The organism is Luteolibacter rhizosphaerae (assembly GCF_025950095.1).
GTDB classification, from domain to species: Bacteria; Verrucomicrobiota; Verrucomicrobiia; order Verrucomicrobiales; family Akkermansiaceae; genus Haloferula; species Haloferula rhizosphaerae.
The window spans coordinates 172,005-227,180 of the sequence record NZ_JAPDDR010000004.1; the positions used below are offsets into that span (position 1 = coordinate 172,005).

64 protein-coding genes, 1 tRNA gene and 1 pseudogene (1 of these 66 cut by a window edge) are annotated in these 55,176 nt (G+C 61.0%); 51 read left to right on the top strand and 15 right to left on the bottom strand.

Going from position 1 to position 55,176, the window contains the following annotated elements; genetic code table 11:
• The first annotated feature begins 184 nt into the window (after positions 1–184).
• A tRNA-Leu gene (locus OJ996_RS08920) sits at positions 185–270 on the top strand.
• 22 nt (positions 271–292) lie between these two features.
• Here OJ996_RS08920 and OJ996_RS08925 read toward each other — a convergent pair.
• Positions 293–1,456, bottom strand: a complete 1,164-nt coding sequence (locus OJ996_RS08925; protein WP_264513200.1) for a tyrosine-type recombinase/integrase — start codon at positions 1,454–1,456, stop codon at positions 293–295.
• A gap of 155 nt (positions 1,457–1,611) precedes the next feature.
• Entirely contained in the window at positions 1,612–2,493 is an 882-nt protein-coding gene (locus OJ996_RS08930; RefSeq protein ID WP_264513201.1) for a S24/S26 family peptidase, read from the bottom strand.
• A 199-nt stretch (positions 2,494–2,692) separates the two neighbouring features.
• On the opposite strand from OJ996_RS08930, the gene OJ996_RS08935 reads away from it, so the two are divergent.
• From OJ996_RS08935 to OJ996_RS09020, 19 genes and pseudogenes are all read left to right on the top strand, one after another.
• Entirely contained in the window at positions 2,693–2,875 is a 183-nt protein-coding gene (locus tag OJ996_RS08935) for a hypothetical protein (protein ID WP_264513202.1), read from the top strand.
• A 5-nt stretch (positions 2,876–2,880) separates the two neighbouring features.
• Positions 2,881–3,147, top strand: a complete 267-nt coding sequence (locus OJ996_RS08940) for a hypothetical protein (protein WP_264513203.1) — start codon at positions 2,881–2,883, stop codon at positions 3,145–3,147.
• A gap of 77 nt (positions 3,148–3,224) precedes the next feature.
• Entirely contained in the window at positions 3,225–3,977 is a 753-nt protein-coding gene (locus OJ996_RS08945; protein ID WP_264513204.1) for a hypothetical protein, read from the top strand.
• Positions 3,974–4,480: a hypothetical protein gene (locus OJ996_RS08950; protein ID WP_264513205.1), complete on the top strand. Its 507-nt coding sequence runs from the start codon at positions 3,974–3,976 to the stop codon at positions 4,478–4,480. Before OJ996_RS08945 ends, OJ996_RS08950 begins: the two co-directional genes overlap by 4 nt.
• A gap of 71 nt (positions 4,481–4,551) precedes the next feature.
• Positions 4,552–4,797 (top strand): hypothetical protein, encoded by a 246-nt coding sequence (locus tag OJ996_RS08955; protein WP_264513206.1) that lies wholly within the window; start codon positions 4,552–4,554, stop codon positions 4,795–4,797.
• Positions 4,794–5,294 carry a hypothetical protein gene (locus OJ996_RS08960; protein WP_264513207.1) on the top strand — a complete coding sequence of 167 codons (501 nt, stop codon included), beginning with the start codon at positions 4,794–4,796 and terminating at the stop codon, positions 5,292–5,294. The genes OJ996_RS08955 and OJ996_RS08960 overlap by 4 nt, the downstream gene beginning before the upstream one ends.
• The gene (locus OJ996_RS08965) at positions 5,291–6,040 is read left to right on the top strand and encodes a hypothetical protein (protein WP_264513208.1); all 750 of its coding nucleotides are present in this window, start codon (positions 5,291–5,293) and stop codon (positions 6,038–6,040) included. The genes OJ996_RS08960 and OJ996_RS08965 overlap by 4 nt, the downstream gene beginning before the upstream one ends.
• A gap of 3 nt (positions 6,041–6,043) precedes the next feature.
• On the top strand, positions 6,044–6,463 hold the full coding sequence (locus tag OJ996_RS08970) for a hypothetical protein (RefSeq protein ID WP_264513209.1): 420 nt from the start codon (positions 6,044–6,046) through the stop codon (positions 6,461–6,463).
• Positions 6,460–7,242 (top strand): YdaU family protein, encoded by a 783-nt coding sequence (locus OJ996_RS08975; protein WP_264513210.1) that lies wholly within the window; start codon positions 6,460–6,462, stop codon positions 7,240–7,242. The genes OJ996_RS08970 and OJ996_RS08975 overlap by 4 nt, the downstream gene beginning before the upstream one ends.
• Entirely contained in the window at positions 7,223–8,560 is a 1,338-nt protein-coding gene (locus OJ996_RS08980; protein WP_264513211.1) for a replicative DNA helicase, read from the top strand. The genes OJ996_RS08975 and OJ996_RS08980 overlap by 20 nt, the downstream gene beginning before the upstream one ends.
• A gap of 29 nt (positions 8,561–8,589) precedes the next feature.
• On the top strand, positions 8,590–8,835 hold the full coding sequence (locus OJ996_RS08985; RefSeq protein WP_264513212.1) for a hypothetical protein: 246 nt from the start codon (positions 8,590–8,592) through the stop codon (positions 8,833–8,835).
• Positions 8,836–8,846: 11 nt separating this feature from the next.
• Positions 8,847–9,044, top strand: a pseudogene (locus OJ996_RS26550) (helix-turn-helix transcriptional regulator); the annotation flags it as partial.
• A 42-nt stretch (positions 9,045–9,086) separates the two neighbouring features.
• Positions 9,087–9,302, top strand: coding sequence for a hypothetical protein (locus tag OJ996_RS08990; RefSeq protein ID WP_264513213.1), 216 nt, complete (start codon positions 9,087–9,089; stop codon positions 9,300–9,302).
• Positions 9,303–9,514: 212 nt separating this feature from the next.
• Positions 9,515–10,123 carry a terminase small subunit gene (locus tag OJ996_RS08995; RefSeq protein WP_264513214.1) on the top strand — a complete coding sequence of 203 codons (609 nt, stop codon included), beginning with the start codon at positions 9,515–9,517 and terminating at the stop codon, positions 10,121–10,123.
• A complete protein-coding gene (locus OJ996_RS09000; protein ID WP_264513215.1) occupies positions 10,123–11,532 on the top strand; it encodes a DEAD/DEAH box helicase family protein in 1,410 nt (469 codons plus the stop codon). The genes OJ996_RS08995 and OJ996_RS09000 overlap by 1 nt, the downstream gene beginning before the upstream one ends.
• A gap of 54 nt (positions 11,533–11,586) precedes the next feature.
• Positions 11,587–11,799: a hypothetical protein gene (locus OJ996_RS09005; RefSeq protein ID WP_264513216.1), complete on the top strand. Its 213-nt coding sequence runs from the start codon at positions 11,587–11,589 to the stop codon at positions 11,797–11,799.
• 94 nt (positions 11,800–11,893) lie between these two features.
• Complete coding sequence (locus OJ996_RS09010) at positions 11,894–12,397, top strand: D-Ala-D-Ala carboxypeptidase family metallohydrolase (protein WP_264513217.1); 504 nt, start codon at positions 11,894–11,896, stop codon at positions 12,395–12,397.
• A 61-nt stretch (positions 12,398–12,458) separates the two neighbouring features.
• Positions 12,459–12,761, top strand: a complete 303-nt coding sequence (locus tag OJ996_RS09015; protein ID WP_264513218.1) for a hypothetical protein — start codon at positions 12,459–12,461, stop codon at positions 12,759–12,761.
• Between the two features lie 178 nt (positions 12,762–12,939).
• Positions 12,940–13,212 carry a hypothetical protein gene (locus tag OJ996_RS09020; protein WP_264513219.1) on the top strand — a complete coding sequence of 91 codons (273 nt, stop codon included), beginning with the start codon at positions 12,940–12,942 and terminating at the stop codon, positions 13,210–13,212.
• A gap of 62 nt (positions 13,213–13,274) precedes the next feature.
• Here the strand turns inward: OJ996_RS09020 and OJ996_RS09025 are convergent, their stop codons facing one another.
• The 5 genes from OJ996_RS09025 to OJ996_RS09045 all read right to left on the bottom strand — a co-directional run bounded on the left by OJ996_RS09025 (position 13,275) and on the right by OJ996_RS09045 (position 16,009).
• Positions 13,275–13,679: a protein-export chaperone SecB gene (locus tag OJ996_RS09025; protein ID WP_264513220.1), complete on the bottom strand. Its 405-nt coding sequence runs from the start codon at positions 13,677–13,679 to the stop codon at positions 13,275–13,277.
• 6 nt (positions 13,680–13,685) lie between these two features.
• Complete coding sequence (locus OJ996_RS09030; protein ID WP_264513221.1) at positions 13,686–14,015, bottom strand: hypothetical protein; 330 nt, start codon at positions 14,013–14,015, stop codon at positions 13,686–13,688.
• 10 nt (positions 14,016–14,025) lie between these two features.
• Positions 14,026–14,613, bottom strand: a complete 588-nt coding sequence (locus OJ996_RS09035) for a hypothetical protein (RefSeq protein WP_264513222.1) — start codon at positions 14,611–14,613, stop codon at positions 14,026–14,028.
• Between the two features lie 209 nt (positions 14,614–14,822).
• A complete protein-coding gene (locus OJ996_RS26350) occupies positions 14,823–15,611 on the bottom strand; it encodes a CPBP family intramembrane glutamic endopeptidase (RefSeq protein WP_319800685.1) in 789 nt (262 codons plus the stop codon).
• Positions 15,527–16,009, bottom strand: a complete 483-nt coding sequence (locus tag OJ996_RS09045; RefSeq protein WP_264513223.1) for a hypothetical protein — start codon at positions 16,007–16,009, stop codon at positions 15,527–15,529. Before OJ996_RS09045 ends, OJ996_RS26350 begins: the two co-directional genes overlap by 85 nt.
• 98 nt (positions 16,010–16,107) lie before the next feature.
• Between OJ996_RS09045 and OJ996_RS09050 the strand changes: the two genes are divergently transcribed.
• The 19 genes from OJ996_RS09050 (at position 16,108) to OJ996_RS09140 (ending at position 33,479) form a co-directional block, all read left to right on the top strand.
• Entirely contained in the window at positions 16,108–16,452 is a 345-nt protein-coding gene (locus tag OJ996_RS09050; protein ID WP_264513224.1) for a hypothetical protein, read from the top strand.
• 58 nt (positions 16,453–16,510) lie between these two features.
• Positions 16,511–16,765: a hypothetical protein gene (locus tag OJ996_RS09055; protein ID WP_264513225.1), complete on the top strand. Its 255-nt coding sequence runs from the start codon at positions 16,511–16,513 to the stop codon at positions 16,763–16,765.
• A gap of 4 nt (positions 16,766–16,769) precedes the next feature.
• A complete protein-coding gene (locus OJ996_RS09060; RefSeq protein ID WP_264513226.1) occupies positions 16,770–18,188 on the top strand; it encodes a hypothetical protein in 1,419 nt (472 codons plus the stop codon).
• A gap of 53 nt (positions 18,189–18,241) precedes the next feature.
• Positions 18,242–19,891: a phage portal protein family protein gene (locus OJ996_RS09065; protein ID WP_264513227.1), complete on the top strand. Its 1,650-nt coding sequence runs from the start codon at positions 18,242–18,244 to the stop codon at positions 19,889–19,891.
• On the top strand, positions 19,891–21,255 hold the full coding sequence (locus OJ996_RS09070) for a putative phage head morphogenesis protein (protein ID WP_264513228.1): 1,365 nt from the start codon (positions 19,891–19,893) through the stop codon (positions 21,253–21,255). Before OJ996_RS09065 ends, OJ996_RS09070 begins: the two co-directional genes overlap by 1 nt.
• On the top strand, positions 21,252–21,905 hold the full coding sequence (locus tag OJ996_RS09075) for a hypothetical protein (RefSeq protein ID WP_264513229.1): 654 nt from the start codon (positions 21,252–21,254) through the stop codon (positions 21,903–21,905). The genes OJ996_RS09070 and OJ996_RS09075 overlap by 4 nt, the downstream gene beginning before the upstream one ends.
• 42 nt (positions 21,906–21,947) lie before the next feature.
• On the top strand, positions 21,948–23,000 hold the full coding sequence (locus OJ996_RS09080; RefSeq protein ID WP_264513230.1) for a phage protease: 1,053 nt from the start codon (positions 21,948–21,950) through the stop codon (positions 22,998–23,000).
• Positions 23,001–23,035: 35 nt separating this feature from the next.
• Complete coding sequence (locus OJ996_RS09085) at positions 23,036–23,416, top strand: hypothetical protein (protein WP_264513231.1); 381 nt, start codon at positions 23,036–23,038, stop codon at positions 23,414–23,416.
• Positions 23,417–23,450: 34 nt separating this feature from the next.
• The gene (locus tag OJ996_RS09090; RefSeq protein ID WP_264513232.1) at positions 23,451–24,374 is read left to right on the top strand and encodes a hypothetical protein; all 924 of its coding nucleotides are present in this window, start codon (positions 23,451–23,453) and stop codon (positions 24,372–24,374) included.
• Between the two features lie 29 nt (positions 24,375–24,403).
• Positions 24,404–24,595 (top strand): hypothetical protein, encoded by a 192-nt coding sequence (locus OJ996_RS09095; RefSeq protein WP_264513233.1) that lies wholly within the window; start codon positions 24,404–24,406, stop codon positions 24,593–24,595.
• Positions 24,596–24,667: 72 nt separating this feature from the next.
• Positions 24,668–25,087 carry a hypothetical protein gene (locus OJ996_RS09100; RefSeq protein WP_264513234.1) on the top strand — a complete coding sequence of 140 codons (420 nt, stop codon included), beginning with the start codon at positions 24,668–24,670 and terminating at the stop codon, positions 25,085–25,087.
• Positions 25,087–25,554 (top strand): hypothetical protein, encoded by a 468-nt coding sequence (locus tag OJ996_RS09105; protein WP_264513235.1) that lies wholly within the window; start codon positions 25,087–25,089, stop codon positions 25,552–25,554. The genes OJ996_RS09100 and OJ996_RS09105 overlap by 1 nt, the downstream gene beginning before the upstream one ends.
• Complete coding sequence (locus tag OJ996_RS09110) at positions 25,551–25,754, top strand: hypothetical protein (RefSeq protein ID WP_264513236.1); 204 nt, start codon at positions 25,551–25,553, stop codon at positions 25,752–25,754. Before OJ996_RS09105 ends, OJ996_RS09110 begins: the two co-directional genes overlap by 4 nt.
• A 23-nt stretch (positions 25,755–25,777) precedes the next feature.
• Positions 25,778–26,305 carry a hypothetical protein gene (locus tag OJ996_RS09115; RefSeq protein WP_264513237.1) on the top strand — a complete coding sequence of 176 codons (528 nt, stop codon included), beginning with the start codon at positions 25,778–25,780 and terminating at the stop codon, positions 26,303–26,305.
• 3 nt (positions 26,306–26,308) lie between these two features.
• Complete coding sequence (locus OJ996_RS09120; RefSeq protein ID WP_264513238.1) at positions 26,309–27,100, top strand: hypothetical protein; 792 nt, start codon at positions 26,309–26,311, stop codon at positions 27,098–27,100.
• Positions 27,101–27,103: 3 nt separating this feature from the next.
• On the top strand, positions 27,104–28,921 hold the full coding sequence (locus tag OJ996_RS09125) for a hypothetical protein (protein ID WP_264513239.1): 1,818 nt from the start codon (positions 27,104–27,106) through the stop codon (positions 28,919–28,921).
• Positions 28,922–28,924: 3 nt separating this feature from the next.
• Positions 28,925–30,478, top strand: a complete 1,554-nt coding sequence (locus OJ996_RS09130; protein WP_264513240.1) for a hypothetical protein — start codon at positions 28,925–28,927, stop codon at positions 30,476–30,478.
• Between the two features lie 2 nt (positions 30,479–30,480).
• The gene (locus OJ996_RS09135; RefSeq protein ID WP_264513241.1) at positions 30,481–32,232 is read left to right on the top strand and encodes a hypothetical protein; all 1,752 of its coding nucleotides are present in this window, start codon (positions 30,481–30,483) and stop codon (positions 32,230–32,232) included.
• Positions 32,229–33,479 carry a hypothetical protein gene (locus OJ996_RS09140; protein WP_264513242.1) on the top strand — a complete coding sequence of 417 codons (1,251 nt, stop codon included), beginning with the start codon at positions 32,229–32,231 and terminating at the stop codon, positions 33,477–33,479. Before OJ996_RS09135 ends, OJ996_RS09140 begins: the two co-directional genes overlap by 4 nt.
• Positions 33,480–33,487: 8 nt before the next feature.
• On the opposite strand, the gene OJ996_RS09145 is transcribed toward OJ996_RS09140, so the two are convergent.
• Positions 33,488–34,390 carry a hypothetical protein gene (locus OJ996_RS09145; RefSeq protein ID WP_264513243.1) on the bottom strand — a complete coding sequence of 301 codons (903 nt, stop codon included), beginning with the start codon at positions 34,388–34,390 and terminating at the stop codon, positions 33,488–33,490.
• 394 nt (positions 34,391–34,784) lie between these two features.
• Between OJ996_RS09145 and OJ996_RS09150 the strand changes: the two genes are divergently transcribed.
• Positions 34,785–35,018 (top strand): hypothetical protein, encoded by a 234-nt coding sequence (locus OJ996_RS09150; protein ID WP_264513244.1) that lies wholly within the window; start codon positions 34,785–34,787, stop codon positions 35,016–35,018.
• A gap of 623 nt (positions 35,019–35,641) precedes the next feature.
• Here OJ996_RS09150 and OJ996_RS09155 read toward each other — a convergent pair.
• The 3 genes from OJ996_RS09155 to OJ996_RS09165 all read right to left on the bottom strand — a co-directional run bounded on the left by OJ996_RS09155 (position 35,642) and on the right by OJ996_RS09165 (position 37,459).
• Positions 35,642–35,926 carry a hypothetical protein gene (locus OJ996_RS09155; protein WP_264513245.1) on the bottom strand — a complete coding sequence of 95 codons (285 nt, stop codon included), beginning with the start codon at positions 35,924–35,926 and terminating at the stop codon, positions 35,642–35,644.
• Between the two features lie 570 nt (positions 35,927–36,496).
• Complete coding sequence (locus tag OJ996_RS09160; RefSeq protein ID WP_264513246.1) at positions 36,497–36,790, bottom strand: WYL domain-containing protein; 294 nt, start codon at positions 36,788–36,790, stop codon at positions 36,497–36,499.
• A gap of 459 nt (positions 36,791–37,249) precedes the next feature.
• Positions 37,250–37,459, bottom strand: coding sequence for a hypothetical protein (locus OJ996_RS09165; protein ID WP_264513247.1), 210 nt, complete (start codon positions 37,457–37,459; stop codon positions 37,250–37,252).
• 406 nt (positions 37,460–37,865) lie between these two features.
• On the opposite strand from OJ996_RS09165, the gene OJ996_RS09170 reads away from it, so the two are divergent.
• From OJ996_RS09170 to OJ996_RS09185, 4 genes are read left to right on the top strand one after another with little or no spacing between them, the layout of a single operon-like run.
• Positions 37,866–38,297, top strand: a complete 432-nt coding sequence (locus tag OJ996_RS09170) for a hypothetical protein (protein ID WP_264513248.1) — start codon at positions 37,866–37,868, stop codon at positions 38,295–38,297.
• Positions 38,298–38,306: 9 nt separating this feature from the next.
• Entirely contained in the window at positions 38,307–39,233 is a 927-nt protein-coding gene (locus OJ996_RS09175) for a sce7726 family protein (RefSeq protein WP_264513249.1), read from the top strand.
• Positions 39,175–40,107, top strand: coding sequence for a sce7725 family protein (locus tag OJ996_RS09180; protein ID WP_264513250.1), 933 nt, complete (start codon positions 39,175–39,177; stop codon positions 40,105–40,107). Before OJ996_RS09175 ends, OJ996_RS09180 begins: the two co-directional genes overlap by 59 nt.
• Positions 40,104–40,370: a hypothetical protein gene (locus OJ996_RS09185; protein ID WP_264513251.1), complete on the top strand. Its 267-nt coding sequence runs from the start codon at positions 40,104–40,106 to the stop codon at positions 40,368–40,370. Before OJ996_RS09180 ends, OJ996_RS09185 begins: the two co-directional genes overlap by 4 nt.
• A 104-nt stretch (positions 40,371–40,474) precedes the next feature.
• Here OJ996_RS09185 and OJ996_RS09190 read toward each other — a convergent pair whose 3' ends face one another.
• A complete protein-coding gene (locus OJ996_RS09190) occupies positions 40,475–40,738 on the bottom strand; it encodes a hypothetical protein (protein ID WP_264513252.1) in 264 nt (87 codons plus the stop codon).
• A 523-nt stretch (positions 40,739–41,261) separates the two neighbouring features.
• On the opposite strand from OJ996_RS09190, the gene OJ996_RS09195 reads away from it, so the two are divergent.
• The 7 genes from OJ996_RS09195 (at position 41,262) to OJ996_RS09225 (ending at position 51,899) form a co-directional block, all read left to right on the top strand.
• Positions 41,262–41,474, top strand: a complete 213-nt coding sequence (locus OJ996_RS09195; protein ID WP_264513253.1) for a hypothetical protein — start codon at positions 41,262–41,264, stop codon at positions 41,472–41,474.
• 390 nt (positions 41,475–41,864) lie between these two features.
• On the top strand, positions 41,865–42,965 hold the full coding sequence (locus OJ996_RS09200) for a hypothetical protein (protein ID WP_264513254.1): 1,101 nt from the start codon (positions 41,865–41,867) through the stop codon (positions 42,963–42,965).
• A 274-nt stretch (positions 42,966–43,239) separates the two neighbouring features.
• Positions 43,240–43,629: an HU family DNA-binding protein gene (locus tag OJ996_RS09205; protein ID WP_345783776.1), complete on the top strand. Its 390-nt coding sequence runs from the start codon at positions 43,240–43,242 to the stop codon at positions 43,627–43,629.
• Positions 43,630–43,953: 324 nt separating this feature from the next.
• Entirely contained in the window at positions 43,954–46,845 is a 2,892-nt protein-coding gene (locus OJ996_RS09210; protein ID WP_264513256.1) for an ATP-binding protein, read from the top strand.
• A complete protein-coding gene (locus tag OJ996_RS09215) occupies positions 46,842–47,480 on the top strand; it encodes a response regulator transcription factor (RefSeq protein WP_264513257.1) in 639 nt (212 codons plus the stop codon). The genes OJ996_RS09210 and OJ996_RS09215 overlap by 4 nt, the downstream gene beginning before the upstream one ends.
• Before the next feature lie 95 nt (positions 47,481–47,575).
• Complete coding sequence (locus OJ996_RS09220; protein WP_264513258.1) at positions 47,576–49,336, top strand: hypothetical protein; 1,761 nt, start codon at positions 47,576–47,578, stop codon at positions 49,334–49,336.
• 79 nt (positions 49,337–49,415) lie between these two features.
• Positions 49,416–51,899, top strand: coding sequence for a hypothetical protein (locus OJ996_RS09225; protein ID WP_264513259.1), 2,484 nt, complete (start codon positions 49,416–49,418; stop codon positions 51,897–51,899).
• 189 nt (positions 51,900–52,088) lie between these two features.
• On the opposite strand, the gene OJ996_RS09230 is transcribed toward OJ996_RS09225, so the two are convergent.
• The 3 genes from OJ996_RS09230 to serA all read right to left on the bottom strand — a co-directional run.
• Positions 52,089–52,868, bottom strand: coding sequence for a hypothetical protein (locus OJ996_RS09230; protein ID WP_264513260.1), 780 nt, complete (start codon positions 52,866–52,868; stop codon positions 52,089–52,091).
• 272 nt (positions 52,869–53,140) lie between these two features.
• Positions 53,141–53,572 carry an exosortase system-associated protein, TIGR04073 family gene (locus OJ996_RS09235; protein WP_264513261.1) on the bottom strand — a complete coding sequence of 144 codons (432 nt, stop codon included), beginning with the start codon at positions 53,570–53,572 and terminating at the stop codon, positions 53,141–53,143.
• 160 nt (positions 53,573–53,732) lie between these two features.
• Positions 53,733–55,176, bottom strand: the 3' portion of a protein-coding gene (serA, locus tag OJ996_RS09240) for a phosphoglycerate dehydrogenase (RefSeq protein ID WP_264513262.1). It continues 161 nt past the right edge of the window; 1,444 of the gene's 1,605 nt are visible here — the last part of the coding sequence; the start codon falls outside the window, past its right edge; the stop codon is at positions 53,733–53,735.

Here is a 55,176-nt window from a genome sequence, read left to right on the forward strand (position 1 = left end):
TCCTCCAAGTGGCTGAATATTACGAAACGCCAACGAAATGGGCGGGGTTGATGACACGTTCTCCGGCTTGCGTTTGGCACCTGTGAGGTTTCGTCACCCGCCGGATTCCACTAGACCCCGGTCTTCTTGCGAACATACTCGCGCCGCCTTCCGGGCTCCTTGGAGATCCGCTGGAGGAGGGATTGCCACCGTGGCGGAATCGGTAGACGCCGCGGACTTAAAATCCGTTGCAGGGCAACCTGCGTGCCGGTTCGAGTCCGGCCGGTGGCACTTTTTAACCATTGAAAACCAATCACTTGCGATTGTGTTCCCCAATTGTTCCGGGCAGAACATTGAAATATTCCTCCGCCTCCTCCTCCGTCCGCACCTCTAGGTAGTGGTCCTTGATGATCTTCTCGGAGTTACCCATCTCGATCGCCACCTTCCCGATCTCTTGGGTCTGCGCCACCCGGTGGGAGCCGTAGGAGTGGCGGAGGCAGTTCATCGGCCAGCCCTCCTCCCGTTTGAAGTGCTCGTCGAGCAGACGGCCAAGGCGGCCTGTCTCATCCTCATATGCTGGTTCTCGCAGGATCGGCCCTTCCTTCGGCGGTTTACACTCTTTTAGCCATGCCGCGAGGGTGGGGGAGATCGGGACCAGCCGCCGCCGTCCGGTCTTGGAGATCGAGGCTGGAAGATCGATGTGCCCGCGGTCTAGCTTCACCATGGACCAGTCGAGTGCCGGCTTGTTCCATGCTCGCATTTCGCCGCTGCGGAGCCCGGAGAAGGCACCCAACGCAAGCCATGGCAGGAATTCCTGGCGGACGTTCTTGAAAAGGAAGACGAGCTCCTCCTTCGAGAGCACCCGGACGTAGTCCTTCTTCGTCACCTCCGGCATCGGCAACTTCTCCGGCTCGGTGTATTCCCCCGAGACGACAATCAACTCCTGTCGCCGCGCCCACGTCCATAGCTGCACGCAAGCCGCCCGATAGTCCTTGCGGCGCTTCGCTCCGACGTCGAGCTCGTCGAGCCACTCGGCAAGCGCAGTGGCGCGCACGCGGGCGAGGGGAGTCTCGTCTCCCATCTCTTCGGCCATTACGAAGAGATCGCTCCTCATGCTCTTGAGGTGCTTTGTCAGGCCCTTCGAGCTTTCCTTCTCCTTGAAGGCGATGAACTGCTCCGCGGCCTTCCGCACCCCGAGCTTGGGCATGCGGCGCTCTGCTCCCCACCGCTCGACGTCCGCCCAGGTGGGGGAGAGGTCGAGGATCGCGCGCACCATCCGGATCTTCTCCGGCGGCAACTCGGTGAGGTCCACCATGCCGTTGTGGATGGTACGGGCCACGGCGCTGGCCGCTTGAATCGCCTCGGCGCGGTCGGCGCGGGTGAGATCACGGGTCCGGCCCTCGGAATCGATGTACGTCGCCCGCCAGTAAACCTTCTTCGCGGTGGGGTGCTGCCACGGGCGGACACGGATCTTCACGGACCCGGCCTTCACCACCTTTGATCCACGCGGTTTGCCCTTCATACTTCCCATTGCTGAGGTATGGTCGTTCCAATGGGTTTATTAATCGAGGTATCGAAAGCGGACCTGCGCCGTCACACTGGATAACCGTTTCTTAATAGCTTCGAAGCAACCTAATAAATGTCCTTCCAGTTACCTTTATCGAGCTTCTCCTGCTTTTCCTTAAGAGCCCGCTTGATAAAGCTCCGTTCCAGTACTTCGTCGGGCGCATTCTCGCGTTTGCCTTGGCTGTAAAATTGCACGAAGAAAGCCTCGATCTGCACGTCTTTGACGTCGGGAGCTGGCGGTTGTTCAAGGTCGAATGAGACAAGCCATTCGTTGTCCTCCTTCCGGTTGTAGCCAAAAATCTGGAGTTCGCCTTCTTGGTCCCGCACCACAGCAAGCGCCTGGATCCGGTCCTTCTCGATCATCTCTTTCTCAATCGCTCTTACAATGATGATATCGCCGTCCGAAACGATCGGGAACATGCGGTAACCAAAGACCCGGAGGGCGTAATATTCCGGCGGAAAATTGTGGTTGGTCGGCAATAGGCGGCGACCGACTTTGCCGACAGGTTCTCCTGCCGACACTCCGCCAGCGAGGGTAATCGTTTGATTCGTTAGGAACTCCCCCGGCCAATGTTCGACCTCACTGACCGCCAGCTCACCGGCTTCCCGTTGCAGCCTAACTGTCTCGTTTAGGAAGCGGTTGATTTTCTTGTCGTTCTTCTCCTCCATCATCCTGAGGAAATTATTAAAGAGCGCCGTCTGGTTGGTCTTCATGTAGCGCTCGACCGCTTCAGCGGTTGAGGGGTTTGCTAGATCGGGCTCGGTTGGACTGATCTCTACAGGGAAGACCACTTTCCCATGAGCCTCGAAGTGGCGAAGGACGGCATCGAGGGCCTGCCTTGTGATCTCAGCGCGCCCGATCGGAGTCGTCTTCTCGAAGCGCTCCAAGCGCTGGGTCATGGCGTCGTCCAGCCGAACGGTGAGATTCGTATTTTTTTTATCCTTCATTGTTAATCACTTGGGAATAAAAGCACGCGACTGCACGTCACGCGCACACGAATTAGGTTGCGGCGTGGCGCGGCGGCAACTAAATCTCCCGTGTGCTTTGACGGCGATGATGTGCTTTGCTTCGGTGTGCTTCGATTTGCTTTGTGCCCCTTGAGACATGCCCCACCGCTACCCGTTCAAAAATTCCTGAATAAAAATCATGAAGACCAAAACCACTCGCCTACCTGATCCGCTGGCGGGTCAGCTCGAAACCATCGCAACGGCCAATTTGACCAGCGAAGCCAAGGTTATCGAGCTGGCCGTCGAGCGCCTCGTGGCAGAGGTCCGCGAAACCGGACGCCTGCCGCTCCCTCCTGTAAACTTCGAACCCGCCGCTATCTGATCGCCGTGAACATCACCATCAATGACGCCCAAGGCGGCATCGAGGAGATCAAGGCGGCAGTGGTCCGCGAGCTGATCACGGCTCACAAGGCGGACTTTGACCTCATCACCCCGGCGCAGGCTGGCGGGATTCTGGATCTCACGCAGAAGGGCCTCGACGCCCTCAAGCTTCCAAAAGTGGACCTGCTCGGGAACGGGCGTTCCATACGATACCGACTCGGTGACATCACCGAGAAACTCAACGAGCGGACCGTCAAAGCCGCCAAGAAGTAAATCTCGGGGAGCCGGAGATTCGACCTTCCGGCCCCCCATTTTGAGAAATCGCCCCACTTGGGGCAACCGCAATACAAATGAGCAATACCACCCAAACGGCACCCGGCAAGGGAGAAGTCACCGGCGAGACGCTGGTAGATCTGGAATTCGCGCTTCCCACATGGCTGTGGGAGCTTGTGAAGCAAGTCTCGCGAGAGGAGTTGATCACGACCGATGAGGTCGTCCGCGAAGCTCTGACCGAGCGATTCTCCACCCGTCAGAAGATGGCGGAGTTCGAGAAGTCCGGGATCCCGGAAGCGACTATCCTCTCGCACATCATCAAGGCCGGCAGCGCCGCGGTCTTCGATCACTTCAAATCGAAGGAGGAGATCACCATCCCCCTGAAGCTGGCGGTGGTGCCCACCGGCACGCTCCCGGTGTTCTTGAACGAGCGGACCGTCCGCTACCTCCGCGAGTGCGCCAAGATTTGCAACGTCGATGCGGACGAATGGGTCGAGGGTTGGATCGGAGAGGCACAAGTGAACGACGGCCTGTGCGGTCGTAACGACGTGGACTTCGGAGGCATCGGCTTCGACATGGTGGAGAACCACCACGATGTGGACGAAGAAACCCGGTCGTCACAGGAGAAGGACGAGCTTTACGAGAAGCTCCGCGGTGTCGCCTTCCGCTACCAGCAGGAACTCAAGGCGGAGGCGTTAGAGGATGCAGTCGAGGGGACAGCCGGCCGTGTCGCCTCCCTCGTTCAAGCTGGAGACCGGCCCGGTGCCGCTCGTGCTCTCGCTAACGGCATTCAGGAAGCCGCCGCTTCCGTAGAGGGAGGTGCTGAGTGATCGCGGTCTTTGAATCCGCCCGCGGCAATCACCGCCCGCCCCGCATCAAGCAGCGTCCGCTTATCCCGTGCGCGATCTCTGACTCGTCGGAGACACGGATTGTGGAGGTGGAGATGGTGGACGTCGTCCTCGACATCCCTACCTACGCCTTCCGGCTGCTGAATACCTCCAACTCTTTCGACCTCCATCTCGGTTCGACGAATGTGGTGAGCGAGGCGGATGTGACGCGCCGCGCTGCTTTGTGGAATCGCCCCCATTCGTTCAGCGGAGGAGGGCGTGTTCCCGCCTCGAAATCGCTCTCTAGGCAAATGCTCGGACTCGGATTGGACATCACTGTCCGCGTCCGGTTCGAGAAAAAGCACTGGCCGTATGTGAGGATGCTCACCGACCGATTGGGCATCACCGTGGCTGAGTGGATCCTCGGAGGTGTCGGGTATGCCGTGTGGCTCCTTGAGCGCACCGTTCAATTCGAGGGAATGGTAGAAGGGGGGGCCTCGAAGTGAAGACTCCCCCAAAAGAGCCTCGTTTCCATACGGGCGGGATCTCGGATGGCACATCAGAGCACCTCGTCCGGATGTGGGTAATTCCTGACCATTATCAGCGCGATGCCCGCCGGTGGAAGATCGCCGAACGTAACGGCAAGCTCGTGCGCACCCGGAGCGAGTTCGCGATCAAGATCCGTAATCTCCGTGCCAAGGGCATGAAGATCGATCGCCAATACAGCCTGCTCGCGAACATGGTACTCTTCTGTCTTCAGCTGGAGATCGGCGAGTTCCGGAAATCCAAGCGCCGCAAGGATAGAAAGGCGGTGCCGGCGTGAAGGGTCTGCATTCGCTTGAAGCCTTCGAGCGCGGTCTCCGCGCCGACAGCAAGCAGGTCTTCGGCGGCGTCGGCGGGAAGAAGTCGCCCGCTCGTCGCCGGTCCGAAGACACGGAGGTCGAGATTGGCCGCGATCGCATCTGGAACGTGGTCAAGCTGCCGGACGAACTGGCCGCCCAGGTGGAAGCCATCGCGGACGCGATCGACGTCAACCGCACCGGCCTTGCCCGGATGATCATTGCCGCTGGCACCGAAGCAGTGCTCCGGCAGTTGGAGACGGGGGAGGGTTTGACTCTCCCTCTCCGGCTCGAAGTCCAGACCGAGAAGCCCGGCTTCTATCACCAGCACCTCCGCACGGTCACGCCGCTGCGCTTCGAAGCGCTCCGTGCCCGCTACCCGTGGCCTCTCCAGAAGTGGAAGGGCCTTCACAAGGGCGATGCAACCGGCACGCCCATGCCCCCGCCTGAATCCAAATCATCAACCTCCATCCAAGCATGATCATTCTTTTCATCCCCGGCTTCGCCGCATCTATCCAACCTCGCCCGCGCGCCACACCTCTCCCGGACCCGGCTCCCGAAAAGGTCACGTCCGGGTCCGCCGTGCTGCCCCACATTGCGCCCTACACCGTCAACCAGACGAACCTCATCTACTTCGCCTCCGTTTCGCTCGCCGCGGCGATGGAGGATGCCAGAGGTATCGAACAGAACGAGCATCCCCTTTGGCTGATCGAAGCGATCAACGGACGCGCCCTGCACTTCGGCAGGTCGCACGGGCATCCTTGCGAACTTGTGATCGAGGCGCTTCGGGTCATCGAGGCCTCGGTGCGGGAAAATCCGCTCCGGAGTAAGGACAAGATCTCCGCTTCCTGGCGGCTGGCCGATGCCGAGTTTGTGGAGCGTGCGCTGCCGATCGTGTTCCTGCTCGCCGACACGGCAATTGAACGCAGCCAGCAGCCGCAGCCCGGAGCTGTCGGAGAAGGCAGCATGGATGTCGGCCAGGAGATCGAGTTCCCGGAAGGCCAACTGGCGCTCCTGCGGGACGGGTGGCTTCACCTCAAGAGCGGACCCTCGACCTATGACATCGAGCTCACCCGCATCCCGAATGCGGAGGCGCTGTTAGGCTGGATCGACCACCTCGGTGGCAAGACCTGGGTGACGAGCCAGCACCTCCATCAACTTGTCCGCAGCGTGGCCGGATCCCGCGGCTGGCGGCTTCACCCCATCCCCTCCGGCACCACCACCTGAGCCTTGCCGATCGACCTCCATGCCCGGCCTGAAGTTGAGGCCGCGATGCTCCGGGGACCGAACCCGGAGTATCTGGCCTTCGCTCTGGAAATGGGCCTGGGCGCCCCGGCCGATCTGTCCACCCCCGTCATGCAGCGGATCGCCGCAGTGTGGCGGGGGCCTTGGGCGGGCGCCACCGCCTTCGAGGACCGGTTCTTCGCCACCATGCGCGCCGCGGAAGCCGAATGTCCCGGACTGTGGCTGGAGATCATCGGCGCTCCGGCCCAGCAGATGAACTACGAGAAGATCCTCTACGAGCGCCACTTCGCGGGCGAGCTGGCTGCTATCGAGCAATGCTCAAGCGCCGGCGTCCGTGCCGCCCGCCGGAAACAATACGCCGCCGCACTTCACGACTACCACCGCATCCCGGAAGACCTTCGATGAGCACACCCAGCACTAAGACGCCCCCGGCGTTCCAACTCTACGCACGCGATTTCCTCGCGAGCACTATCTTCTTCACTGCGGCACAGGTGGGCGGATACTTCCGTCTTCTCTGCCACCAGTGGGAGACCGGCGGACTGCCTGATGACGATGAGATGTTGGCGGCAGCCAGCGGAATTTCTGGCTCCGATTTGGCTGTCGTGAAACTGAAGTTTCACCGCGGAGAGGACAGACTCCTTCGTAACCGGAGATTGGAGGAAGTTCGCTCTACTTCCTTGCGATTTCGCGAAAAGCAATCCGCCAATGCACGCAAAGGCGTTGAAAAACGACAATCGAAGACAGAGGATCCAGCCAGATCGGGTGCCAGACAACCAGCCAAGTCCACACCTAAGGCCGAGCCAAAGAGCAGCTCTCCATCTCCATCTCCTAATAGTATATCCCCTATAGTCCCCTTTGGGGACGCGCCGGAGGAAGAGCGGTCCATTCTGGAAGCCATCTGGAAGGGTCACCCGCAGGAGGGTCGCTCGCGCTCGTCACGCGATCAGGTCACGAAGGAATGGCTCAAGCTTGCCCCGGCGGACAGGCCGCCGTTGGAGACGGTGGCAGCTGCTCTCGACGCATGGGCACTCGGGCGCGATTGGATCGAGGGATACGCGAAGGGCGCTCACCTGTGGGTGAAGCTCAAGCGGTGGGAGAAGGAGGTCTTGCCCAAACAGGCCAGCGCCGGACGGGAGAGCGCGGGAATCGGACAGAAGCTTGCCCATGAAATCGCCCGTATCTGAGCCTCCCCACTCGAAGCTGGCGGAGAAGGCTGTCCTATCGCTCATGATGCGGGACGAGGAGACGCGCAGGCGCGCGCTGCTCGAAGGCATCGGCGAGGATCACTTCTATTGCCTGCAATCGGTCTACCTCGCGGTCACGACTCTCAGCCGGAGCGGAGCCACTATCGATGCCATCAGCCTGACAGAAGAGCTTCGGTCGTCCGGTGATCTCGAAGGCGTGGGCGGCGAATCCGCGGTCGTCGAGATGTGGGAGATGAACGAGAACCCGCGCGGCTGGAAGCAGTGGGTGCGCGCTCTCGCGAATGCCAGGATCGAACGGATCAAGGAAGATGGCCTTCGTTGGGCTGCCGATGCCAAGACGCCGGAAGCAGCCCTCGAAGCGCTGCGGACGACGCAGGAGGAAATGAGACAAGCTCTCGCGGGCCCGAATCGCTCGAAGACGGCGCAAGAGGTCGCAATCCTCGTCGATCAGGAACTCCACAGGCTCTACAACGCCGGCGCCATACCCGGCATTCCCACCGGAATGGGAGATCTCGACCAGCTCACCGGCGGCATGAAGTATGCCCAGCTTTGGGTGATCGCTGCCGAAACCTCCCGCGGGAAATCGGTGCTCATGTATCAGCTCGGGTGCTCGGCCATCGCGAACCAGAAGCGGGTGGCGATCTTCTCCGCGGAAATGACCGTTGAGGAGGTGGGCATCCGCCTCATATCGCACCGCGGCAAGATCATGATGGACCATCTCAGCAGCCCCAAGTCCGCCGGGAAAGGACACATGAACCGCATGCAGACGCAGCTCAAGCTATTGGCTGAGGAGCCATTCAGCTTGGACGACACGCCGCGAATGTCCCTGTCCTACCTGTACGCCGAATGCCAGCGGCTGGCCGAGATTCACGGCGGTCTCGATCTCGTGATCGTCGACTACCTGCAAATCCTCGATGTCGAGGTGAAGCGGACGGAGAACCGGCAGGATGCGGTGTCGAAGCTATCGAGCGGGCTCAAGCAGCTTGCGAAGCTCCTCCGCTGTCCGGTCGTCACCGGCTCCCAACTCAACGACAACGGACAACTCCGCGAGTCCCGAGCGATCGGTCAGGATGCCGATGTGCTCCTTGCCATCGGGGCCGATGGCATCCGGATCCAGAAGAACCGGAACGGCAAGCGGGACGAAACCCTGCACTACCGTCTCGTCGGGGAAATCCAGACGTTCGCGCCCTTCGATCCGAAAGAGCGGACAGCAGAGCAGGAGGCCGCCGATGAAGCGGCAGAGAGGGAGAAAGCCAAGAAGCGGAGCAGCGGTCGCGACCGCCAGCACCGGAACTGATCGCCCGAAGGAATCCCAAGGAAATGACCGTGCACAGGCTGCCCCTGAATCCCGATCAAGCCGCGTGGCTACGCGAGCGGGGGCGGCACTTCGTCTGCGTGACGGTCGGCAGCTACCCGAGCAATCCCGGCGGTTTCGACCTGGTGGTTGTCGAGTGCGGGGAATCCATCGCCACGAGCGCCGCAAACGTAGCCATGGGGAGAGCCACGGTGAAGAAGTCATCCCCCGCATCCGGGGCCACTCGTGAGAAGAGCATTACCCAACGATCTGCATGATGATTCATCGCATGGTCCAATCTGAACCATTTCAGGCCGCGCCCGCGAAAAAACTTAGCTTCAGGGAATCCCTTGTTGCTCTTAGGAAAGCTCGCCATCTCACCCAGCAGGAGGCGGCGGATCTGGTGCCGGTTTCACGCAGTACGTGGAAGCGGTGGGAGTCTGGAAAGGCGGTCCCAACAGGCGCGCAGCAGGCCGCTGTGATCGCGATCCTGAAGCGTCCTCCACGCCCGCCGAAGAAGCTAACCGCCATGCACCACCTGTCCCCGGAGAAGCATAAAGGCTTCATGCTTCGCGGCACCCTGCAGGTGGGATCCAAGGTGGTGGGCAAGCGGAAGAAGTTCCCGCTCTACACGAAGGACCCCGAGCAGGCGCTCTATGGAAAGAAGGTCGTACTCGGTGTTCTCCGGGTTCTAGGGGTGAAGATCGCGGACCGGAAACAGAAGCCAGTGAAACGCCATGAGTGATGAAGATTCCAAAGAGTTCCGCCGCCGCGTCCGAGGCGTTCTAGCCGCCCAGCTCCGATGCAAGCGGGCGCTCACCCGCGCTTTCAGAGTGCAGGAGGAATGCAACCGCCAAACCCAACGGAAGCTTGAGGGGCTCAACGCGATTTGCGGCCACATGAAGGGGGCCATCGGGCCCGATTGACCTGCTCTGAGCCTTCCGACGTACTACAACCATGGCGGTCACGAAGAAAGCGAAGCAGGGGAAGGCGCTGGCCAAGGGAGGAAGCCTGAAGCCCGAGCGCGGCCTATCCCCGAAGCAGCGAGCCTTCTGTCGCGAGTATCTGGTCGATCTGAACGCCACCCGGGCGGCAATCCGTGCGGGATACAGCGAGAGGACGGCCGGTGCGATCGGAGAGGAGAACCTGAAGAAACCTGAGATCGCGACGGAAGTTCAGAGGTTGATGGCAGAGCGCGAGAAGCGGACTGAGGTGACGGCCGATGCGGTCCTGAAGGAGCTCGCGTCCATGGCCTTCTATGACCCTGCCGCAATAGGCTCGGCGGAGATTCGCGGGCCTGAAGACATCGCGAAGCTTCCTGAAGACGTTCGCCGGTGCATTGTCGGTTGGTCATGGGACAAGGCCGGCAACTTCACCCTGAAGCTCGCCGGGAAGACTCAGCAACTCGAGCTGATCGGGCGCCACCTCGGAATGTTTCGGGACAAGCTGGAGCACAGCGGACCCGAGGGCGGACCGCTGGTCACTGCCAGCACGCTTTCCCCTGAGCAGATCGCCCAGGTTGAGAGGATTCGAGAGCGGCGGGCGGCGATCAAAGACGGAGCGTGATGAGTCTCTACTCCCTCACTCCTGCCGAGCATGCGGTCCTCGAACTTGGTAGGAGCCCCTACGACTGGCAAATCGACGCACTGGAGGCTATAGGGCTGCAGGAGACCGGTGGGAAGCCTGTGGCCGTGGCGGCTGCGAACGGCTCAGGCAAGACCAGTGACCTCGTGGCTGTGGCCGTTTCGTGGTTCCTTCGGAAGTATCCGCTTGGGTGGGTGGTGGTCACCTCCGGATCGTGGAACCAGCTCAAAAACCAGCTTTGGCCAGCGCTCTCCGCGCTGAGGAAGAACAACAAAGGCTGGATCGTGCGAAGGGGAAGCGAGTGCGTCGTTACCACTCCGGAAGGACGGGACATGAAGATCGGCGGTGCGATCGGTTTCTCGACCAATGACCCGAACCGAGCGGAGGGCTGGCATCCGAAGATCAATGCGCTCACGGATCCAGTCTTCATCATCGTTGACGAGGCAAAGGGTGTGCCGGATGACATCTTCGGCGCATTCCAGCGGTGCACCCGGAAGTTCCAGCTTTGGACATCGAGTCCAGGCGAGCCCGCCGGTCGCTTTTACGAGGCGTTTCACAAACACGCCGGGCTTTACTTCACACTCAAGGTGCGGTCTGACCAATGCCCGCACATCGACCCGCGGAAGCGTGATCTCGACCGGGAGGAACTTGGAGAGGATTCACCGCTCTACCGGTCGATGCACCTTGCGGAGTTTACCTCCCTCGACAACCGCGTCGCGATCACTCCGGAGGCCCTGATCCATGCCTTCCTGATACAGGCGCATCCGGACCCAAGCGGCGAACTTGTGGGCTTCTCGGACTTTGCGGCGGGCGGGGATGAGGACACAATCTCTTACCGACACGGGAACGTGGTTAAGCTCCACGACGCGTGGAGGGAGGCGAACACAGTGCAGAGCCGCCGCCGGCATATTGATGCTTACCAGAGCAAGCTGCGAATACCGGCAGGGCAGGTGTGGGGGGATGCCGACGGCATGGGCAACGTGATCCTAAAGGACATGGCGGAGGAGAAGTTCCGCGCGAACGAGTTTCATGGCGGCCAGCCAGCATTGGATCCCGAGAACTATGCGAACCTGATTTCTCAGGTGTGGATCGAAGGGTGTCGCCTGATCGAGCGGGGGAAGCTTCACCTTGGGCCGCGTGATCAGTTTAGCAGTCAGCTTTTCGAGCAGTTGACCACGCGGCGCGTGGAATGGGATAGCCGCGGGCGCCTGCGAATCGAAAGCAAGGAGGCGATGAAAAAGCGGGGCGCGAAATCCCCAGACCGGGCGGATTCCTACCTCGGTGCCATCATGTGCGGATCTCGCCTCTCGGGCTCGCTTACCCATCAGACTGTGAAGGACAGCGCCATTGGAACCTCACCCTTCGCCTCCGATCCTGTGACCGGTTTCTAGGCGGGGGCCAGTGCCTCGGGTGGATGGTGGCGGGCGATCGGGCACGGTGGTGGCATGAAGACCCTCTGCTCCTTAACCGCCGTATGCGTGCTGGCGCTGATCGTGAAGCTGCTTACCGGCTGCGCGACCACCAAGACGACCCGCGTGCTGGAGGACGGCACGAAGGTGGAGAGCAGCAGCTACGCGCTCACCGATCGTGCTGCAGGGGCGGCAGCGGTGGCGGCCCGCTACTACTTCCGGGTTCCCTCTCAATCCTCCGGCAAATGAAGCGCTCGCTTCCGGATCTCGTGGTCTTCATCCGGGACGCTCTCGTGATCCTCGCCTTCGTCGCGGTCGTCACCGCCCTCTACTTCGCACTCCGGTGAAACCCTTCTCTTCCATCTACAGCTACATCTTCCGACCCCACACCCCGCGTATGGCTACCAATCCCCACCCGATCCAAGGCGAAGACTTCAACCAGTGGTTCGCCCGGCAAGGCTTCGAGCACTTCAGCGCCGACGAGTTCACCAGCTACTTCGAGGTGACCCGCCGCGGTGTCAGCAACGACTACCCGGCCCGCGACCTGTGGGCGAACATCGTGCCGACGCTCCGGATCGTCGTTGCCCTGCGGAAGCACTTCGGGCGCGCGGTCACCATCCTCTCCAGCTACCGCAGCCCGGCCTACAATGCCGCGATCTCCGGGGCGGCCACGAAGAGCTATCACATGAAGTTTCTCGCCCTCGACATCGCGGTCGCAGGTCACAGCCCGCGGGCGGTCTTCGAGCTTTTGAAGAAGTGGCGGACCGAGGGTAAGTTCAAGGGTGGGCTCGGGCTCTACTCGACCTTCGTCCACATCGACACCCGCGGAACCAACGCCACTTGGTAATGCCATGACCGCCGACTCTCCATCTCTGCCGATCGCACCCGACCCTTCACCACCCAAACCCATGCCGCCTTGGCTCATCCACGTCGCGAAATACTACGGCCCTGTGGGCATCCTCTGTGCCTTTGCCATCGTGTGGGGCAACAACATCGACGAGGAGCGCAAGGCGCAGGCGGAACGCTCCTACTTGGACCAGAAGGCCTTCACCACGGAGATCCTGCGTGTCACCACCGAGCAGACCCGCGTGACCGGCTCGACGGCGGAGGCGATCCGGCAGTTCGCCGAGCGGCTGGAGCTGCAGACCGAGGTCATCGAAGCTCAGGGCCGGATCCTCGAAGGGGTGGCTCGGGAGCTCGAGAAGCCCTAAGCCCGGAGGATGAAGGGCGACCGTTTTCTCACGACGGCCGCCCTTCGGTTGGTTCAACTCTCCCCAGAGCGAACGCCGGGATAGTGGCCTAGAGCCGCGGGTTGTCCAACGCATACCCCTACACTACCCCCCTTGACGGCGCATTTTTTCGGTTGTAGCGATCCGGGCGTTCACTCCCATGAACCCCAGGCACTACTTCAAGGTCGGCATCCGCGATGACTTCGCGCTCGATATGGTGGTCGAGCTGCGCCCTTCAGCGTACAACGGGCAGGCCCCGGCCACCGAGTCCGAGCGGATCGCCCGCGACATGCTGGTGAACTTCATGCGCCATGAGTGGGACTGGAACGGGGAGGACAAGGAGGTCAGGCCGGTCGAGGTCCGCATCGAGGTGCCCAAGCCGCTCAACGCCTACCACATGGCCCATGGCGCTCTGTGGTGCTCGCGGTTCTGAGGGTGGCGCGGGAGATGGAGGGGAAGTGAACTTTGCGGCGTGTGGGGTGTCACACTGAGCCATTAGACCTGTGGCTTTGCTAGCTCGTCGGGTACGCGGTAGTTCACTGATGGAAGAATCACAGGTTCGTATCCAGCGATCAGCGTGACATGAGCTACGTAGCTTCGAATGAACGGAAAGGCGATGGCAGGCGCATTTACCCTCACGAAAGCGGAATTCTTGAACTCCTCGTCGAACTCTTCGTCAGTTTCGAAGAAAGAAGAATATTCCACTTCGAAGTGCTGAGCACCTGCATGAGAGGACTTTGCTATTGTGAGTGTAAGGCGGAACTGGACCTCGAAAGTATTTGTGGATTCAGTGAACAGCGTACGATGAGCAAGATCGTATCCGTCATGGGATTCCTCTTCCTCGGAAGCCGCCCTTAGCGCCATCTGAGTGGCGACGTTCTTCTTGAGCTGGAGCTTCATTGAGGACTATGCAGCCAATGCAAGTTCGTTAGAATCGGCAACTTGAATGTCGCAATCATCAACAAATGTCTGGTCACTCCAGTGGCGGCCAGCCGGCTTTCCAACCGTTTCGAACCGGCCCCAACCCCCGGTCGTAATCAACGATTCACCACGTGCGAAAACGTCTTCGGTAAGACCGCAGCTCACATCCACGAGAGGTGAAGTCACCCATTGTGACGGGGTCCGAGGGATGATCTCAATCTCGCATCCCATTTCTGCAAAGGCAGCAACCAGCGCTTCGTCCGAGACCGCCGCGAACATCTCGTCGAATTCTTTTTTTAAAGTTTCAAAGTCCATAGCACAGCCCTCAGCGGTTGGTAGACCCATTGGCTACGATTTCAACGCGGTCAAGCGAAATGCACGTAGCATGATCCCGGATGCAAATAATCGTTGTATTTGGAATGCCTGATTCCACCCAAAAGTATCTCGAGTCCCTCGATAGTTTCGTGAAAAACCACCCTCTCAAACCATCAAATTTTAACATAGAGGCCCAAAAATTTATAACGGAATTATCAAATTTTCTGCCGCTTTGAGGCTCTCCATACTTTGGACGAGCACGACCTCTGAACTCTCGCCGAGCATACTCGAAAAACTTCAGACCCTCGAAGGTTGTGAGATCTAGCATTTTTTTCATGGAGAGGGCTACCTTCACCACCGCATATTCGCGGTATTTCAAGCACTCCTCGTCGTTATCCCACGCTGCTACGTAACCCCAGGATTTCGCGTCGTCCTTCCCGTTCGAAATCCCGTCTTCGAAAAAATACACACCGGGCCCAAGCCACTTGTCGTCCCCGTCGCTGGGCAGGAAATTTTTGTCCTCCTTGATATCGCGGGCTGCCTCTGAGCTGGTGCCATGGTATCCGGTGGTCTCGTGTGCGATACAAGGGTCTGCCATGGGAGGAAGAGCTTTAGATACGGTATAGTATCTAATAGTCGAGCAAGATTTGTTAGGTCGTCTGCTTCAACTTTGAGCTGAGCCATCGCCCTGCGTAGCCTTGACCCCTCTGCTACCCTGCAGCCGCGGGCCGGGGAACCCCTACAGCAGCCCCGCGATCGCTAGATCGTCGAGCATCGTGGCGCGATCATGTCCCCGGCGACCGGGGCTCAGACTTGCGATTGGGAGATCCCTGATCCTTTTTTCCTCAGGTTGGGATGGCGCAACAGAACGCTGAGGGTCGCCGCACTGGCCAAAACTGCGACGGGCAGTACCGCCCAATCGGGCGGCTTGGCGCCCTCTGCGAGGAAGTTCGTGAGAGCGTGAATAAGGATGCACCACCCCAAGCTTCCCGAAATAACTCTCACAATGCCGAATGCGGTTGCGGCGAAGAATACGGTGACCAGGCTTGCCGGTGAGAAGCCCCAGTGGAGGAAAGTAAAACCTAACGCTGACACAAGGATCGCCAGCTGCGGGTGAACCTCCCAATGAGCGAGGGCATAGCCTCGAAAAGCAAGTTCTTCCCAAGTGGCCACGGCCAATGCCACGCAAAGCATGTGGGCCACCGGGTAACCGGCTGGGAAACCGCGAAAGAAAGCCACATTAAGTAGCAGGTATGGAAGAACGAGAAAAACCGTTCTGGTAAGGGGCAGGCGAAACGACCCGATTCGTAGGAACCGTCTCCAAACAAGAACCGGGAGAGCCCACACTGTCAGTCGGAGTGCCCAGCAGGTGGCGTCGACCAAGAGAGGGTTTGCAATCACCCTCGCCGCCCATCGCCGCAGGTAGGGATCTGCCACTAATGTTGCGATCGTCGATCCCACAAGGATGATGACAAAGGCAACGCGCAGGATAGCTAGTATGGGCGAGGAGATCATTGGCGGTCCAATCCGACGAGCCTCTTTCTCCGCCTCGCTCGCCAGAGCAGCAGGGCGGACCATGGGAGAGCTACGGCGCATAGAAGGGACCAGTATGGCATCGAAAGCGCCCAATCGTTGGGACGTCCTCCCACGAGCATCATTATCATCTCGTACTCTAAGGTCTCGTCCGCATCGGACTTCTCCCACCAGTCTTTATCGTTAAATCGCGAGGCGGCCTGGGCTCCCGTAATGAAAGTGGGCCAAAGGAAATGATCAAAGCGCTGCATGAAAGGACCTGCCTCCGTGCGAGTGAATGAGCTATCGACAACGGCTTTCTGGCGAACGAGGAATATAGAACCGCTGTAGGGAGTGACTTGCCCCCCTTTGAATTCAAGGAAGGTCCAATGTTTGTAGGAATCCCGCCACGCCCAGCAGATAAAACCCATCACGAGGATGCCGGACCAGAAGGTGATGGATCGGTGCAGGGCGAGCTTCACGGGGGCAATCTGAAAGACCGCGCCACCCGTTGCGAGTCCTGATCTCGTTGCTACCGTAACGGATGGCAGGCACCAGACCGATACAGCCATTTCCCGGCATGGACGGGTGGACGCGGGCCAGTCGCAACTACCCTCTGCCCGCCGGTCTCCCTGATCACGCGCGCTGCAAGGTGATCGAGCAGCCAGAATCCCAGAGGCTGGTCATCGAGGTGGACGGGAAGCGCTGGGATCTCCCGTGGTGGAACGTGGAGATCGGCGATGAATACCAGACCCGCAGCGGCCAGTGGATACGGGAGCCGGACGAGCGGGTCCGTCGGTATGTGATCAAGCGCTTGTCATGGGCCCGCGGGCTCGAGAAGGTGCCTGGGCGGGACCAATGCTACTGGATTGATCACTACGAGTGGGTGCTCCGGCGGAACGGGTGGGAGGTGCCGCCGGAGTGAGATGCGGGGGCCACTGCCACGGCGTGCCGGTAGCGAAGGCTCCTGACAGCCTCCACCCATGGCCGAAGTCCTGACCGCCGCGCTCGCCGCCAATGCCGAATCCTCCGAGCTTGCCGTAACCCCGCTGGCTCCGCTCGGCCTCACCTGCGACAACCCTTGCACGGTGCTGGTCAAAAACACGGCCTCAGGCGGGCCTTCGTGGGCGGTGCTCTACCAGGGAGGGAAGGAAGACGCCCGGATCATCTACCCGCCCGGGCCCGTGATCAAGGTAAGGGCCGGTGCCGCCGCTGCCCGCGTGCTTATCAACAGCTAAGGCCATGCACCACGCCTGCCATAGCCCGGTGCACTTCGCGCCCGATGAGATCCCCTCGCGGCTTCAACCCCTGATCCGCACTGGTGGAGCTGTAACGCCCATCGTTCGCATGCTGTCGATCGGCGATTCCCACACGGTCTACGGCGCCCGCTACAACACCAGCACGAACAACTTCGCACTGACCGCCCGCTCCCATTGGAGCACGGCAGGCGTGCGGATGCGCCGGGCCCTTGCCCATGGCCGCAATTCCTACGGCACGCCCAACGCTCAATCCCGTCTCTATTGCTACGGCGCTGCAGGTGCCCGCCTCGACCAGATCGAGACGAACACCGACACGGGCCTGCCCAAGCTGATCGCGGATTACGGCGCGGTCGCTTCTTCATCGCTCGTGGTTTTGAGAGGCTGCGGGAATGACTTCGCCGCCGGAGCCTCGCTGGCCACCGTGCAAGCAAGGATGACGTCGTTCGTGAACGGGCTGCTAGCGGCCAACTTCGCCGCCATTGTTATCATGAGCCAGGGGCCGCGGCTGTATTCGACTACCCCGGTAGACGAGACCGTCGTGCTGCCAAAGCGGCTCGGGTATAACAGCTGGCTGGAGAACACCTTCTGCCCGTCCAATCCGAAGCTCTACTTCTGCAATATCAACGATATCGGCGAGGATCCCGGAAACCCCGGCTATGCGCTCGCGTCCAAGTTCGACACGCTGGCCCCCGGCCACTGCTACGACTGGGTCGCGAGTCGGCAGGGGCAAGCGTTGGCGAACGTGATCGCCACGATCCCCGGAGTTTCTTTCGAGCCCGCCTGGGCCGATGCTTCCTTCTTCAGCACCGCGCTCAACGCCACGGCTCAGAATCCGAATGGTAATCCACTACTCACCGGAACGGGAACCGAGGGATCCCCCACCGTCTGCTATGCGGCGCGCATTCAGGTAGACAGCGGGACGGCGACGTGGGCGTGGTCCACCGTGACCCGTAACGGCAGGACGGTGAAGAAGCTGGACATCCTGACAAACACCGGGGTCGTTTCCTTCCAGTCCGCTCAATCCGAATTCGGCGGGCTGGGTGCATTTGCGGGGATCACCAGCGCCTTCGATCCGGCCACGGAATCGGTCTATGGAACCGTCTCTCTCGAAGGCGAGCCTGCGGGCTGGGCTTTCACTGAGATCAAGATGGAACTCCTGCAGTGGGGCGGGAGCTACAAAACCGCCGCCGACCAGATCAGCGACGACAATGGCGGCTCCGGCGTGCTGGAGGTGCTGCCGCGCTCGGTGCTTTCCTCGCCTCCCATGCTCATGGGTGGCACCGTGGGCTGTAACGGCCGCCTAAAGTTCCGCGGCACTGGAACGGTCTACCTCGACTGGATGACGGTCCACTCGTCTGCAGATCACCTCGGGCCTTACCGCGACCAGTTCACTGCGCCGTGAGGGGGCCAGTGTCGCCCCGTGCGGGCTTCTCCCGAGGGTGACACGCTCGCGGCATGGGAAATACCTGCGCCCCCGTCGGCTCCGCGCTTCCGCCTCGCCGGGATCAACTGATCACCGCGGCGGATACCGCGCCTGTGCCGTCCTTCTCCGGATATGGGGACTCTATCATCGTGCCGCAGGCGAAGGACCGCATGCGCGAGCTGATCGAGCGCGAGCAGCTTCCCACGGAGATGAAGGCGACGCTGGCCGGTTCTCTCACGGGCGACATGCAGCGTCAGCAGCTTCTCTTCCAAGCGATGATCGACACGTGGCCGCACCTGTCCAAGGCACTGCGGGAAGTGAAGCTGGCAGTACGCAACGCCCCTTGGCAGGTCAATGCTTGGGCTCCACGCGGGAAGAAGCCGACCGCCGCCTCGGAGAAGCTGGCCCGCTTCGTGGAAGACTCGATCTGGGGCATGAAGCCCGACATGATCAAGGGGCTGAAAGGCTTCGAGGGCACGCTTGAGGAGATCACTCTCGGCTACTTCATGGGTCACTATGTGGGCGAGATCCACTGGCAGAAGGAATCCATCTGGATGAAGGCGGGCGGAGAGACGGAGGTCGAGGGCCACCGCTGGCTGCCGCAGTGCTCCAAGACCCTGCCGCCCCGCTTCTACGGCTACCCGTATTGGGATCAGGACGAAGACCGCCTGATGCTTGACCGCACCGGGGGAGAGGGGATGCATGAGGCGTTCGAGGACTTTCCTGAGCACCGTTTCCTTGTCGGAGTGAACGGCGCGCACTCGGGGCACCCTACGATTGCCGCGCCCCTCCGGGCGCTCACCGGCTACTGGATGGCGGCCGTCTACGGGCTGAAGTGGCTGATGCAGTATGCGCAGCTTTTCGGCGTGCCGTTCCGGTGGGCCGAGTATGAGGCGGGAGATCCGACCGCGAAGGCGGAGATCATGGCCATGATGCGGCGCATTGGCACCGAGGGGTGGGCCGCGTTCCCAAAGGGCACCAAGATGGAGTTCCTCAACGAGGCCGGCGGCGGAAGTTCGCTGGTCCAGCGGGAGCTGCTCAAGCTGGCCGACGAGCAATGCGACATCTTCATCCTCGGGCAGACCCTCACGAGCTCGCAGGGCGACAAGGGCAGCCAAGCGCTTGGCACGGTCCACATGCAGGTCCGACAGGAGATCCTAAAGGGCGTCTGCGACTTCGCCGGGGAGGTGCTGACCCACCAGTTTGCGCCGTCGATCGTGGCCCTCAACTACGGCGACCGCCGGAAGGACATCCCGGGCATCTGGGCGAAGTTCGAGGCACCCATCGATGAGCAAAAGCTTGCCGAGCGTGACAACGCCCTCGGTATCCTGAGCGGCAAGGTGCCGGTGGCGAAGGCTTGGTTTTACGAGAGGCACAAGCTGCCGATGCCAGCCGAGGGCGAGGAATTGCTCGTTCCCGAACCGCAGCCCGTTCCCGAACCGCCGAAGCTCGGGCCCGATGGGCAGCCTGTCCAGCCTGATGAGGACGAGGACGACGAAGTCGCGGAGAAGGATCCCGAGAAGGTCGCCGCAAGCGAAGCGAGCCATCTCCCTGCCGAACTCAAGGCGCTGCTGAAGCGGATGGAGAAGGCCGCGGCGAAGGGTGGCATCATCGATGCGGATGCCATCGCCGATCTGATGGGCGCGGCTTGGATCAACTCGGCGAAGAAAGACGTCGACTGATGGCCACCGAGGACCAATTCACCCAGGCATTCCGCAGCTTCGCGCGGCGGGAGAACCTGCCGGCCGAACTCACCAGCCAGCAGTGGGCAGACGTGCCGCGGGAAATCCGCGAGCGCGCCTTCTTCATGTCGCGCGTGACCGATGCGGAAATCCTCCAGCAGTTTCGGACCGGGCTTGATGACATTCTCGCAGGAAATAAGGGCATCGATCAGGTCGAGAAGGAGCTTTGGTTCTACCTCCGCGACGTCGGCTATCAGCCTGGGGAAGGTAAGGCCGGAGGGTTGGAGGATCTTTCCAGCGCCGCCCGCATCCGCACCGTGCTCGATACCAACATCGCCATGGCCCGCGGGCATGCGCAGTGGGTGAAGAAGCAGACGCTGATCGACGTTTGGCCGTTCCAGCGCCTGGTGCGGATCTCCGCCCGGGATGAAAAACGCCCATGGGTCGCCCGGTGGCGGCAGGCAATGGCGGAGCTGGGGGAGAACACAAAGGCCGTGGCCGTCGGGAGCCCGAACCCACTGGCGGATGATCCACTTGAAGACGTCTTCTGCGTGGCACCGCTCAACGATCCGATTTGGCAGGCGATCTCCATCTTCGATCAACCCTATCCGCCCTACGACTGGGGCTCGGGTGTCGGGGTGGTTGCCGTGGACATTGCCGAGGGCGATCGGCTCGGCCTGAAACTCGATGCTGCAGACCCCGCGCTTGAGCCGGTGGTGAAGTCGATGAACGAAGGGCTGGAGGCCACGCCCCAAGTGTCGGATCCGGTGCTCCGAAAATCGCTCGAGGAATCGCTCGGGCGCTTCGGTGAGTGGGACGGTGACAAGATGATCTTCACGGACCCGGACGGAACCCGGCCCATGACGGCGGAGAAGCTCAAGGAAGTATGGGATAAGCCGGCGCCGGAGGGATACGACACGCTTACCCAGCGCGACGAGTTGGAGAAGTGGGATGACGGCGCCACTCCGGACGAGATCGAGGCACGCACCACACTGCGGAAGCTCTTTGACCGCATTGTGACCGCGAAGCAGCCAGACGAACTCTGGCGCGCGTTCTCTCTCGATCCGGCGCAGGCCGTGGGCCTCATCCGCGGGCTTGCTAATCGTCGCCTGAACATCCCGGCCAATGTCGCCGGGTGGGATTGGGTGCCGCGTCTCTCGCAGGCGTTGGCGATCCACGACGGGGCGGGGGAGGGCTGGACCGTGATTGTCCAGGTGCGTGGCGTGAAGACCGCCAAGGATATCTCCGCCATCCGCCCGGGGAAGCCGGGCTTTGTGTACGTGGGCGGCACCGAGTTTCAGGTCGCCGACTTCAAGCAGGACGTCCGCACGCGCCGTATCACCATCACCCTGCAGGAAGCATGAGCGTGAAGGTCTCCATCAGCATCGATGCGGCAGCGCCGAAAGCACGGCTTGAGGTCGTGCAGAAGGTGGCAAAGGACCGAGCAAAAACGAATGCCGTGATCGGCGAAGCGGTGGCGGCGCTTGCCCGGCAGCGAATCCACGATCGCTACGTTGTCGAGGAGACGCGCACGAACTTCTGGGAGCGGGTGCAGAACTCGATCGAGAGCGAGGCGGACGAGAACGGTGCCACGATCACTTACAACGAGCTCGGCATCGGCCTTCGGTATCGCGGCGGCACGGTGACTCCCGGGAAGTCGATCAGCACCTTCACAGGCAAGCTTACGCGCGCGCTGGCCATTCCCTCCGATAAGGTCCCGCTCGTGAACAAGCGCCCGGTCGCGCCACGGTATGCAGGGCTTCTTGCCTTCCTCCGTTCGACCACTCGAGGCGATACTGTTGGGGTGCTGGTGGAGGGTCAGCAGAAGGTGATCACTAGGGGACCGAACAAGGGCAAGACGCGCATCGTGCCGAAGCCCGGCGGAGATTTGCTCTACGTTCTGAAGAAGATGACCCGGCACCGCCCTGATCCGCAGATCCTACCGGACGAGTCCGCGATCCAGGCGGCAGGGCAGGCAGCGATTCAACGCCTCCTCTTCGCCGGGGGCCAGTGAGTCGCGTGGAGCTTTACCAATGGTGGTGGCTTCATCGCTCTCATGGAACGTGACTTGGTGATTGGCGGTCTATTCTGCGAGATTCCGGCGGGCGATGCGCCTCGGGAGATCGTATTCATCCCCGAGGGAAAGCACAGGATCACGCCGCAGAGCCATCCGAAGGGTATCGAGGTGAATGTTCCTGCGGAACGCGGGGATGAAGCAGCGGCCAATTTGCAGGCATCTTTGGCCGAGCGTCTTACCAAGAACGTCGGCCCATGGACCGACTTCGAGCATACCCGAAAGTATCCGGTCAGCTCCTATCCCCAGTCATTCCGCTATGAAGCGGGCAAGGGGATCATGATGGCTGTCGACTGGTCGGGTTCAGGGCGCCGAGCCGTTGAGAGCCGAGATGTGCGCTTCTTCTCGCCGGAGGTCTATCTGGACAAAAATGGCTTTCCCGTGGGACTTCCGGATAGGGGGCCAGTGGGTGGACTAGTTACCGAGCCCGCGTTTCGGGACAGTCCTCCCATCGCCGCGAGTAATGCGGCAGACGATCCAACCGATCAACAGCCATCCGCCACCATGAAGCTACTCCTTGCATCCCTCGGGATTGATCCTGCCGCTGCCGACGCCGAGACTGCTGGCGTCCGTGCCCTCGAAGCGCTGAAAGCCAGCCTTGCCACGGCTACCAAGTCCGTCACCGACCTCACCACCGAGCGTGACGGCCTGAAGACGAAGCTCACCGCCGCCGAAACGAAGGTGAAGGAAGCCGCCGAGAAGCGCGCCAACGATCTGGTGTCCGCCGCCGTGGCCGATGGCCGCATCGCCGCGAAGGACGAGGAGATGCAGAAGGAATACCGCGAGCGCCTTACCGCCGGGGACACCTTCGCTGAGAAGATCCTTGCGGGTCTGGAGAAGAAGGGCGCAGGCCTCGACAAGCCGATCATCAAGACCGGCCAGGGCGAACGCCTGACTGCTGGCGCTCTCGACACCAAGGCTCAAGCGCTCGTGACCGCGGGCGATGCGAAGACCATCGAAGAGGCTCGCGAGCTGATCTTCGCGAGCGATCCGAAGGCCTACACCGACTACCTCGCGACACTTTCCGCCGCCTGATTCCTCCACTTCCTCAACTCTCACAATTCACTATCGTGGAAACTTACACCGACACCGCTTACAAGGCCTTCGCGGAAGAGAGTACCGATGCGCTCCTGAACAAGGAGGGTTATCTCGTCGAACTCGGCACTGCCGACGGCACCGTCAAGCTGGCTACTTCTTCCGCCACCGCAATCGGCGTGCTCTTCCAGAAGCAGCCGGGCAACCCGCACGTGAACGTCCGCCTGCTTGGCAGGGGTGGCACCATCAAGGTGGTCGCTGGCGGAGCAATCGCCAAGGGCGCCCTCGTGGTATGGGGCACCGGCGGCAAGTTTGTCTCCGCCGCCTCGGGCAACACGCTCGGACGCAAGCTCACCCAAGGCACCTCCGCCGACAATGACGTGATCGAGATCGTCGATCAGCTCCGCACCACCTGATCCGCCAATCCCTAGCACACACACCTGACCTCACATGAAGGCACCGATCCTCAATCCGATCCTTTCCGGCGCTGCTGTCCGCTATATGGCGGCCTTGCCACTCGTCGGTCAACGTATCGCGCCCGTGTTCAACTCGAATGAGATGGCATCGGCCTACTACGTCTACGACACCTCGAACTTCACGAATGTTCCGACCGACATTCGGCGTGCTCCGTCGAGCGACTTCAAGCGCCTGAAGAGCACTCTCTCCAGCGACACCTTCCTGTGCAAAGATTACGGCATTGAAGAGCCGATGGATAAGATGGAGCTTCGGCTCTACGCCAGCGTCTTCAACGCGGATCAGGCGGGCATGCGCCGGGCGGTTCGGGTGGTGGCACTGAACCACGAGATCCGCGTGCGCAATCTCGCGCGTGCATCCACCCAAACCTCTTCGCCCTCGGTGAAGTGGAATGCAACCTCCGGCACCACGATCCGGGCCGATGTCCAAGCTGCGAAGAATGCGATCCAGGCATCGATCGGAATCGATCCGAACCTCCTCACCCTGCCTCGGGACGTCTACAACGCCCTGAAGTATGCGCCGGAGCTCATCGAGCTCTACAAGTATTCCCGGGATGCTGTCCTCACCAAGACCGAGATCGAGAAGGCTTTGGATATCGAGATCGCGGTCGCGAACGACCTGATCAACGTCGCCAATGAGGGGCAGGCCGCTTCTCTCGGCGCGCTGTGGACCGACGAGGCCTTCTTCTCCTACTCGGTCGCCAGCCAAGATCCGCAGGAGTTGAATTGGGCTCGCACCTTCAACTGGACCGCAGCCGATGGCTCCGGCCCCCTGGGCATCAGCACCTTCACCTACGATCAGAACGAGATCGACTCGCGCGTCGTGCGTGCCCGTCAGTTCACCGACGAGAAGGTCGTTGCCGCTGGTGCGGGTTACTACCTCTCGAACGTCCTCGCCTGATCCGGCATACACCCCGAACCGATCACATCATGAGCAAGTTCAAAGTCATTGACCCCAAGGGCATCCACTTCGGGGGAAGACAAATCAAGAAGGGCGACACCATCACCTCGCCTTCGCCTCTTGGTGCGCACATCCGCACCTTCCTCCACTTCGGCCAAATCGAAGTTGTTGAAGAGGAGGATGAAGCCGCCAAGGCCGAGGCGGAGAAGGGCAAGAAGTAAGTTTCCGGCTGAGTTTGTCTTGGGTTCGCCCCGTCCGTCCGCACAAGGCGGGCGGGGCTTCTCTTTCACACCATGTCTTGGGTAGCACTACAGGAATCCGACGTTCTCGACCGCCTGGCGGACGACGAGCGCGCTTCGTATGAAGAGGCTGGCGAGAGCGGCACGCCAACACCGCGCCTTCCCGGCATCATCAATCAGGTGACCGCCACCATCCGCGAGGCGATCGAGAGCAACCCGCAGAACTACGTGGGCGATGCAGGCAAGATCCCGCCGGGGGCCATCCTCCACGCCGCGACCCTTGCCCGCCTGCTGCTGATCGGCAGTCAACCCACGAACGAAGGGGAGACGAACCCGCGGCAACGCGAGGAGTCCGCCGCGTGGGACTACATCAAGCGCATCCAGGACCGCAAGCTGACCTTCACCGATACCCCCGCGCCTCCGCGCGATGCATCCACCGGGGCCTACGGCGGCCGCTGCTACATGGAATTCTGATGAGCGTCTTCAACGACAGGGCCGAACTTCTCGCAGACCGCCTCCGCTCGGTAGTCGGGCTAGAGTCATTTTCGTGGGTTGTCGATCGCGATGCCGATCTGAAGAGCGAGTTCGAGAAGGCCACGAAGAAAAAGCTCGGCCTTGGAGTCATCCGCTGGATGGGCGGCGCAAACCCGGATCCGAATTCCTCACGCCTCGCCATCACCTCCGGATTCAACATCACGCTTTTCCTCAAGCCGATCCTGCGCCGAGGAAAGCCGCCGGGGGATGACCTGATGGAGCTCACCGCCCGCGCTGTGCACCACTGGTTCCCCGCGGAGACACCCACCAAACTCCGATACCGCTTCGAAGTGCTCTCCACCGCCCCGATTCCGCCGCCCCCGGAAGAGCCGCATCTCCAAGTTTTCCAAATCGTGGCCCAGAGCGTCACGCAATTCTCATCCGCCATCATCCAAACCACGCCATGAGCGACATCGCCGAAGAACCCGTGAAGCCGAAGAAGACCGCCGAAGAACCCGTGAAGCTGGCCCGCATCCGCACGCTGAAGAGCGGCGTGAAGGCGAAGGGCTTCACCTTCGGCGCGAAGCAGACCGTCGATGGCGTGCCTCTCGCGCATGCCGAATACCTCAAGGGCCAAGGCGAGGCTGAGATCCTCGAAGTGTCCTGACCTCCACCATCCGATAGCTTGCCATGAAAGACATCATCCTTGGACCCCATCTGCTGTTCGCCCGCGATGGCGACGAGATCGACGGAGTTACCGTCAGCGCCGAAGCCAAGCCCGACACCACCCCTTCGAGCAACTACACGAAGGTGGCGAGTTGCGAAGGCTGGGAGCCGCGCCGCTCGGTGGAGCGCATCACCCGCCGCGCACCGAATCCGGGCCGCTATGGCGATCGCAAGACCATCCTGACCAACAAGCAGATGGAGTATGCCTTCGACCTGCAGGAGTGGTCGGAGATGACCCTCGCGGAGCTGCTGCTCGGTGGCGAGAAGCCGGTTGCCGGGGTGTTCGTACCGAATGCCAGCGAGGAGGATCTCCGCGGCTGGTGGATTGTGCAGGGCTACGACCAGGAGGATAACCTGATCGTCGCTCTCAACGTCTGGGGAGAGGCGCGCGTCGAGCAATACAAGTTCGGCGAGACGCTCAACCCCTACGCCCTGATCGTGAAGCAGCTCAACAGCACGCTGAACACCGGCGAAGTCTCCAACCTCAGCTGATCCATGGCCGCGCCTGTCACCGTCGATATGGGAAGCATCACCGGCCCATGGTCGGGATTCACGATCTCGGGTCTCGCTGGCCCGGGACAAGCCGATCTCAACGGCAACTGGACCCTGTATCCGGTGGTCGGGGGAGGCGGTGAGCGTGAGTTCCGCCATGTCGGCGGGAACGGCGTGTGCGAGGATGACGGGGACGGCAACTGGACGATCCTCCGCAACGGCATTGCCGAATTGGGGTCCGCGGATCCCGCGGCGTGGCCGTGGCTGGTGGAAGACTGGTCCAACGAGAACGTGATCACCGGCAGCCCGACCTTCGTCCGCTGGGAAGCGCCCCCGGTAGTGGTAGAGGATGGGAGCGCTGCACCGCCCGTGGCAGCCAGCCGCACGACCGGGCTAGGCACGGCCAATTCAAACCTCGTCTACACCGCGAAGGTAGCCGGGCGCATTGGTAACGGCATCTCGCTCGAGTATGACCATCCCGGCGGGATCAACCGGCCGCTCGTCGTCACCGTGCTCCCCGGCTTGGCAATCCATGTCGCCGTTCAGACCAACGGCAGCGCGACGCCGATCTCGACCGCCACGCAGGTGAAGGCCGCGATCGATGCACACCCGGTGGCCTCGACGCTCGTCTCGATCGCCAATGCCGCGGCGAACAATGGCTCGGGCGTCGTGGGTCTGATGGCGAAGGTCTTCCTCACCGGTGGATCCGGTGGCGATCCTCCTCCTCCCGGCACGATCGAATACGAAGGCGCTGGCGGTGGCCTACCCGGTCCCCCCGTGACCGTCCCCCTTTGAAGTATGGCGCTCGAGCTTTGGGATTCGGTGGTGCGCGTGACGTGGGACCCGGACGGGGCCGCCACCGTGCTTGTGCAGTATGGGGATCCAATGTGGGAGCCCGTGAAGGTCGACGGCAAGCAGGTCGTGCAGGAAGGACAAGGGCTCAAGCGCGCGGGAGTGGATAACTTCCCGCGCGGGAACGAGCGGCACGAGCTGCGGTTTACTCTCGCGCGTGAAACTCCGGGCGTGGCGGATGCCTTTGAAGACCGGCTCACGAGATCCCTTGCGGTGCCCCGAGGGAAAGGGGACATCCGGCTATCGTTCGAGAGCGGCGCCCAGTTCCGGCTCCGGAAGTGCGCCATCGAGTCTTGGCCGCATGACCAGGTCGAGCACCTGATCAAAGAGACGCTGGTCATCCGTTGTGGCGAGATGGTGCAGGAAGGAACCAGCGGACCGGATCCGATCGGGCTGGAAGCGGCGCTCCTCAACGTCACCGGCGGCGAGGGCACGATCGATGCCAGCAATGCCCCTGCTTCTCAGGAGGAGGCGGTGAAGGACTGGAACAACCGCGGCACCGGATCTAAGCTCACGAACGCGACCAGCGGCGAGCGTCCGCTCCTGCTGGACTACTCCGGCCTCTTCCTCCCCGGCGTCTCCGGAAACTATGCCGGCATCCCGGATCACGCGGTGGTCGATATGGCGGTGAGCTTCGCCGTGGGCGTTTACTGCAGGCTGCCCAGCTACCGCCCGGCCAGCCAGGTATGCCTCGCGAGCAAGTGGACCGTGGCGGGCAACCAGCGCAGCTGGAGGCTTCTGCTCAATACCAACGGCACGGTGACGATCGAGGTCAGCACCGACGGCACCGCGGGTACGATCTGGTCCCGCACCTCGAGCGTCGCGCTGCCGCTCGCGCCCTGGGACTTCCTCGGCCTGCACGTCCGCCGCGGCGATGTGTTCGTGGAATTCTGCCTCTACACCGAAGAGGATCCCGAGGCACCCATCGTCACGCTGGGCGATATCTTCAGCTTCTCACCGCTGGTCACTGCCCCGTTCAACTCGTCCGCGCCGGTGATCATTGGCGGCAGCGATGGCGGCACCGTGGACCTGATGCACGGCGTAGTATCGCGCTATCACTGGTATCGGGACAGCGCCCCGCGGGACTGGAACGGCACCACGGGCCGGGTGATCTTCACCAGCGGTGCCGACTCTGCCGCGACTCAGGTCCCGCAGATCCTCGGCAGCGCCAGCGTCTCGGTTACTCCCTACCTCGCCCGCTCCGGAACGAACTCCGCGCGCATGGTCTTCAACCCGGTGCTGCGTTTCGACGGGACCGACGACAGCTTGGCGATGGCGACTCCGGCGGCGCTCAACGCGGTGCCCGGCATCACCCTCGCCTGGCACGGGACGCTGAACACCGTCTCCGGGCCGCAGGCACTCTTCTACGCCGCGGACAACGGCAGCGGGATCCGAGTGCTGCTCGGTGCGAATGGCTCGGCGGTCGAGCTCCACGTGACCCGCGTCGACGGCGAGATGGTGGCGGTGATCAGCTTCGCCGGTGCCTTCACCGCCTTCCTGCCGGAACTGGTGATCGCGGTGGTCGATTACGCCGCGGGCATCGCCACGATCTACCTCGACGGGCAGCCGAAGGTTTCCGGCAACCTGACCAGTGCGGGAGCCACCAGCTCCGCCACGAACAGCACCGAGACCCGGATCATGGCGGGCGACGGTGGCAGCAACCCGGCGCGCGGCGAGGTGAACGCCGTCTACCTCTTGGACAAGGTGACACCATTCTCCCAAGTGCCCGCCCTCTACACGACCCTGCTCAATCAAAGCCGCTGACCCATGGCCAACGACAAGAACCCCGTTGAAATTCGCCTTACCTCCACCGCCGATACGAAGGCGATTGAGGAGACGACAAAGAAGATCGAGGCGACCACCGACGCCGCCGAGAAGCTCGCGAATGTAGAGCAGCAGAGCGAGGGTCGCGGGTTTGGCGGCCAACTCGATGCGACCAATGCCCGCGAGGCAGCGGGAGCGGTGAGGGAAGCGGCAGAGGCACAGACCGAGAACACCGCCGCACTGGAAGAGGCGACCGAGGCCGCGGAGGAAGCTTGGAAGCAGCAGGCCGATCTTGATCTCGCTCAGGTGAAGTCGGCGCGCTCTGCTCGCGAGCAGGCGGCAGCGCTTCAGGAGATCCGCAATGCGGGTCGCGCCATCATCGCCCTCCAGCTCGCTGAGCATCTTCGGGGCGCGCTGAACGAGCTTTCGAAGCTCGCGGATGAAGGGTCCGGGGCAGGCGATTCACTGGGACAAGGATTGGCCGCTGCCAAGCCCGCGATCGAGTCGGTGAAGACGGGTATCGATGGCATCACCTCGGGCCTAGGTGCAGCCATCGCGACCGGCAATCCCCTTCTTGGTCTGCTCGCCGGCACCGTCGCGATGGGTGGGAATCTCATCACCACCTACAAGGATATGCGCTTGCAGATCGAGCTGACGGCGCAGGCTCAGGCTCGGGCGAAGCAGGCGGTCGAGGACTTCGCCACCGCGCGCAGGAAGCTTTCCGACCAACTCCGCAAAGAAGCGGAGGAAGATATCTTCGAGCAGCGCGGGATAGAGGCAGCCCGGGCGACACGGGACATTCAGAATCAGAATCAGATTTCCTCCGCCGAGACCGCAGCCGCTCAGGCACAGCGTAATGCTGCGGCGCAGGATGCAGTTCGGCGGAGTGCCGATCCCACGGCCATCGCCAGCGGCGAAGCGGTCCTCCGCCTTAGCGAGGCCTTCAAGAAGCTCGACGAGTCTCTGGCCTTTGCGGAGACCCAAGCAAAGGAGGCCCAAATCGTTGCGGACAAAGCCGCCAATGATGCGAGCAACGCGCGCAATTCGGGCGACAGCTCGATCGAAGAAATACGCGCATTGGAATCCAAGGCCCGCGCAGCCAGTGAGGCTGCCGCCTCTGCTGACAAGGGCGTCGAGACTCTCGCTGCCATCAATGAGCAGAAGAAAGCCGAGCTTACCGCCACGGTTCAAAGCGAGCTTGGAAAATTGGGCGACGCGATCGGCAAGACCGTCACTGACCAGGCGAATGAGACCATCGGGTTTTTGGAGACTGCCGCGCAGGAGCAAGGCGGGAAGCTCTCCGCATCCGCCAAGCGGGTGCTCGATGATCTCTACACCATGGTTCGGGATAGCATCCCGGATGAGGAGCAGGCAGGGCAGCTGAGGAGCCTTCTAGATCAGCTCCGGTCCTCTCAAGAGGGGCGCGATACCGCGATCTTCAATGCCCTATCGGCGATGCGTGACATTGCCACCCAGAACGAAAGACGATTCTCGGAGATCGAGGGTCAGCTGGGCAAGATCAAGCGACTCGCGGCAACTCCACGACAAGACCAGTAGACATGCCCTCAAACATCTGGACCTACAGCGGGGAAGTCGGGAAGCGGCTCGATGGCAACATGAGGCCGTTCGATCCGGTCGGAGCCCAAATCTCCTTCAACGCTCTCGACAGCGACATCTGGAGTTGGAGCGTGGACCTTGCCGACATCGTTCCCGGATCGGAGATCTACCCGGAGAAGGATCAGGTCGTGAGCCTGTTCCGCAATGGGCAGCGGTTCTTCCGCGGGCATGCGCTGATGCCCCGGCAGGATGGCTACCGCATCGGCGTGCAGGTCGTGGGCCCGTGGCATTGGATGAACAAGATCCCGCTCTCCAAAGCCGTGACGCTCGACGCTGCCAGCGGTGGCGGCACCAGCCAGCGGGCATCGATCGGCTTCCCGGCCCAGAGTCTCACAACCTCGCTCGGAACCCTCATCGACCGGATGATCGCCCTCGGCGTGCCAATTCAGAAAGGGACGATCGCCACCACCTTCACAAGCATCCCGCTCACGCTGCGACAAGGTAGCTGTGCCGATGCCTTCGTGCATCTGGCTCGCAAGGTCGGCGACATGAGCATGTGGATCGATTACAGCGGCACGGGGCTCCCGCGGCTCAATATCACACGCCGGAAGGCAGGGCTATCGGTCGGTACCGCTGAGGCCATTACCCTCGACGTTTCGCAGCTTGCTCCACAGTTCAAATGTATCCCCGAGGATGACTGGCGCGTCTCGCTGGTGCGGGTTCCTTACTTCGACCGCGCGCCCAATGGGCTTCGTCGCAACCAGGAGCAGAAGGCTGGAACCCCGGAGCTCGGCCACGAGCTGCTACTTACAGCGAGCGGCGACGAGCTCGATACCTTCCTTCCGGAGGAGAAGCTCGACAGCGTGCAGGTCAAGACGATGGCTTCGAACGCCAACGCCGCGGACATGTTCGCTTTCCTGAATACGGCCGATCCTCTCCTTGCTGACCTCCGGTCCCGTGTCGGCTTCAACTGGTATCGGAACGTAGCCCGGGACGTGTCGGCACAGCATGGAGTAACCACCGGTACCCCTCTGCTGTATCATGATACGAATCCGAGTAGCTTTTCCACACCGGTGAACTTTCCCACGGCCCCGCCGGTGCTGAAGAGAAAGGACGGCACCACGCTCGCCGGCGTCTGGCACATCGTGACCAACGACGCGACGATCCCGGATTGGTTCAAAGAGGAGAATGGCATCACTGTGGAAGAGGTGGACCTCGTGGCTCAGACTTACGTCTCGATCGCGTGGAAGAGCGCTGAGGGGGTGCTGCCTGTTTTCAGCCCGCTTGATGAGTATGCGGCAGCATCGCAGTCGAAACAGGGCCGCCACAACCTCTTTGCGAGCACCTACAACATGATCAGCCATTTCATCCGGCAATCCACGATCCGGGTGAAAGTGTTGAATGCTTCGTATCCAGGGCTCACTACGGTCTACCGGCAGCCCTCCTATACGTTCATCTCGCCGCCGGCTGGATTTGCCCAAGGCATCCTTGAAGCCAGGAACTGGACGCCGCATGTGGGCGCTCTCACGCTGGAGGAAGAGGACTGCGGCGGGCAACGATATCTTGGCCGCGTGATCAACGTAACCGGTGCGGATCCAACTTTTGCCACCATGCGGGCCATGGTGCAGAGCGAGACGCTGGCGCTCGATACCGGCACCACCACGATCGCCTTGGGGCCACCGGCGCGGCTGGAGTTCCCGAACCTCCTCGACCAGCAAAGCACGAACCCGAACAACCAGATCGTCTACTTGTGAGCGACGGACCTTTCCAATGCTGGCGCGATGCCAATGGTGACCTGTGGACTTCTCCCGGCCATGCCGTGGGCATCCACTCTTCCGGCACCGTGATCTTCCAGACTCCGGATGTTGGAGCGTCGGCTATTGCCACGCCTCCTGTGCTTGCGGAAATCAAGCCGCTCGAATCTCCAGCCGGGCAGATCCTTTGCGGCGGGAGCGGTCGCAACTGGAAGATCAGCAATGGGCCCGCGCATCCAGACTTTCCTACGGGCGTGTTTCGTCCAGCTGAACCAGATTTGTGGGATAGCCCCCGCTTCGGCCTCGCAAAGGTCACCCAGGCGGGCGGAACCGTGGAACTCCACGACGGGGTGGACGTGGTCGGATCGATGTCACCGGGCAGCGGCACGGCCGCCGGCGTCGCGAGCGCCGGAACCTTTCCCTCGCAGGGATATGCCTACGACTCTTTCCTCGACCGATGGATCGGCACGGGGGATGCCGACATGCTGATCTATTTCGACACCGGCAATGGCAAGCTCACCGACGACACGGGATTTACCGTGGCGACCCGGGTCGGACCGGGCGCAACTCCAAGTGACCCATCCGGCACCTATGTCTCCGACTCCTACGGGGAATCGACCTACAACGGCGGCCTTCCGTTCATCTACACGGTGACCGTGGCAGGCGCCTCGATGACTGCCACCACGCACGGTGAGGACACCTACAACGGCGGCAGCCCATTCACCTTCGCCGCCGAGTTCGAGGGGAACATCGAGGGGCGCGCGGCTTTCGTCCGTGTGACCGCTGGCACGATGCAAGCGGGGCGCTTCGGGTGGGTAGGGTGGCAAGATTGGACCAGTGATGCGAACGCGGCTTGGAGCCTCGAGATCGACGGCAGCGGGGTGGCCCAGATCAGCGATGGCACCGATGTCGTGGCAGAGCGCGCCGCGGATTCCAGCAAGCTCTACGATGGGTCCGGGCTGTACGTCTCCACTCCTTACGGGGTGGCCACCTATGCGGATGATCCGGGCGACCCGCCTTTCGAGGTCACTGTCACGACGGAGGAGAAGCTCCCCGGCGCTGGCTACGTGTTCGTGGTGCTGACGATCGACTCCGGCTCGAATGAACTGCAGGGGATTTCCGGTCAGCAGTTCGCGGCTGCGCTGCCCCCGAATACCTCCACCGAGAAGACGTTCCCGATCGCCTGGTGCGAGCCCGGCAAGGCACCGGTGCAGATCCAGCAGGGGCCCATTATTTGGAGGGCGTAGCTATCGCCTCATCTTCCCACTTTCTGAGCCTCCCCGTTCACTACGATTAGAGCCATGCTCCAATCCTTCGGGTAGCGACCTATTGCTTCGGCTAGGACCGCTTTGCTTTGAGCGGGAGTAAGGCCCGGGACGGAAGAGCACCTCCACTTATCTAGCGTTTCCCAAGCCTCAGATTGCTCGGTGATCTCTTTCGAGATCCAATACCAATCCCCTGGATGCTCGCGCTCTGCCCCAGCGAGGATTTCATTCCGAACCGCGGACGGCATCAGGCCAGCCCCCCGCTTGAATTCTTGAACGGCAAGATAACCGCCAGCCGCTTCCTCGATCTTCCTTACCGCACTGAACGCGTAGCGCTCCTGTTGAGCCTTCTTAACTATCTCCTGACTCACACTTTGGGGAACTCCGGCAATGCCGCTATTAACGTATGCCTGAAGCTTATCCTCATCGGACATTGGCTCGAGGATTCTATGTTCCGTGTTCTGAGTCACCGATCTTCTAGCGATCTCAAGTGCCTGATCGACCTCAGCCACCGTGACGTTAGCCTCCCGGATTTTAGCCATCAGCTTAGTCGCCCCGTCGTGAAGGCTTAGAGCTTTCTCGACATCCTCGTTTTTGTTGGAGCCAACTAGATCGCCCAGAGTCAGCCGAATTTCGGTGAGGGCCTTTTCGGCCGATTCATCAGGTTTCCCGTCAGCGTCGGGGTCCAATTTCGCTAGGTTGGCATAGAAATCTGCCAAGGCTCGATTGACCTCCAGCTCGGAGGTCTGGCTCTTATCTGAAGGCTGGTCGCTTCGCTTCGACTTCGCCCGATGCTCGATCGTCATGGAGCTCGTTTCAGCACTTTGGTCGGGCTGCTTTTCGTCACAGGAAACTAGCGCGATTACGCTAAGAAGTAGGAGTGTAGATCTCATCGGCGCGTGTTCCTTTCGATGCGGTGGATAATTCTAAGCGCAACTGCCATGGACCATGACCCCACCGAGGAAAGGCAGCCCACTGCGATGCCGACGAAAAGCGCCTTTGTGTCATCTTGCATCACACCCCAGATGCCACCTGCGAGGATGGGAACCCAAGAAAGAGCGAATAGGACAAGGACGATGATCGGCTCATCATCCTGGGGAGGTTTGGCTTTCATACAGGGCCGCCCCTATGCCATTTCCCCGCGGCGCTGGCAAGATCGCTGGTGATGGCGCTGAGGTTGAACGCATCTAGACCGTTGGGCAGGGTGGGGGATTCAATGGTGGCTGTCCAATTCAGCTCCCGTTTTGCAATAGCGGGCAGAGACCCCAAGGGGCTATCTAGCTGCCCATGCACGTCGACCCTGCAATCCCGTTCAACCCTCCGCGGGCTCCCGGCTGGTATTGGTGGCGCCAGCACGATCAAAACCCGTGGGAGGCGCTGCAGGTGCGCGCTGATCATCACAAGGGTGGCGAGCTCTACGTCAGCACGGACGATGTTATCGCCTATCAGTGCGACGGCGACCCTGAGCACGAGTGGTATGGGATATGGCACGCTGAGCCGATCAAGGCACCGCCGATGTGAACAATAGGAGTGGTGAGTGATCGGCAGCGACGTGGGCTTAACGAAAATGGGGATGAAATGGCTCGAAGAGCGGTTGCGTCGGCTCTTCGAGGCGACGACGCTTTTGCATGGACGGTGCCTGGGACAAAGAAGCTGATGCTACCCTGCGGGCCGTCGAGAGCACGGCGGACATGAAGCGTTACGAGGAAGCTTGGGACGCAGTCGATCACTTGCATCCTGACCTCCGCACCCATCCCCGAGCCCTTCAAGTCCGTCTGCGATGCTGCGCGGGACTTTGCAGGTGGGAGGTGGGGGAAGAGTTGGCGTCGCTTTTGGCGGAGGGCGATCTAATTAGCCGCATGTGCGCTGCTGGCTTCTATCACTGTCTCGCGGTAGCCCACCTACAGGATGGAGATCGGCTGGAGGCACGAATGGCAGCAGGTAAAGCGGTCGCCGCATGGCAGCTATCGAGAGCTGCTATGCTTGAAGACAACCGGTTGGCGGGGCTTTTTTAGCCGGTAATCCATGCAGTCGGAACATGGGTCGGCGTGTAGATTCTCGCGTTCGGCGATCTTGACCGAGCGCGCGAAGGACTTTGACTACGAGGTGACCCTTCACCTATGAACCACCCCTCCCTAGATTCCCTATTCGCTGCCGCTGAGGCCGCGCTCGATGCCGCCGACGAAGGCGACCTCGATGTCTTCCAAGACCGGGACGGATACCGCCTGATCGTATCCGTGGCACGCGTGCAGTCTCCTTCCGATTACGAGCCATTGAAGTTGGTGGCCTTTCCACTTCCCCCCACCGACCCCGAAGACGTCGCAGAAGCTTGATCTCCTCCACGGTTCCGTGCTACAGGCCAGAACCATGGATTGCCCTCCTCCCTTGTCGGCGTTCGAGAAGTGTTTCGTCACCGCTGCTTTTTTCACCGCTGGCGCCGCCATTGTGGCCGCTGCCCTCCAGCTCGCTGGATATTGGCCATAGAAGGGACTATTTCACGCGAACCCAAGCAGCGACAACCCCTTCAGGTCCTTCTACAAGGCGGTGGTTAAACAGGCAGGAGGGCCCGGGGGTGCAACCGCGTAGACTTCGGAAGGTGCGCGCCCATTGATTTCGACTCCAGGAGGGCACAGCCGCAGCAGGCACCCAGTCGCCGACCTCGCAGTCGTCGCGAGACTGCCTGTGCACGCCCAAATCACGGTTATGAGCCACACTAATAGAACCGTTAGGAAATCCGAATGTTGCAGGATTACGGACAAAAAAGAACCCTGCGGAGTGTGCCGCAGGGTCCTGCCGAACCAAATTCCCCCCGGATGTAAGGTTCGGTGATATCAGGAGACACGAACCGTTAGATAAGGTCAACAAAAACCCGCCCTCTGCTGGGTAGCGGGGCGGGTTTTCGGCCGAGGGACCGGCAGGGCATGTCGGGGGGGGAACGGCGAGGAGGATGGGCTACCCCGGCGTCAGCGCTATTACGTGATCGCGTGGAATGATCACTCCTACACCACGGTGTCGACCTGCTCGATCATGCGATCGTAGGGGTCGAAGCACGGCCTTGGTTGGTCGAAGCGGCGAGAGGTGATCTCGACATCCCGCATCATCGGGTAGCGGTAGAAGTGAAATTCTGAGAGTTCTTCGATCCATCCGCCGAGGACAAACGCTCCGTACCGGGGCCCTTTGCATAGGACATGCGGCTCCATGGTGAACCGCTCGCCTTTGTGAAGAAACGTGATGATCCTGCGTCCACGAATGGCGGAGCGCAGCTCGTCCAGTGTCGCGTATGAAGGTGTCATAGCAGCGGCAGGCTTAAAACCCGTCCGCAGATAGGGCAAGAGAACATGCATAGGAGATCCGCGTAGTGTGCGGGCCGGCGGCCTCCCCGCCACCGGCCCGCGTTCCAGCGGGTGCCAGAAAGAGGAGGCCGGGCCCGCCCCCGCGGACCCGGCGATGCCCTATCAGCTGATGCTCTCAGCGCCTAGCAGATTGCAAGAGAACGGTGCCTGTCGTCAAGACCACGGGAGGGGAAACGCGGGCCGACCCTCCCGGTGGTCGACCCGCTCCGGAGCAACCGGGCACTATACCGCTGCCCCTTCCGAAAAGTAAGGGCTTGGGTTCCAGTCCTGCCGGGAAATCCGCGGGGCTTTTAAGCCCACAATTCCGTTAGACTAGCGCAAAATTGCCTTGAGCAGCCCCACCGCTAATAGGGAATCTACGCACGTCACGAGCGACTGCCGGGCCGGACGGGGGACAAACTATGAGGGTGAAGCTCCTTCGTCCGGCCCTACCTCAGGTGCAGCCTCGCGGCGGCGCAAGGTGATGTCGACGATCACGTTGCCGAAGCCCTCGTCTTCAAGATGGGCCTCCGGGGATCCGGTGGCGAGGAGGTAGTCGCGGGCGGCATGCAGCAACCTTCCCCGGCAATGGTTTTCGTGGTCTAGTTCGATCGAAGTGCGTGTTCTCATGTAGGTGGGACTCCACCCTCCTAGATCCATTCAATGAAACGAGAGCAGCGGCCACTTACCTCGCCCTAAGCAGGGCGCTTAAGTCAATTGACCCGCTTCCACCCCTGCCGCCCGCAAAGCACCTTTGGACTGCAAATTGTCATCAACCTGGTAGCGCCCGGCAGGACCATGTAGTCGCCCTGCATCCCGCTTGGCCTTCGATTCGCGGTCAAGATGGGAGTGCGGACCGGGGGAGCTCACCTCGAGACGTACCACACACTGCGAGGAATTCCCCGGCCCGCGGCTGCAGGGTAGCACGGGGGGCGAAAGCGCCAACTTCGGTTGTGGGACGGCTGCAAACGACGTCCTAACAAAATTCGTTCTACTTACTTGACGCACCCGGATCTTGGGTGCACTATCCACCTAGATGCACGACGACATCGATCTATTCCAATTTACCGAGATGTTCCCGACGGAGCAGTCCTGCATCGACTTCTTGGAAGCGGCTCGTTTCCGTGGTGGCTCGGTGCAATCTCCCTTTACAGGCGGCGAGTGCTATCGAGTGACAACCCGCCCAGGCACATTCAAATGCAAGGAAACTCGTCAAACCTTTAGCGTCCGGCACGGAACTATCTTCGAAGACTCGCGGCTCAAGTTGCGAAAATGGTTCTTTGCGATCTTTCTGATCCACTCGATGAGAGGAGACATCACTAGCGTACAGATCGCCAAGGCGATCGGTGTCACGCAGAAGACAGCTTGGTTTATGATCCAGCGAGTGCGCTCTGCAGTCGAGCATCGCAGCTTTTCACTGCCTACCGCTGTGGGCTGTCGGCAAGCGAAAACTCGCTCCAAACGCTAACCTTGCCGTATGAGTTCAAATTTCTCCAAGCTGGCTCCAATCTTTCGTGGCCCCTTCCTGAGGAAGGTGGCCAATGGAGCCCATATGCCTGAGCTTGCTGAACGGCTGCGTAGCTGCGGACTTGATCACTTGATGATCCTTCCACTCTGGGAAATTTTCGAGGAGGCTCATAAAGTCTTGGTCCAATATTATCGCTGTGAGTATATCTTCAAAAACATTCTTACGCATAACTGGTTCGAGTCTGAGCACGCGGTGGAGAATACATACATTACGGAGGAATTCAGGATTGGAAGGAGCCGCGTGGATCTCGCGGTTTTCGCAAATGCCTCGTTTGCCTTCGAGATCAAGACCGACTATGATTCCATGGCCCGAATCGGGACTCAGACTGAAGATTATCTTAAGGTTTTTGACTATGTTTATGTAGTCACCTCGCTAAAACTCCGCGACACTGCCGCCAAGGCAATTCCTAAGAGCGTGGGGATGCTGACGATTAATAGTTTCGGGACTCTTGAGGCCTTCCGGGAATCGGAATCACATGGGAAGTTCCTCGACCTCAAAGTCTTTCAAGGTTGCCTTCGGCAGGGAGAGATGGTGGCCATGATCGAGCAATCTACCGGACAAAAAGTCGACGTTCCGAATTCGAAGATATTTACGGAGTGCAGGAAGCGGTTTAAGCAGATGTTGCCGTTCGAGGTCCAAAAGTTGTTTGTCGACCAATTGCGCCAGCGGAGATATCCGGTCGCTAATCTGAAACTTTTGAAGGATGCTCCGCCTTCGTTGAAACACGCATCTCTTACGCTCACTGGAACCGCACAAGAAATTGAACGTTTAAGGATAAATCTAACCAAAGTCTGGCCAAGACCTGACGCCAAAAATCATGCCCACATACTTCCCCTTCCTTCGCGGGAAACAGAACGAGCTCATCGCTGTCCGTGAATTGTCAGGGCGAATCGCCGATAGCTCGGCAGTTCGTCCCATTATCGAACCCGTTAATGGCAACGCCACTACAATCGGGGCTCTAAACGAGTTCTACCGACAAGGTATGCAGTTCGGTTTGATCGTAAATCCCTCGCATGGGGAATTTGCCGGCAACGAAGCCAGGCTTCTTTCCGACGTCATCAAGCCTACTGTGCTGGATTACGACAACTTTTTCCCGATTTTGCAGGTCGACCGCAATACGAGCCTTGCCCAGGTGGAATGGTTCAAGAAGCAGTTCCCTCAGGAGTGGAAGGCGGTCATCTATAGAGCAATGCCGGAAGTGCCCAGAGTGTTGGACTGGGTCACAACAGACGCGCGGATCTATCACCATATCTTTTTGGACGGGAGGGTGTCAGGAGAATACGTCACCCAAGTCCCCGCCGCACGCCGCGTAATGATCAGGGATAATTTCAATAAGCAGGAGCGCAATAAGGACTATGAGCTAGTTGAGCACTTCACAGACATGAACACCCTCGTAGGCAATCCCGAGGGTGTGGGTTGGGGAGACTTTTCCATAGTTGGAAGCAAATTTTCGGAAGGTGGGGGCCAAGCTTATGCGGTTGCCATCCACCACGTCCACCAATCGCAAAATGGCGATCATCTTGATGTTAGCCACGCAATCTCAGATCGGCAGGACACCGATGAGGACACTCCCGGCAAAGTGATCGAGGCGGTCAACAACCTGCTCTCCCGCGTGGAGAATCTCTACCCCAATGACACCAGTGCTTGCCGTGAGTATCAGAAGATGTCTCGCACGGGCGTTTCGCGCGGGCTTGGCTACCTTAAACGTCTGGCCATTCGGCATCACCTTGAAATCTTTCTTCCTCAATGAGCGAGGATACCAACGCGTTCAATCGGCTGCCAGGATTCAAGGAGATGTTGGCACGGATTTCCCAAGTGCCAGCATCTGACGCTGGAGAACACGAGCAATTCGATGTGGTGCAGCGTGTGAGAGACGAAAGCAATGGCATCGTCTACAAGCTGATGAGCGATCATCGGTTGACTCCCGCCGAGGTACGCAAGGCCCTCGCAAATGCATTTCGGAAGACTGACATCTGGCCGGATGACGAATCGGAGATCGAGATTCGTGTGTGAATGCGCGGCTTTTCCTTTTCCCTTCCTCTCCGGAGCCAAGGAGATACCGGGGCAGCCCCCCGGGGTTTTCTATTTCCCCATCTCCCGCGCCACCCTCAGAACCGCTAGCACCACAGAGCGCCATGGGCCATGTGGTAGGCATTGAGCGGCTTGGGCACCTCGATGCGGACCTCGACCGGCCGGGCCTCCTTGTCCTCCCCGTTCCAGTCCCACTCGTGGCGCATGAAGTTCACCAGCATCTCGCGCGCGCTCCGCTCGAACTCGGTGGCCGGGGCCTGCCCGTTGTACGCTGAAGGGCGCAGCTCGACCACCATATCGAGCGCGAAGTCATCGCGGATGCCGACCTTGAAGTAGTGCCTAGGGTTCATGGGAGTGAACGCCCGGATCGCTAAGCCCATTTTACGAGACGTCAAGAAACGCTGTCAATTGAATACCTACATTTCTGTAGTAAAAAACCCTCTAGCCAAGTAATCGACGGTACGTATTCGTGTAGTGGTCAAGCTTCCCCCCGCTTGATACACCTCCCCCCAGCGAGCCCCGTGCTCGATCCCGCTGCTCCACCGGGGGCAGCGGGATCACCCAAACAAAACCTCCCATGTATACTACCCAAAAGCTCGAAGAGGAGATCGCTCGCGATCTTGATGCCCTATCCGGCGAGGGTGCCGCTAAAATTTGCAACATCCTAAGGGGCCTCCTGACCTGCCTCCACGACTTGAACACGCGGCTCAGTGTAATAGAAAAGGGCCGAAGCGAGGGAGATGTGTCACCTGCTGATGGGCTGCCGCGGTAAATCCCGCGCCACACCCTCGAGGATCCGGCCCTGTGCCTCGACGAAGGATCGCTCGGTGGAAAATGCCTCGCGCGAGTCGTGGTCTGGCTTAGAAGTCTATGATGGAGATCGTTTTCCGAACCTACGAGACCGCCACAGAAGTCGAAGCCGCCCTGCTCAAAGCAGCCGAAGCATTCCTCGAAGAGTCGGAGCAGGCCGAGGCGGGCCTTGAAACTCAGCTCGAGTCCGGCTCCGCCCTCATCATCACGGTGACACGATGCCAGAAGGATGGTCACGCTGGAGCGAAAAGCGCCGAGGCCCCGGAGGCACCGTAGGAATTGTTTTCTCCGTGGCTCATGGCTTCTCAAGTTCCCGAGCCACTCCCTCCAAGATCAGCCCTTGGGCCTTGATCGCCTCGGTCTGCCTCCCGCTTCTCTCGTAAGGTGCAGAGAAGACCGCCGCGGAGTTCGACACGCGACGGCCTTCCGAGGCGTGGGAGCGGGATGCCGGCTTCTAGACCAATTCGATAATTCCAAATCCAGGCGTAACACGCCATGGTAGGCGAGCCCGCGGTCCGCTTGGCTCATGCGGTAATTTCAGCTTTCACCTGAGCCTGCTGGTTCCCTACACGTTTACGTTCGGCAATGAAAAAGCTCGAACGATACTAGGGTCTTCTGTCCAGCGTGGTGGGGATGCCTACCCTAACCCGCTATCCCCTCTTCCAGATGATCTGGTCTATTCCCGCCGTCAGAGTGGCGGAGCAGTATGGTATCTCCAGCAATGCCCTGGGCAAGATCTGTGAGGCAATGGACATCCCGACTCCGCCGAGAGGTTATTGGGCGAAGGTCCAAGCCGGGCATCAGCCAGAAAAAGGAAGTCTTCCACTTGAAGGCGTGGGAACCGTTTTGAGCTGGAAGATCGACACGGTTGCAAGTTCCAACCTGAGAGAGGCAGCACGGAAGCGCGCACTCCAACGCTCGGCCGAAGCGAATCTTGATCAGCCTCCTTTGAAGACAAGCCTGGAACGTCTGCACCCCTTGATTGTCTCCACGAGAATCGAGTTTCGGCAGAGCCTGCTCGGGTGGAAGCGGCGAAGCAGGGATTCTCGGCGGTGGATAGATCTTCGTGTATCCAAACAGCAGTTAGATCGGGGCCTACTGTTCTTGGAGAATCTGGTCAGGACCGCGGAGGCGCGTGGTATTTGCTTTCGATGCAAAGCCGATTTGCCGCCCTTCGATAGGAGCACCAACTGGTGCTACCGCTGTTTCTTTCATGTGGACGGAATCTCTTTCAATTTCCGCTTGAAGGAGATAGGTGCGCGGCGCTTTCAGCTCTCGGTCTCGGATAGCCATGACGTGGAAATCTTCACTTGGCGCGACGCAAGAGGCGCACCGATTGAGGAAAGAATCCCCGGCATCGTGCATCGCGTTTGCGAAGAGATATCCTCGCGAATCGCCAAAAGGCCGAGGCCAGAAGAGCCAGTCGAACGTGAAGCGCGGCTACGAGCTGAGCGGGAACGACTAGCAGAGCGGGAGCGAGTGGCAGGGGAAAGACAAGAGGCTGAGAAACAACTCAAATTGCGCGAAGCTGCCAGAGCGGCTGCAGAAAATACCTTGCTTGAGAATGCACGAGCTTCTCAGCGGGCGGCGCAACTCGAAGTATACCTAGAGCGTGTGGAGAGGCACCATGATATCGCCGCCTTCCCAGAGGCCCGCCTCTGGTTGGAGTGGGGAAGAGAGCGATTGAGAGCTCTCAGGGCCGTGGAGAAGGAGCCTTGGAGAGATGGAGGATTCGTCTACTTTCTTCAGCAACTGAAGGAACCCTGATCGCAGCAGCAGTGGCTCCCACAAAGGGATTAGACCTAGGTTACCGCCATGAGTGAGAGAAGGGTGGAGTGATCCTGAAATGTTCCAAAAACCGGGGTGTGCTGATACCGGGCAGGAAAGGGCAAACCCCGTAAATAAAAGGGTGGGAAGATCCCGGACTTTCCCGGCGTGTATGTGCGGTAGATTCGAGTCCGGCCGGTGGCACTTTCAGATAGGCCTTGCGGAGGCCTATTCTGCCCGCCGGGGAGCGCCCGGTTAGAAAAATCGCGGGTCCTTGGGGGCTAGGGCCCAACAGCCTCTTGACAGAGGGCATGCGCTTGTTCATTCCCGCTCCATGGCCAAGAAGCAAACTCCCATCAAAGATCGTTACTCCAAGACCCAGATCCTCGACCAGATCGCCGCAGAGACCGGCCTCGCCCGCAAGCAAGTGGCCGGCGTGCTCGACAGCCTGAACGGCATCATCGGCGGTCACCTCGACAAGCGCGGTGTGGGTGAGTTCGTGCTCCCCGGCCTGCTGAAGATCTCCACCGTCAAGAAGCCGGCCGTGAAGGCTCGCAAGGGCATCAACCCCTTCACCAAGGAAGAAGTCACCTTCAAGGCCAAGCCGGCCAGCGTCGCCGTCAAGGTTCGCCCGCTGAAGGCCCTCAAGGACATGGCTCTCTGATCGGATTCAGTTTTCCCGAAGCCCCGGCCAAGCTTGCTTGGCCGGGGTTTTCGCTTTTCGGGCCGACGCCTCGAAAACCTCTCCGATCGTGGAGAAATGTGGAATGGCTCAGCCAAGGGTTGGGAAGTGCGCGGGAAGTCTGGAACAATCCCGGGCGAGGTGGCGGGACCGATTCCAGAATATAGGAAACAGCGAGCGCTTCGGGCTCTCGCATGGCCTTTGGCTGCACTGGTCTCCACGGCAGTCGCCTTGGGGCAGCCACTTCCTCTGAAGTCTCTTTGGGAGCGCTCGGTAAGCGGTGGGATCTCAAGCGAACCCATTCAAGTGGCCGGAACGATCTTGGCCGCGGATCCAGCCGGCGGGCGCTTGGCGATGGCGGATGATTCCGGTGGGTTCATCTTGGAACTCCGGCTTCCCCCGGAAGCTTGGCCTCGGATCGAAGTGGGGAAGACGGTCGCATTCGGGTTCCCTCCCAACCGCTTCGTGCGCCGCGGCTGCGAAATCGACTGTGGCGGCGGTTACCTGATCGAGATCGACGGCCGACATCCGCCGGTCGGGCGTCGCGGCTCCCTGTATCTCCCGAAGGGCAGGCATCCTCTTCTCGTGGAGTGGTTCAACGGGCAGGCGACTTCTCTCCTCCAGCTTGGTGTCGAGGGCCCGGGCGGAAGCCATCCGATCATCCCGGAGACTTGGCTCTCACCTCTGAATGGGAACGGGCCGGGTCTGAACTACGAGCGCTTCCGGGTCCGCGAGATCAGCTCTCTCGATGAGATCCCGGTCGAAGGCAAGGGCGAGAAGAGGGGAGTTGCCGCGAAGATCGACACTACCTGGGCGGAAGGCCTGGAGAATGTTGCCCTACGATTCTCAGGGATGATCGAGGTTCCTGCCGACGGGGTTTATGCCTTCCACCTCGGCTGCGACGATGGAGCTCGGCTGAAGGTCGGGGATGCCTCGCCGTCCTTGGAAGTTCTACCTGACCTCGAGCCTGTTTCTGATTCCGACTGGGAGTCGCTTGAAGGGAATGTCGCTTATGCGGCATTGGAAGGAGGCCATCTCCGCATCGAGCTAATGGCGGATCAGAAGCGCGCGGAGCTGATGGTGCTGAATCCCGCCGGGCTGGACCCATGGACCCTACCGGGTCGGCGGATCAGGGGCACGGGCATGGCCTACGAGGGCGGCGTCTGCGTGCTCTCGGCGGCGCAGCTGGCCTTCACCTCGCCCGGTGTCGATCCGGGGCGGCAGCTCACCTTGGCAGCGCAAGTCCGCGCCCTGCAGCCGGAGGATGCGCGTAAGGCGCATCCGGTGCTGCTCCAAGGCGTGGTCACGATGGCGAACTATCGCTCGATGGTGCTTCAGGACGATAGCGGCGGCATCTTCGTTCTCGCGGATTCGACTCCGCTGGATCCGGTCCCCGAGCCCGGTGAGTGGTGGGTCGTGGAGGGGATCACCACCTCCGGGGATTTCTCGCCTATCGTCGTGGCGCAGCAGTGCCGTTTCTTGCGCCCCGGTGCCTTGCCCCCTCCGCGTCGTCCGAGCTGGGAGGAGATTCTCAATGGCAGGCTCGATGCCGAGCAGGTGGAGATCGAAGGCATCGTGATCGGCTTGGGCTCGAACCAGTCCGAGCTGCTCACGCGCGATGGCACGGTCGTGATCCAGAGCAATACCTTCTACCCGCTGCCTGCCGAATTCCGTCTCGGCACGGCCGGTGTCTTGGCGGGTGCCCGGGTAAAGCTCCGCGGTGTCTTCGCCACCAGTTGGAATAGCCAGCTCGGCAGATTGCAGCCCGGGGTTTTCTCCTTGGGGAATGCCAGCCTTTCCGTCGTCGAGTTGGCTCCCCGGGATCCGGACGAGGTGCCCCTGATGACGATCCCCGACCTGTGGAAGTTCGCTTCGAAGTCGACCGCTTTGAACCGCGTGCGGCTCCGAGGGCAGATGATGGCACGCACCGCCGATACGCTGCTCCTTTCCGCTGGGCAACGCGGCCTGCGGCTGGCCTGCAGCTCCGCGCAGGGTGCCGTGCCGGGCGATGAGGTTGAAGTCATCGGCTTCGCCCGCACCGGGCCCATCTCTCCCGTGATCGTTCATCCTGAACTACGGATCCTGAGGCACGCGGCCCTCCCATCACCGGCGGTTTTGTTACCGTCGCAGCTCCCGGACCCATCGCGCGATGGTACTTTGATCCGGATCGATGGGCGCGTGATCAGCGATACGATCCAAAGCGATGAGCGGAGGCTGGAGCTGGATTCCGGCTCACTGCGCTTCATTGCCTCCGGCCCTGCGGGCGGGCAGGGAGAAAAGCCTTTGCCGCGCGATTCCAAGATCAGCGTGGACGGGGTTTACTTCGCCGTGAGCTCCGATCCCTTGGCCCGTGGGCCCGGGGAATTCGAGATCCGGATGGCCGATGCCCAAGCCGTAAAGCTCATCTCCCAGCCATCCTGGTGGAGTACCCGTCGTTTGCTCTTGCTGGTGGCATTCCTCTTCGGCGGGCTGGCTCTCCTAATGGGGTGGACCGCCGTTCTCCAGCGGCTGGTTCGTCGTCGGACCTCTCAGCTCGCGGTGGAAATCGCGCATAAGGAGCGTGCGGAGGCGGAGAGGTCGCTCGAACAGGAGCGCGCACGCGTGGCCCGTGATCTCCACGACGAACTCGGCGCGGGGCTCACGGAGATCGGGCTGCTCGGGTCGCTGATGGGCAACCCGGCGATTCCCAGCACCACGAAGTCGGGCTATGTCGGCACGCTCGGCGATGTCTCCCGCTCCTTGGTATCCTCACTGGATGAAATCGTTTGGGCGATCAATCCGGACTACGATACCGTGGATGATTTGGGCAGCTACCTCTGGCTACAGGCCCAACGCTTGCTGAATCCCGCCGGGATCGAATGCAGTCCCTTGGGGCCGTTGGAGATTCCCAGCGGCCATCTCGGCTCGCGCTCCCGGCATTCCCTCCTGCTGGCCTTCAAGGAGGCCTTGAATAACGTGATCAAGCACTCCGGTGCCAGCCGCGTGGATCTCTCGATCCGGGTGGAGCAGGAGAATGTCGTGGTGAACATCGCGGACAATGGCGAGGGCATCCACGCCAATGAAACAAGGCTCCCCGGTAGCCAAGGTATCACTGGCATGCACGAGCGGATGCGCGAGCTTGATGGTGAGTGCGAGATTCTGCCTGGTCTCGATGGCGGGACCGTCGTCCGCCTGACCCTTCCCCTTAGATCCCCATGAAGGAATCGAAAATCCCCATAGCCGTGGTCGAGGACAACTACACCACGCGCGATGCCCTGAAAACGATCATCGACCTCGATCCAGAGTTCGAATGCGTGGGAACCTGCGCCACCGGCGAGGAGGCCCTGAAGCTTTTGCCGAAGGTCTCGCCCGAGATCGTGTTGATGGACATCCAGCTTCCCGGCATGTCCGGCATCGATTGCGTGCGGCGTCTGCGTGAAGCCTTGCCCGATGTGTTGATCGTGATGGTCACGGTTTACGAGGATCCGGTGCGCATCTTCAGCGCGCTCCGCGCCGGGGCGAATGGCTATCTGCTCAAGCGCTCGACGCCGGAGGAGATCCTCTCCGCGATTCGCGAGGTTCGGCGCGGCGGCGGAGCGATGAGCGGCGGCGTGGCGATGAAGGTGATCCAGTACTTCAGCGGCCAAGAGAAGCAGAGCCAAGAGCTCGATTCCCTGTCCCGCCGCGAGTCCGAGGTGCTCGAGCTGCTCTCCTGTGGCTTGGGGAACAAGGAGATCGCGGACCGGCTCGGCGTCTCCACGGAGGCGGTGCGCTGGCACCTGCGGAGCATCTATACCAAGCTCCACGTGCACAATCGCACGGAGGCCGCCATGAAGTTCCGGGGCAATTTGTGAGGGCGGGCCTTTCTCTCCGCTTGGAGAGGTAGGCGGGGAGAGACCGGGGCCTAGGCTCGGGATGGATCGGGGACCAATCCCGACCGCCCTTTGGAATGGATTTGCGATTCAATACCTCGAAGTGCGCCCGAACCGGCATCCTCTCTCTTGCTAGCCTCCTGGGCCTCGTGGGCCAAGCGCTCGCCAGTGGTCCGGACATCGTCAATATCATCAATTTCATCCGCGGCGTGGAGCCGCGCGGCCCGGTCGATCTCGTCGAGCCGGTCGAGAGACAACTCGAGCTGGGACGCAAGCACCGTCTGCCGACCACATGGCTGATTCAGTATGACGCCCTCATCCGCCCGGAGTTCACAGAGCTCCTGAAGCGGAAGATGGGGCCGAATGACGAGATCGGCGCATGGATCGAAGTGGTCCAACCGCAGGTGGAAGCCGCGGGACTGAAGTGGCGCGGCCGCTATCCTTGGGATTGGCATGTGAATGTCGGCTTCACCCACGGCTACGAAGTCGAGGAGCGGAAGAAGCTCATGGACGTCTACATGGCGAAGTTCAAGGAGGTCTTCGGCAAATATCCGAAGTCTGCCGGCTGCTGGATCATTGATGCTCCGACGCTCAACTACCTGCACGATCGCTATGGCGTTGAGACGGCCTGCAATTGCAAGGACCAGAGCGGCACCGATGGCTACACGCTCTGGGGCGGTTACTGGAATCAAGCCTACTACCCCAGCCGTCTGAATGCCTTCATGCCGGCGCAGACGGCGGAGCGTCAACTCAACGTGCCGGTCTTCCGCATGCTGGGCAGTGATCCGGTGCATCAATACGACCAAGGTATTGGCGGATCATGGCAAGGTGTCGTCACGCTGGAGCCGGTCTATCGTCCCGGCGGTGGTGAAGAACGCTGGGTGGATTGGTTCTTCGACACCAACTTCAATCAGCCCAGCCTCGCCTTCTCCTACATGCAGGCGGGCCAGGAGAACTCCTTCGGTTGGCGCGACATGTCGGCGGGTCTCATCGACCAGTATGCAAAGCTCGCGGAGCTGAAGAGGCGGGGAAAGATCCGCGTGGAAACTCTCCAAGCGTCGGGAAAGTGGTTCCGGGAGAACTTCAAGACCACCCCGGCGAGCGCGGTGGTCGCACTGAATGACTCGAAGGGTGAGGGCAAGCGCAGTGTCTGGTATGAAAGCCGGTTCTACCGCGTGAACCTTTATTGGGAAGGGGATCAGTGGCGCATCCGTGATCTCCATGTCTTCAATCAGGACTACCCGGAACGCTACTTGGAGGACTGTGAAACCACCGCAGTGGCGACTTACGACACCCTGCCCGTCATGGACGGTTTCCACTGGAGCAAGCCGGGGGATATCGCCGGTATCCGCGGCGTCGTTCATTCTTCGGGAGCGTCTCAGGCTTTGACAATCACCGGTCTGCCGGACGTTAAGGAAGATGGGGCCGATTCCTTGGTCGCGACCTGTAAGCTGGCCGCAGGTGGCGAGCTCCAGATCCGCTTCGATCCGACCCGGCTCGCACTGAAGGTGACGGGCGACTCCGCGCCTGCCGATTGGGGCATGGAGCTCGCTTGGGCGGAGAGCAAGTCCACCTCGGTTGCCGAGCTGAGCAAGCATGCGATCGGCTATCGCCACTCGGATTTCGCCTACTCCCTGTCCTGCGGCTCCAGCGAGGTCACCCGGGTGACCGGTGAGAACAAGATCCTGATCAAGGACGACAACGGATCGGTGATCTTCAGTTTCGGCCCGGACAAGGCCACCTCGCTCCGCGGGGACGGTAAGCCCGGGACGAGCGCACAGCCTGTTAGAGCGCTGTGCGAAGCCGCACCTCCAAGCACCCGGGCCCCGGGCGAATAGCCTTCCCTCTCCCTATTTCCCGCTCCGCCCGCACGATGTGAGGAAGGAGCGGGGAGTTCAAAAAAGAAACCCCAGACCCATGAAACCAAAACTCATACCCCTCCTTGCCCTGGCTGCCTTCGCTCCCTTGGCGAACGCTTCCATCTTCATTCAGGAACTCTTCGATGATATCTCGACCTCGGACGTTTCCCTCAACGGTGCAGGTGATACCGCGACGAGCCTCGGCTTGTCCGGGACTTGGCTGACCAACGGCAGCACCGGCATCTTCACCGCGAACAACTTCAATGTGAATGGAACGACGCTCCCGGGGCTTCCTGCCAGCGATCTAGCGAACGGTGGTATCTGGAACAACACGGGCGGCTGGAACACGAGCATCTACGCGACCCGTCCCCTCGCCACCCCGATCAACTTCGGCGTGGACCGCACGATCTTCTTCAGCGTCCGTCTGAACAACCCTGGCGACACCTCGATGGGCGTCGGCTTGGCAGCGGGCGATGGTCCCACCTCTGAGTTCGTGGGCGCCGGCTTCACTTGGAACAATGCGATTCCCATCGGATCCTCCTCCAACATCGCGGGGAACTCTTCCTACATTTCCCACGGCATTCTGGATGGCGCGGTGAGCAGCGGTGTCTATGGCATCCGTGTCTTCGAGGCACAGAACAGCGTTAATACCTACGGCCTGCTGGTAGGACGCATTACCATCAATACCACCGGCAACGATGTGATCCAGGTCAAGCGTTATCCGCAGAATGCAACCATCGACAATGATCTGGGCGCAATCGTGTGGAGTGCCACGAGTACGGTGGATTCCTCCATGTTAGCATCGCGCCTTTTGCTGTGGATCAACGGGCAGGGCGGGGGAGAGCTGGATGCGATCCGCTTTGGCGATACTTGGACCGATGTCACCGGTGTGACCTTAGCCGGAAACGATCAACCTGCTCTTTCGGGAGCGAGCGTGGGCAGCGTCACGGGCACCGGCGCTCAGGCGGGCGTCAATCTCTTCACCAGCGCGGCAAACGTGAGCCTCCACTGGGATACGGTCGACCAAGGCACGGGTACATGGGCTCAGTCGAACTCGCTCGGAAATCGCCCGATCGGGCCGATCAGCGCCAGCATCTCCGGGCTCACGCCTGACACCCTCTACTTCTACCGCTTCCATGCGGTGAACACCTCGCCCGAGCCGGACTTGGAAGCATGGAGCGAAGGCGGCACCTCCTTCGTTACCGCGCTTACCGGCCTCGCGGTGGAGGATCTCGAAGCCTTCGGGGTTTCACCTTTCGAGGTGGATCTTATCTGGACTGATAGTTTCAACACGGAGACCGGCTTCACGATCCAACGTTCTCCGGCTGGCGCCGGGACTTGGACTACCGTGGGCACTGCTCCGGCCGGTGCGGGCTTCTTCACCGACAAGCATTCCGGCCTGAGCGCGGAGACCTCGTATGACTATCGCATCATCGCCACGAGCCCCGCGGGAAACTCGGATTCTTCGAATGTCTCCAGCACGACGACGCTGGAGAGCACGCCTCTGGAGACCAAGCTGCTGATCAACTTTGACGGCTCGCTGGATGGGACGATCTACACTTTGGGAAATGGCGAAGTCGATAGCACCAGCTCGTTCAAGGCGAATGGTGCTCCGACAGTGAACGGCGGCATCGCGGTCCTGAATCCCGGGAATGAAAACGGTGTCGATGGCTTCGATCTGGATCCTGCCACCTTGGGCAACCTGACCACTCAGAACTGGGTGGCGGAAGCGGTGGTGACTTACCAGTCCAGCGGAGATACTGAAACCACCCCGGTGGTGATGGACGTCCAAGGTGACTGCAATATCCGCCTGCGCGATGAACTCGATGCCAATGCGCTGCAGATGTTCTACTGGGACGGTAGTACCGCGCATCAGGAATACACCGCTCTGCCGCCGAGCGGCGTGCGGGTGCACCTCGCTTTCGCATGGGATGCAGGCACCACCACCCTCACCGGATATGTGAACGGTGTGCCCTTCGGGTCGGCCAATGGTGCCTCCTTCGCCACTCCGGACCTGAGCAACCTGAGTTTCGGCTACTTCGGCCGCACGGGATTTGAGGGCCGGGGGATCGATGGCACGCTCGATGCCGTGGCCTTCCAAGCTGGAACCGCGACCTTCAATCCAGAGTCGGGCTTCCTGATCCTGCCGGAGATCCAGAGCTTCTCCGCTTGGATCGGGGGATTCCCGGTCGGCGCTCTGAGCGGCTTCGACGACGACGCGGACGGCGACGGACTGGCCAACGGAGTGGAAGCATTCCTTGGTACCAATCCGAGCGTGGCAAATGGCAGCCCCATCACCCAAGTCTCCAGCAATGGATCGGTCACCACCTTCACGCATCCGAAGGCCAGCGCTCCTCTCAGTGACGTGACCGGGTCCTACAAGTGGTCTCTCGATCTAGGCACTTGGTATGCCGGCAATGGCGCGGATGGCCCGCCGGGCGGTCCTACGGTCAGTATCCCGCTTACCGGTTCAAACACGGTGACCGCCACGAGCAGCGCCCCATTGGGCAAGCTCTTCATCCGCATCGAAGCGGACAACTGAAGGAACGACCCAGCGAACTGCGGCATCCATCGGAGCCGCAGCTCATTCTCTGAAGATTCCTGGCTTGGAGGCACCGGATTTTGGGTTTCCGGTGACTCCCCAAGGTGCTCATTGGCATCGGCCTCCACGTGGGGAGGCGATTGGTCATCCACGGGGATGTCAATGGGCACCGCGAGGGAATCTCACTCCTCAAGGCATCGCTACGGGGCGGATCTTCTGGGTCGTGAACCGGACGACGATCATCACCTTGTCGCCCTCGAGCGAGGTCCCGAGAAGGGCGGAGCCTCCGTTGGCCAGCTTCCACAGGTGGGAAGGAACCAGGACGTCTTTCTGCAGCGACTCGGGCCCCGGGAAGGCTCCAGCTTGAACCGGCTTGCCATGCAGGGTGGTAAGAAGTTCGGCCAGTTCCTCCCAAGTTGCCTTGAGTCGGTTGACGTAGACGTTTTTCGGGACTGTCTGGGTCTGGAGAGAGACCTCCTTCAGGGTGTCGGCTCCGGTCCAATCAAAATAGAGTTCGCAATTCAGTCCGCCAATCTGCTGACGGGTCCGGTAGATGCCGTTAAGACCCACGCGGCCCATCATCACCTCGTCCACTTCGGTGTGGACCAGCTTGCTGGCCTTGAGCTTCTTGACCACCACATCGCGCTTGTCGCCTAGGCAAAGAGTGTCAAAGACCGCCTTGGGATCTGCTTCCGCGGGTGCGGCTTCCTCGCTGTCCGCTTCCTCGGTTGTCGGCTTTCCGGTCAGCCAGATCTTGTCGGCGTCGTTCAGCCGCGCCATGTCCAAGGTGAAGATTTTTCCATCCGTGCGACGGATGGTCACTTTGGTCGAGGAATGGGAGACATATTCACCGGCGAACGACTGCGAGCCGTCCGCACTTTTCCAGTCACGGGTTTCTCCTTGGAGCTGACCGATCGCAACGGTCAGGAGGGCGAGACGGGTTAAGGCTTTCGGGAGAGAGAGAGACATGGCGTGGAGGAGGAAGAAGTTTCGCGTATAGGGGGATAGACTCGCAGGCACGCGATTTATTGGAAATTCGTTGCGGGGAAGGAGTTGTTACAAGGTTTCCACCGCACGGACGGGTCGGGCGGACGGATTTGTCCCACCAAGAACGTTTGCGAAGCGGAAAAGTGTCGGAAAAAAAATCCCGGTAGCGTTAACCGCTACCGGGATGAAGAACGATGAAGAGAAGGTGACTTTTCCGGGAATTCAGTAAATCCCGCGTAAAGTCCCGCTTCTGCTTACCAGCGCTGCGAGCGCGTGTGCGAGAAGTAAGTCTCGAAGCCCAGTTCCGGCGGGAACTCGGAGAGGCCGTCGGTCGGATTCATTTCGATCCGGCCATCCTCGCCGCACTTCTCATACGGGGGCTTGAAGGTGCCACGATAGGTCGGGCAGGTGAAGGTAAAGACTTCGTAGAAGCCATAGCCGAGGCGCTTCAGCGCACGGCTGGTGCCGTCGACCGCACCGTAGGACCAGCCAGCCTTGCGGCCGTGGTCATCGGTCTTGCGGACGATCTGCTCGGGGATCTCCATGAAACCGTAGAGAATGTTGCCAAGACCGCGACCCAGCTTGCGGGTGGAGGTATAGGCATGTCCCGGAGGAGCCTGGATGTCAGCGGCGGCAATGCCGCCGAGGGCAAGCATGGCAGTTGCGATAACGGCGAGTTTTTTCATGTGCTGAGACGAAGTTAGGAACGCGGAAGCGGGCTTGGCAACGGGAAAGTGAGTAAACCGAGAAGTTCTAAACCCCGAAATCCAAGTTCCAAAAAGGACGGTAGTGACAATGAATCCACCCTGCCTTCTTTTTGGATCTTAGGGTCTGAATTCCCGAATTTTAGAGTTCGAGGGTGAGGACCCGGAGGATGCCCGGGGTGCTACGGAGCTTCTCCAGCAGGGTCACGGGCGGTTCGGAATCCACTTCCATCACCGTCAGCGCACGGGTGCGGTCGGCGGTGCGGCTCAGATCCATGTTCGCGATGTTCACGCCGGCGTCGCCGAGGGCCGTGCCAACCACGCCGACGATGCCGGGGCGATCGTCGTTCTCCACGAAGAGGAAGCGACCCTTGATGTTGCAATCGACGTAGAGGCGATCGATTTCGACGATCCGGGGCGAGCGACCGATGATCGTGCCGGCGACGCGGTAGCGGGTGTCGCCCTTGCGGAGCTCGGCGACCACGAGTTCGTTGAACTCGGTTTTGGCGTTGATGGTGGATTCCGTCAGGTCGAGACCGAGTTGGGTCGCGATGGCCGGGGCGTTCACGATATTGACCTGCCCATCCGGGCGGGAGGCTTCCAGCAACGCGGTGAGGGCGGTGCGGGAGACGAGACCGGTGTCCTTCTTGGCGAGTTCGCCATGGTAGGAGACGCGCAGGCTGTCCGGATTCTCCGGGCCGATCTTGGCGAGGAGCTTGCCCAAGGCGGCCGCGAGATCGAGATAGGGCCCCACTGCGGCGCGGGTGGCGGCATCGAGCGAGGGCATGTTGATCGCGTTCTTGATCTCGCCGGTGACGAAGAAGTCGCGAAGCTGTTCGGCGACTTGGATACCTACATTTTCCTGGGCTTCGTTGGTGGAGGCGCCGAGGTGAGGGGTGAAGACGACGTGCTTGTTCAGCTCGAAGAGCGGGTGGTCGTTCGGCGGCGGCTCGACTTCGAAGACATCGAGGGCGCAGCCGGCGATGTGGCCGGAATCGATGGCCGCCTTCAGGGCGACTTCATCGATCAGGCCGCCGCGGGCGCAGTTCACGATGAGCGCGCCCTTGTTCATGAGGGCGAGGCGCTCGGTGTTGAGAATGTGGTTGGTTTCGGGGGTGAGGGGGACGTGGAGGGTGACGACGTCGGCGCCCTTTAGGGCGAGGTCCGGGGTGGGGGCGAGCTCGACCTTGAGTTCGTCGGCGCGGGCCTGGGTCAGGAAGGGGTCGTAGGCGACCACGGTCATGTTGAAGGCCTGGGCCCGCTTGGCGAACTCGGTGCCGATACGGCCCATGCCGAGGATGGCCAAGCGCTTGGTATTCAGTTCAATACCTTGATAAGCCTTGCGGGCGGCCTTGAAATCGCCCTTGAGCACGGCGGAATGGGCGGGGCCGACGTTGCGGGCGGCAGCCAACATGATGGTGAATGCATGCTCCGCGGTGGAAATGGTGTTACCCGTGGGGGTATTCATCACGATCACGCCGTGATCGGTGGCGGCCTTGCGGTCGATGTTGTCGACGCCCACGCCGGCGCGGCCGATGGCCTTCAGATTGGTGGCGGCGGCCAGCACTTCGGGGGTTACCTTGGTT

Excerpts from the sequence above, each read along its gene's own strand:
- OJ996_RS08930 (WP_264513201.1), bottom strand. The coding sequence starts at position 2,493 with ATGAAGGATAAAAAAAATACGAATCTCACCGTTCGGCTGGACGACGCC.
- OJ996_RS08935 (WP_264513202.1), top strand. The coding sequence starts at position 2,693 with ATGAAGACCAAAACCACTCGCCTACCTGATCCGCTGGCGGGTCAGCTC.
- OJ996_RS08945 (WP_264513204.1), top strand. The coding sequence starts at position 3,225 with ATGAGCAATACCACCCAAACGGCACCCGGCAAGGGAGAAGTCACCGGC.
- OJ996_RS08955 (WP_264513206.1), top strand. The coding sequence starts at position 4,552 with ATGTGGGTAATTCCTGACCATTATCAGCGCGATGCCCGCCGGTGGAAG.
- OJ996_RS08965 (WP_264513208.1), top strand. The coding sequence starts at position 5,291 with ATGATCATTCTTTTCATCCCCGGCTTCGCCGCATCTATCCAACCTCGC.
- OJ996_RS08975 (WP_264513210.1), top strand. The coding sequence starts at position 6,460 with ATGAGCACACCCAGCACTAAGACGCCCCCGGCGTTCCAACTCTACGCA.
- OJ996_RS08980 (WP_264513211.1), top strand. The coding sequence starts at position 7,223 with ATGAAATCGCCCGTATCTGAGCCTCCCCACTCGAAGCTGGCGGAGAAG.
- OJ996_RS08990 (WP_264513213.1), top strand. The coding sequence starts at position 9,087 with ATGCACCACCTGTCCCCGGAGAAGCATAAAGGCTTCATGCTTCGCGGC.
- OJ996_RS08995 (WP_264513214.1), top strand. The coding sequence starts at position 9,515 with ATGGCGGTCACGAAGAAAGCGAAGCAGGGGAAGGCGCTGGCCAAGGGA.
- OJ996_RS09000 (WP_264513215.1), top strand. The coding sequence starts at position 10,123 with ATGAGTCTCTACTCCCTCACTCCTGCCGAGCATGCGGTCCTCGAACTT.
- OJ996_RS09005 (WP_264513216.1), top strand. The coding sequence starts at position 11,587 with ATGAAGACCCTCTGCTCCTTAACCGCCGTATGCGTGCTGGCGCTGATC.
- OJ996_RS09015 (WP_264513218.1), top strand. The coding sequence starts at position 12,459 with ATGCCGCCTTGGCTCATCCACGTCGCGAAATACTACGGCCCTGTGGGC.
- OJ996_RS09020 (WP_264513219.1), top strand. The coding sequence starts at position 12,940 with ATGAACCCCAGGCACTACTTCAAGGTCGGCATCCGCGATGACTTCGCG.
- OJ996_RS09025 (WP_264513220.1), bottom strand. The coding sequence starts at position 13,679 with ATGAAGCTCCAGCTCAAGAAGAACGTCGCCACTCAGATGGCGCTAAGG.
- OJ996_RS09030 (WP_264513221.1), bottom strand. The coding sequence starts at position 14,015 with ATGGACTTTGAAACTTTAAAAAAAGAATTCGACGAGATGTTCGCGGCG.
- OJ996_RS09035 (WP_264513222.1), bottom strand. The coding sequence starts at position 14,613 with ATGGCAGACCCTTGTATCGCACACGAGACCACCGGATACCATGGCACC.
- OJ996_RS26350 (WP_319800685.1), bottom strand. The coding sequence starts at position 15,611 with ATGCGCCGTAGCTCTCCCATGGTCCGCCCTGCTGCTCTGGCGAGCGAG.
- OJ996_RS09050 (WP_264513224.1), top strand. The coding sequence starts at position 16,108 with ATGGACGGGTGGACGCGGGCCAGTCGCAACTACCCTCTGCCCGCCGGT.
- OJ996_RS09055 (WP_264513225.1), top strand. The coding sequence starts at position 16,511 with ATGGCCGAAGTCCTGACCGCCGCGCTCGCCGCCAATGCCGAATCCTCC.
- OJ996_RS09060 (WP_264513226.1), top strand. The coding sequence starts at position 16,770 with ATGCACCACGCCTGCCATAGCCCGGTGCACTTCGCGCCCGATGAGATC.
- OJ996_RS09065 (WP_264513227.1), top strand. The coding sequence starts at position 18,242 with ATGGGAAATACCTGCGCCCCCGTCGGCTCCGCGCTTCCGCCTCGCCGG.
- OJ996_RS09070 (WP_264513228.1), top strand. The coding sequence starts at position 19,891 with ATGGCCACCGAGGACCAATTCACCCAGGCATTCCGCAGCTTCGCGCGG.
- OJ996_RS09075 (WP_264513229.1), top strand. The coding sequence starts at position 21,252 with ATGAGCGTGAAGGTCTCCATCAGCATCGATGCGGCAGCGCCGAAAGCA.
- OJ996_RS09080 (WP_264513230.1), top strand. The coding sequence starts at position 21,948 with ATGGAACGTGACTTGGTGATTGGCGGTCTATTCTGCGAGATTCCGGCG.
- OJ996_RS09090 (WP_264513232.1), top strand. The coding sequence starts at position 23,451 with ATGAAGGCACCGATCCTCAATCCGATCCTTTCCGGCGCTGCTGTCCGC.
- OJ996_RS09095 (WP_264513233.1), top strand. The coding sequence starts at position 24,404 with ATGAGCAAGTTCAAAGTCATTGACCCCAAGGGCATCCACTTCGGGGGA.
- OJ996_RS09100 (WP_264513234.1), top strand. The coding sequence starts at position 24,668 with ATGTCTTGGGTAGCACTACAGGAATCCGACGTTCTCGACCGCCTGGCG.
- OJ996_RS09105 (WP_264513235.1), top strand. The coding sequence starts at position 25,087 with ATGAGCGTCTTCAACGACAGGGCCGAACTTCTCGCAGACCGCCTCCGC.
- OJ996_RS09110 (WP_264513236.1), top strand. The coding sequence starts at position 25,551 with ATGAGCGACATCGCCGAAGAACCCGTGAAGCCGAAGAAGACCGCCGAA.
- OJ996_RS09115 (WP_264513237.1), top strand. The coding sequence starts at position 25,778 with ATGAAAGACATCATCCTTGGACCCCATCTGCTGTTCGCCCGCGATGGC.
- OJ996_RS09120 (WP_264513238.1), top strand. The coding sequence starts at position 26,309 with ATGGCCGCGCCTGTCACCGTCGATATGGGAAGCATCACCGGCCCATGG.
- OJ996_RS09125 (WP_264513239.1), top strand. The coding sequence starts at position 27,104 with ATGGCGCTCGAGCTTTGGGATTCGGTGGTGCGCGTGACGTGGGACCCG.
- OJ996_RS09130 (WP_264513240.1), top strand. The coding sequence starts at position 28,925 with ATGGCCAACGACAAGAACCCCGTTGAAATTCGCCTTACCTCCACCGCC.
- OJ996_RS09135 (WP_264513241.1), top strand. The coding sequence starts at position 30,481 with ATGCCCTCAAACATCTGGACCTACAGCGGGGAAGTCGGGAAGCGGCTC.
- OJ996_RS09145 (WP_264513243.1), bottom strand. The coding sequence starts at position 34,390 with ATGAGATCTACACTCCTACTTCTTAGCGTAATCGCGCTAGTTTCCTGT.
- OJ996_RS09150 (WP_264513244.1), top strand. The coding sequence starts at position 34,785 with ATGCACGTCGACCCTGCAATCCCGTTCAACCCTCCGCGGGCTCCCGGC.
- OJ996_RS09160 (WP_264513246.1), bottom strand. The coding sequence starts at position 36,790 with ATGACACCTTCATACGCGACACTGGACGAGCTGCGCTCCGCCATTCGT.
- OJ996_RS09165 (WP_264513247.1), bottom strand. The coding sequence starts at position 37,459 with ATGAGAACACGCACTTCGATCGAACTAGACCACGAAAACCATTGCCGG.
- OJ996_RS09170 (WP_264513248.1), top strand. The coding sequence starts at position 37,866 with ATGCACGACGACATCGATCTATTCCAATTTACCGAGATGTTCCCGACG.
- OJ996_RS09175 (WP_264513249.1), top strand. The coding sequence starts at position 38,307 with ATGAGTTCAAATTTCTCCAAGCTGGCTCCAATCTTTCGTGGCCCCTTC.
- OJ996_RS09180 (WP_264513250.1), top strand. The coding sequence starts at position 39,175 with ATGCCCACATACTTCCCCTTCCTTCGCGGGAAACAGAACGAGCTCATC.
- OJ996_RS09185 (WP_264513251.1), top strand. The coding sequence starts at position 40,104 with ATGAGCGAGGATACCAACGCGTTCAATCGGCTGCCAGGATTCAAGGAG.
- OJ996_RS09190 (WP_264513252.1), bottom strand. The coding sequence starts at position 40,738 with ATGAACCCTAGGCACTACTTCAAGGTCGGCATCCGCGATGACTTCGCG.
- OJ996_RS09195 (WP_264513253.1), top strand. The coding sequence starts at position 41,262 with ATGGAGATCGTTTTCCGAACCTACGAGACCGCCACAGAAGTCGAAGCC.
- OJ996_RS09200 (WP_264513254.1), top strand. The coding sequence starts at position 41,865 with ATGATCTGGTCTATTCCCGCCGTCAGAGTGGCGGAGCAGTATGGTATC.
- OJ996_RS09215 (WP_264513257.1), top strand. The coding sequence starts at position 46,842 with ATGAAGGAATCGAAAATCCCCATAGCCGTGGTCGAGGACAACTACACC.
- OJ996_RS09220 (WP_264513258.1), top strand. The coding sequence starts at position 47,576 with ATGGATTTGCGATTCAATACCTCGAAGTGCGCCCGAACCGGCATCCTC.
- OJ996_RS09225 (WP_264513259.1), top strand. The coding sequence starts at position 49,416 with ATGAAACCAAAACTCATACCCCTCCTTGCCCTGGCTGCCTTCGCTCCC.
- OJ996_RS09230 (WP_264513260.1), bottom strand. The coding sequence starts at position 52,868 with ATGTCTCTCTCTCTCCCGAAAGCCTTAACCCGTCTCGCCCTCCTGACC.
- OJ996_RS09235 (WP_264513261.1), bottom strand. The coding sequence starts at position 53,572 with ATGAAAAAACTCGCCGTTATCGCAACTGCCATGCTTGCCCTCGGCGGC.